Below are 57671 nucleotides of genomic sequence, written 5' to 3'. Positions count from 1 at the left end.
CGGGGCGCTTGCGCACCGCGAGCACGTCGAGGGCCGGGTTGTCGTAGGGGCCGCTGAAGGTGATGACGGCGCGTTCGATGGCGAGCTTCTGGCCGTAGGCCGCGTAGTCGCCTTCGACGGCGCGGATGGTGCCGTTCACGCGCGGGGCGCCGGCGCCGATCTTGCGTACGCGGACGTTGCCGGCCAGGGTCGCATCGATGCCGAGGCCGCGCAGCTTGAATTCCTCGCCCAGGTCGGCGCGCAGGTCGATGGTGAGCGGCAGCTCTTCCTTCTTGTTGGAAGCCACCGGCTTGGCGCCGCCCTGGCCCAGCACGATCACGTCGTCCGACATGGTCGGGCGGCCCTGGGGCGCGAATTCGATCAGGGCGCGGTCGGCGCGCACATTGCCCTCCAGGGCGAAGCGTTCGCTGTCGCGTACGAGGGACGCCTTGCCGCTCAGGACCACGGTGCGGTCGGGACGCGACAGGGCCTCGAGCTTGTCGAGGGTCAGGCGCAGGTCGGCCGCGGCCAGGCCGCTGGAGAAGCGCAGCGAGCCGTCGGCCGAGGCGCTGCCCTGGCGGCCCTGGAAGTAGAGGCGCTGCAGGTTGAGCTGGTCGCCTGCGAGGCTGGCGCGCAGCTCGCCGTTCTGCAGGCGCACGCCCTGTTCGGGCCAGCGCACCGCCAGGCGGTCACCCTGCACGCTGCCGTCCAGGCGCGGCGTGCCGATGGTGCCGGAGCCGGTCAGGGCCAGGCGCAGCGCGCCGTCCAGTTCCAGGCCGGACTGGCCGGCGAAGGACGCCAGCCAGGCGATCGAGCCCATGTTCGCGTTGGCCGTCATGCGCATCGGGCTGTCGCGGTCCAGGCGGCCCTGGATCAGCTGGGCCGTGCCGTCGACGTTGGCGGTGCCGGTGCGCGTGCCGTCCAGCGCGACCTTCACGCGCAGGGCGCCGCCCGTGACGTCGGCGCGCGCGTCCAGCGTGCGCAGGCCGAGCGGGACCGGGCTGTCGCTGCCGGCGATCACGTCGCCTTTTTCGCGGAACACGTGGACCATGCCGTCCAGCGCCGGCGCGCCGCCGGTCGCGGTGGCCGTGCGCAGGTCGAGGGCCCACTGGGCGCCCAAGGTCAGGTCGCCACGCGCATTGTCGCGGATGGCCGGCGAGAACTGGGCGAGGTAAGTAAGGGGCACGTTGTCGGCGTGGCCGCGGCTGGCCCAGCGCGGGCCGTTCTTGACCAGCGAATCGACCGTGATGCTGCCGGCCGGCAGGCGCACCACGGCGCCGTTGAAGGCGATGCGCTCGGGCTTGGCCAGGCCCATCACGCCGCTGCCCCTGGCGCCGGAAATGGTGAGGGGCACCGGCGCCTGCAGCGCCATCGCGTAGCGGCCGCGGTTCTGCAGCGCGGCGAGGGTCCCGCTCCAGGTGTCGCCCGAGAAGCCGCCGCGCACCTCGACGTTGGCATCGAAAGCGTCGCCGACGGCGGCCGCGCGCAGGGTATGTGCGCCGCGGGTACCGTCGGTTTTCAGGCTGGCGGAAGCGATGCGGGTTTCGCCGCTCACGTAGTCCAGCATCTGGATATCGGTCGCGATCGCATCGCGCGCACCGCGGCCGGAGCCGATAGTGGCGTTGGCGCGCAGCGAGCGGATGTTGTGTACGCCCATCAGGCGCAGGTTCTGGCCTTCCAGTGCCGCGGTCAGCGAAGGCGTGTCCATGGTGCCGGACAGGGTGCCCTGGCCGCGCAGCACGCCGCCGTAGTCCTGGCCGAGCGCCGCCAGTTGCGGTGCGTCGATGCGCCAGGCCAGCTGGTCGTTGCCCGCACCGAAGCTGCCCTTGGCGGCAACCAGGTTGGCGCCCACGTGCAGGTCGACGTCGGCATTCGATACGTGGCGGCGGTCGGCCGTGAGTTTCGCATGGCCCCACAGCGGCGAATTCGACAGGGTCGAATCCTGCACGCGCAGGTCCAGCGCGCCGCGCCAGTCGGCGCCGCTGCGGCCGCTCGCATCGAATGCGCCGTTGATCGAACCGGCCAGGGGCGAGCCGAAGGCGGCCGGGTTGAAGCGCTGCGCCGTGCCGCTCACCTTCGCTTCGACGAAGCGGGCGCCTTCCGAGCCGGCCAGCCAGGCTTCGCCGCTGGCGCGCAGGCTGCCGTTGGCGTTCTTGCGCTGGGCCGCGACCCAGCCCAGGTTGTTGGCGTCGACCGTGAACGTGGTACGGGGTGCGGCCATGGTGCCGGTGGCGACGCCGCTGGCATTAATGGCCCCATACAGGTCGCTGCGCGCGGCCGAGAGCTGGCGCCCGTCGAGGCGCCAGTTCAGGCGGTCGCCTGCGCCGCCGAAGGCGCCCTTGAGCGCGGCCGTATTCTGGCCCAGGGCCAGGGTGGCGTCGATGCCGCTGATGCGCTTGGCGTCGGCGTGCAGCTTGCCTTCGCCGCTCAGGGCCTGGTCGAACAGGCGGCTGCGGCGCACGGCGAAGTCGGCGTCCACGCGCCAGGCGGGGGCCAGGGCCCCGGCCACGTCGACGCTGGCGTTGATGTCGGCCTGGGGGAAGTCGCCGAAGTTGGCCGGGTTGAAGCGGCTCGCCGTGGCATTGGCCTTGAAGGCCTTGTCGTCCAGCAGGTTCATGTTGCCGGTGACGTCGACGCGGCTGCCGCCAGCGGATATGCGGGCTTCGCGCACCGTCACCACGTTCTTTTCCAGCGTCGCCAGGGCCGTCAGGCGCAAGGCCTTGTCAGCCAGGTTGGCCTGCAGGGTCTGGACGTTGGCGGCATTGCTCACCTGGATGTCGCCGCGGATCGCGGTGGGCTTCATCGTGGAATAGATGCCCTTCAGGTCGAAACGGTCGGTGTGCAGGGCGAAGCGCGCGGTGCCGAGGCCTTCCTCGTCCGCGCCCCGTTGCACGCCGCCCGTGCCGGTGAAGCGGCCGGCCGCGCCGAAGTCCATCAGCACATCGGACACCTGCAGGGCGTCCAGGCTTCCGCCCAGCTGGCCGCGCATGCTGCGCAGCGGCAGGCGCTGCTGGTCGATGGTGCCTTCCGGGCCGTCGTTCGTGATGTCGACGCGGCCGCTGATATTGCGCTTGTCGTCCAGCTTGCCGGCGATGGCGAAGGTGAGATCCGCCGTCGGCAGCGAAGGATTGAAGAAGCCCGGGTCGACGTTGCGGCCGTTGATGCGCATCTCGCGCAGCGGAATATCGGCGTAGGGCGAGAGGACGAAGCGGGCGTCGCCAATGGCGCGTCCGGCCTGGCCATTCGCGTCCACCAGCGTGGTCTCCAGGTCGCCGCCGACCTTTAAATGCAACTGTGCCGCACGGGCGCCGGCCTTGGCCTGCGACTGCGTCAGGCTGGCCGTCGCGTCCAGCTTGAAGGGACGCTGGGCGCCGATGCTGCCGGTTGCCGCCACGTCGCCCCAGGGCGTCACGGCGGCGGCGTCGCGCACTTCCCAGCGCTGCTTGTTGCCCTCCAGGCGCAGCCGGATATTGTCGATGCGCGTTTCCGCGCCCTTGGACACGAACACGGCCTGGTTCAGGCGTGCATCGTCGATCGAGACCGGGAAGGGCGGCGCCAGCTTCACCGGCATGGTGCTCTTTTCCTCGGACTCCTTGAGCGTCTCGACGCGCACGCTGGCCGCGTGCAGTTCGTCGACCAGGATGCCGCGCGAGACGATCTGCGCGGGCGACCAGCGCAGGTCGATCGTGTTGGCGACGATGAGCTGCTCGTCGGTGCGCCACACGATGCGGTCGATGTGCATGGCGCCGTACAGCGAGCCGCGTACGCCGGTGAGGGTCAGCTTGCCGCCGGTGGAGGCCGCGACCTTCTGCGCGATCATCTGCAGCGTGGTCTCGCGGCCCAGGTACCAGAGCGTGCCGCCGACGATCACGCCGGTGACGACGACGCCGATGGCGACGCGGCGCGGCCAGCGCCGTGGTTTCGCCGCGGGTTCCGTGGTCGGCGGGGTGGTGTCGTTCGTTTCCATCAGAAGGTGAATCCCAGGGAGAAGTGCAGGCGCGCCTTTTTGACGGCGTGGCCATAGGCCAGGTCGACGTTGATCGGGCCGACCGGGCTGCGCCAGCGCGCGCCCACGCCGAAGCCGGACTTCGGTTTCAGGTCGCCGACCTTGTCGGCCGCGTTGCCGGCGTCGTAGAAGAAGGCCACGCCCCAGGGCGGACGGAACCAGTACTGGTACTCGGCGCTTGCGGTGATCATGTACTTGCCGCCGACGATGGCGCCGTTCTCGCGCACGCCCAGTTCGCGGTAGCCGTAGCCGCGCACCGACTGGTCGCCGCCGGCGCGGAACAGGAAGGTCGAGGGCACGCCCAGTTTTTCCTTGGCCGCCACGCCGCCGAATTCGCCGCGCAGCACCAGGGTGCCGGATTCGCCCAGCGGCTTGAACATCTGGCCGCGCAAATACAGGCGCAGGAATTTTTCGTCGGTCAGGATCGTCAGCAGCGCGCCGCCCAACTGGCCCTGCAGCACATAGCCGTCGGTCGGCTGGATCAGGCTGTCCAGGCGGCGCTTGGTGATGCTGTAGGTGAGCGGCAGGCTGCGCGTGGTGGTGGCCGGATCGGGCGGTACTTCGCGTTTCTCGACCAGGGCCTCGAGGGTCAGGCTGCGCTCGAGCAGCGGCGTGCCCCACTGGCGGCGCGCGGCCACGGTGGCGAGGGTCGTGATCTCGCCGCGCACGTCGTTGCGCTCGACGCCGGCGCCGACGCTGTCGTTGTAGCCCTTGGGCGTGGTCGGCCAATAGAAATCGACGCGCGCGGTCTGGCGCTTCTGTTCGTAGATGATGTCGCTCTTCATGCGCTTGCCGAACACGTTCAGGTCGTCGTAGCTGGCCTGGGCGCGCGCGCCGGTGTCGGTCGAGAAGCCGAGGCCCACCTCGACGTTCTTGCGCTTGTTCTCGGTGACGCGCACCAGCACCGGCAGCACGGTGGGGCCGGTGGACGGCTCCACCGTGGTGGGATCGCCGTCGGCATCGTTGTCGCCGTCCTTCAGGTCCTGGATCTCGGCATTGAGCACGGCGCGCATGTCGGCGCTGACTTCCACGCTGCTGAAGTAGCCGGTGTCCTGCAGGCGCGATTGCAGGGCCTGCAGGGCGGCCTCGCTGTATTCGTCACCCGGCTTGATGCGGTTCAGATTCGTGATGACCTCGCGCGGATAGCGTTTCAGGCCGCGGATGCGCAGCTCGCCGAAGCGCATCTCGGGGCCGCTGTCGATCACGACGTGGAGCAGGGCGCGGCGTTCTTCCGGGTCGACGGTGGCGCTGGTCTCAACCAGGCGCGCGCGCGGGAAGCGCCGCTGCGCCACGTCGCGCAGCAGTTCGCGCTTGGCGGCTTCCCAGTCGGCTTGCCGGAAGCGCGCGCCCACCGGCAGCTGCCAGCGCTGGCGCAGGGCCGCCGCATCGAACGGCGCCGCGCCTTCGTCGATGGGGGCGAAGCCCTGCAGCACCAGGTCGACGTCGCCGACCAAGGTGGGCTCGCCCGGGTCGACGATCACGCGCGCCACCGGCCGGCTGCCGCTGGTATCGAGACCGGCGGAGATCTTGGGCGAGTAATAGCCCTCGGTGGCGATGAAGGTCTTGGCCTGGGCCGGGGCTTCCTTGACCAGGCGCTGCAACTGCTCCATGTCGACGCGCGGATTGCCGCGCCAGCGCATCAGGTCGAGGTTTTCCTCCAGCATGTTCTCCAGCTGGCGGGGCGCGTCGATGCGGACCTGGTAGTCGATGCCCTGGGCGTGCAATGCGGTTGCGAAGAGAAAAGCGCCTATCCCCATCAGGAGACGGGAAAGGGGCAACAGGCGGCAGGGGATCGATCTGACAGGAAACATGGCACTCCGACGAAGAATTTCATGGCAATCTTAACGGATTGGCAAAAACGACGACGGACTGCTGAGTCTTGCGTGCGCCACTGGCGCTGCACGATTGACCCGGTTTTATGCCAGAATGCGCGGTTCTCCTGTCCACCTTCCGGAACTCGATCATGCAATCGCAAGACACCGCACTCGTCCTCTTCAGCGGAGGCCAAGACTCCACCACCTGCCTGGCCTGGGCATTGCAGCGTTATGCGCACGTGGAGACGATCGGCTTCGACTACGGCCAGCGCCATGCGATCGAGCTGGCAGTGCGGCCAAGCGTGCTCTCTAAAATGCGCGCCCTGAACCCGGAATGGGATGCGCGCCTGGGCGAGGACCACATGATCGACCTGGGCCTGATCTCGAAGATCTCGGACACGGCCCTGACCAGCAATGTGGCCATCGCGATGCAGGAAAACGGCCTGCCGAACACGTTTGTTCCGGGCCGCAACCTGCTGTTCATGACGGTGGCGGCGACCGTGGCCTACCGCCGCGGTTTGAACGTGCTGGTGGGCGGCATGTGCGAGACCGATTTTTCCGGCTACCCGGACTGCCGCGACGACACCATGAAGGCGCTGCAGGTGGCCCTGAATCTCGGCATGGCGACAAGGCTGAAGGTCGAGACGCCCCTGATGTGGATCGACAAGGCCCAGACCTGGCAGCTGGCCGAGGATTGCGGCGGCGCGGCGCTGGTCGACCTGATCCGCTTCGACACCCACACCTGTTACCTGGGCGAGCGCGGCGCGGCCCACCCCTGGGGCCATGGCTGCGGCACCTGCCCGGCCTGCGCGCTGCGGGCGCGCGGCTACGAGCAGTACGTGGCTTCGTAGGGTGGTCGGCTTCGCCGACCGCGCGTTCAACTACACGGTGAATTGACGCGTATCGTCCATTTTACGCCGGTTGAACGCGCGGACGGCGAAGCGTGTTCCGGTCCACTGGACCGGAACAGCCCTACGGGAGCCTGGCTACCACCTTGATCTCGAACTGGAAGCCATACAGCCAGGTCACGCCGACCGCCGTCGCGTTCGGGTAGGGCGCCTCGCCCCAGTACTCGCGCGCCACGTCCCAGATAAATTCAAAATTCTTTTCCGGATCGACCAGGAACATCGTCACGTCGACCACGTCGGCGAAGCTGCAGCCGGCCGCGCCGAGCACCGCGTTCAGGTTCTGGAAGGCGCGCCGCACCTGGGCGTCGAGTTCCGGTTCGGGCGAGCCATCCTCGCGGCTGCCGACCTGGCCCGAAACGAACAGGAAGCCGCCGGATTTCACCGCCGGCGAGTAGCGGTTCTTCTCATAGAGGGCCTGGCGGCCCGGTGGGAAGACTACTTCACGTACTGTCATCGCATTTCTCCTTGGTTGAGGTCAGGAGAATGGTAGTCTTCCGGATTGTGCGGATAAACAGACAATTCCAGTCAGGACTGTTTGCGCATTCCAAATAATTCGGAGGCGGGATGGACAGGTTCGATGCCATGCGGGCGTTCGTGCGGGTGGTGGAGGCGGGCAGTTTCACCAGGGCGGCCGAGACCCTGCACATGAGCCGCACCAGCGTGACCCAGCTGGTGCAGCAGCTGGAGGCCCACCTGCGCGTCAAGCTGCTCAACCGCACTACGCGCCAGGTCAACGTCACCGAGGACGGCGCCGTCTACTACGAGCGCGTGGCCCGCCTGCTGGCGGAGCTCGAGGACGTCGAGATCGGCCTGCCCGGCAACGCGGCCACCCCGCGCGGCCAGCTGCGGGTCGACGTGCCCAGCCCCTTCGCCAATATGGTGCTGGTGCCGGCCCTGCCGGCCTTCCACGCGCAATACCCGGAAATCCAGTTCGAGATGGGCGCCAGCGACCGCAAGGTCGACCTGATCGGCGAGAACGTCGACTGCGTCGTGCGCGGCGGCGAGATCGTGGATGGCTCGCTGGTGGCGCGGCGCGTCGGCGAGCTGCGCCTGGGCGTGTATGCGGCCCCCGCCTATCTCGCGCGCGCCGGCACGCCTGCCCACCCGGCCGAACTGATCGACTCGCACCACCGCATCGTCCGGTTTCGCTGGAACCGGAGCGGCGGCTTCCCCTATGCCATGCACCGTGGCGAAGAGACGGCCACGGTCGGCGGCACGCACATCCTGTCGATCGACGACGGCAACGCCTATCTCACCGCCGGCCTGGCGGGCCTGGGCGTGCTGTGGCTGCCCGACTACATGGCGCGCGACCACGTGCTGGCGGGCCGCCTGGCGCCGCTGTTCGCCGACTGGCGCATCGACCCGATGCCGCTGCACATCGCGTATCCGCCGAACCGCCACATGAGCCGCAAGCTGCGCGTCTTCATCGACTGGGTAAGCACGCTGATGGCGCAGCATGCGCCGTTGCCGGGCTAGGCCCGCACGCTTTCGAGCAGCGGCAGCACCGCTTCGCGCTCGAGCGGTTTGCTGAACAGGAAACCCTGGTACTCGTCGCAAGCCATCCCGCGCAGCACCGCGAGCTGGGTCTCCGTCTCCACCCCCTCGGCCACCACTTTCAGCTTCAGCCCGCGCGCCAGGTTGACGATCGAGAGTGCGATCGCGGCGCTGTCCTCGTCGCGCCCGAGGTCGCGCACGAAGGCGCGGTCCACCTTCAGGCGCGATACCGGGAAGCGCTTCAGGTAGGCCAGGCTGGAGTAGCCGGTGCCGAAGTCGTCGATCGCCAGGTCGACGCCAAGGGCGCGGATGTCGTGCATCAGCACGTCCACTTCCTCTTCCCGGCTCATCAGGGCCGACTCGGTGATCTCCAGCTCGAGGCAGCCGCGTTCGATCCGGTACTGGTCGAGGCAGCGCCGCACCGTGTCGAGCAGCGACTTCTGGTACAGCTGGCACGGCGCCAGATTGACCGCCACCCTGACCGGCCGGCCCAGGCGCGTGTTCCATTCGCCCATCTGGCGGCAGGCTTCTTCCAGCACCCAGGCGCCAATCGGGGTGATCAGGCCGGTGCGTTCGGCGATCGGGATGAATTCGACCGGCGACACGGCGCCCAGTTCGGGGCTGGTCCAGCGCAGCAGGGCCTCGAAGCCGACCACCCGCTGGTCCTGCACGGTGACCTTGGGCTGGTAGACGAGGCGCAGCTCGCCGCGTTCCAGCGCGCGGCGCAGGTGGGCCTCGATGGTCAGGCGGCGGCCGAGTTCCGTATGCGCGCTGGCGGAAAAGAAGCGTACGGCCTGTTCGAGCTCGATGCCGGCGCCGCTGGCCGCGCCCTGGGCGTTGCGGTGCAGTTCGTCCGCGTTTTGTCCGTCGTGCGGGAACAGCGCCAGGCCCAGCCGCGGTCCGAGGTAGAAATCGCGTCCGTCGAGCCGCAAGGGCCCCGACATGAGGGCATGCAGCTCGGTGGCGAAGCGCTCCACCGCCTGGCGGCCGCCGGCGGCATCGTGCATGACGGCGAATTCGGCGCCGCGCACGTGCGCGGCCACGGCCGTGTCGCCGCAGGCTTCGCGCAGCAGCTCCGCGACCTGGCGCAGGGCACGGTTGCCGGCCTCGTGGCCGAGCAGGTCGACGATCTCGTGCAGGCGGTCGAGCATCAGCGTGACGACCGCCAGTTCGCGTCCGGCGGCCGCCGCGATCCGCGCTTGCAGCAGGCGCCAGAACTGAAGCTGGTTCGGCAGGCCCGACACCGGGTCGAATTCGGCGAGCCAGGCCAGGCGGGCCTCGGCCCGTTCGCGCTCGGTGATGTCGGTCAGCACATTCACGAGGTGGGCCTTGCCGTCCTCGCTGGTGAGGCGGCTGGTCAGCTGGATCACGGTGCGGGCTTCGCCGCTGCCGTCGCGCACCGAACCGGCCGCGTCCAGGCTGGTTCCGTGGGCCAGCACCTGTTCGTAGCGGCGTTCGCGGTCGCTGTCGGCGCCGTCGAACACCGCGCGCTCTTCCAGGCCGGGCAGGGTGTCGCGCGGTCGTCCCACCAGGCGGGCGAAGGCATCGTTGGCCAGCACGATGCGGCGCGCGCCGTCGAGCACCCAGACCGGGGCGCCGATCGCGTTGACGATCGAGGACAGGTAGTCGAAACGCTTGGCCAGCCTCGCCTCGCTGGCCGACACCATGTCGACCAGGCGGTACTGGCGGCGCGTGTCGCGGGCGACGCGCCAGGCCAGCAGCACCAGCACGGCCGACAGCAGCAGGTAGAAGGCCAGGGCCGTCCACAGGCGCCCGTACCAGCCGGCCAGGGCGACGTCGCGCTTCATGCCGGTGATGATGACCAGGTCGGCGCCCTCGACCACGTCGTAGCCGTACAGGCCGACGCTGCCGTCGATCGGGCTTTTCGCCTGGAAGGCGCCGCGGCTGGCGCGCGGCAGCTGCTCGCGGAACAGCGGCGTATCGAGGAAGGAGCGGCCGATCCCGGCCGGATAGCCGGGCCCGCGCACCAGCATGGTGCCGTCGCGGTGCAGCAGGGTCACCGATCCGCCCGGCCCGAGTTCGACCAGGTTGTAGAGGCGTTCGAAGCGCCGCGAATCGACCTGGGCCACCACGGTGCCGGCAAGACGGCCGGCACGGTCGCGCACCGGATGCATGCAGTTCAGGACGGCGCGGCCGGTGACGCGGTCGACGTCCGAGACCGTGATGCGGCGTGCGATCGCGCCGGTGGGTGGCGCAGGAAAGCTGGGCATGTCCAGGCTGCTGGTGCCGGGGGTGACGCTCCCGGCCAGCCGCCCGGCGGCATCGAAGAGCACGAGGCGCAGCAGATAGGGGTGGGCCGCCTGCACCTGCGTATCGTCGAGCGTCGTGGCCTGTGGCGTCGCAGGACGCGCCAGCAGCATGCGCGCAGCGCCCTGGGATGCGCCTTCGATGGCCTGGGACACGCCGGCCGTCTGCGCCGCGAAGGCGACCGCCACGTTGCGCAGCGTGACCTGTTGTTCGCGCAGCGCATCCTGGTAGCTGGCGAACAGCATCGCGGCCGTCACGAAGCCCAGGGCGGCGATCAGGCCGGCGGTCACGATCGCCAGGCGCGCCAGCGAATACGGGCGCCTCGGTTTCAGGTCGGAAGTGGCAAAGGCTCGCATGGGCGCCGTGTCGGGTGAAGAAACATGGCCCGATTCTACAGGCCAGTCCCGCATGCGCAGCGCAAAATAAATACGGCCGGGATAGCCCGGCCGTTCGGTGGGGGGAGAGGTATCAGGCGGCGGACTGCACGCCCGGCTTCAGTTCGCGCTGGCGGCGCGAGCGGGACACCATGTACCAGACGATCGCGATCGGGATCAGGAGCGGCAACAGCAGCGGCGAGATCGCCAGCAGCACCGCACCCGCCGCGAAGCCGAGCGCGCCGATCACGATCACGCCGACGCCGGCGAAGACCACGGCCAGCACCAGGCCCACGAACAGCATCACCACCGTGGCGATCACCGCGCCGCCACCGGCGAACACGAGACCGACCAGCCATCCGAGCGGCCCGCCGATTTCCTCGCCATCGATGTTCACCGTCATGAAGTCGGCGGTCTCGGCGAAGATGTTCAGCAGCAGCATGGCAAACAGGAACAGGATGATGATTTTTACGGTCGTTTTCATGGCGGTCCTCGTCGGTTGGGTCTTCAATTTGCTTTCGCGATGGTTGAAGAGTACGCGCGCGCGTCTGCACGCTCCACCGGATTGCGACAGGCTGCATTTTTCGGGCGCCGAGATGTTCCGGCGAGCGATAAAGAGGGGAAATGCGGCGTGCAAAACGTGACGCTTTGGCATTGCTTTCAGTACTGAGGCTCCTATACTGACAGCCTGCTCTGTTACAGGGGGATCCCATGCATCCGTTCATCGACAAAATGGGGGACCATGTTCTGCATCCCGCAGCAGCCAACAGCGGTCCCAAAGGCCCACCATCGGCGCCACCTGCCATCCCGCCGATCATCATCAATCCCTTCAATCGGGAGCTGCCGTCTCCCCGGGGCGACCCGCATCCGACACCGGTGCGCCCGCCGATACGTCCACCATCCGGGCCCGGCTGGCGCTGCCCCAGAATTGCCTGATAAAAAAGGCGAATCACGCTTCTTCCTGTGGTCGGTTTCCTCTATGATCTCTGCTTTGCAGCACGAGGAAACACGACCATGAACGACAATACCGAACACGACGACGGCGCCGGCGACGAAGAAGCGCTGGTGCAGGAAGCACGCCTGTGGCAAGGCAATGGCTGGACCGCGCGCGTGATCAAGAACGACGACGACGAAGGCTGGGCCGTCGCCATGTACAAGGATGGCGAACGGGAGCCGGCCCTGGTCGGTCCCTGGACCATGGGACGCGACAAGAAAAATCCCAAGCCGCTCGACGTCAATGCCTTCAACACCCTGATCAAGACCGCGTCGGAAGTCATCCGCCGCCACGAGCAGCACCTGCACGCGATCCTGCACAAGAACACCACCATTTCCACCGAGCAGGGCGAGCTGAAGGTCACGCTCGACATCGTGCCGGACGACGACGACCCCTACGCCATCCTGGCCGCCACGGACGAGATGGGCGAGCAGGTGGCCAAGGTGCGCGTCTCCGCCGGTTTCAAGCTGAGTCCGGCGTCGGCCCATGCCTGGGTCGACAGCGGCTTTCGCGCGCCGCGTGCTTAATTGGCCGGCACGGAAGGACCGGGTTTTATTTTCAAATTGGAAAGAGTTCTCGGGTATAGTCCTGTCAGTACGTTCGTGTCGTTCCGATAACTGACTTGCAGGCGCCCGCTTCAATGAAACTGAAATCATCGTTCTTTCCTTGGTTGGTCTTGGTCTTTTTCCTTACCAACCTGGTCCACGAATCGTTTCATTGGCTGGCGGGCGCTGCGCTCGGTTTCGAGATGCGATTCGGCCTCAATGCCGTCAGCTACCTGTCTCCAACCGAGCCGTGGCAGCGCGCCCTGGCGGACATCGCGGGACCTCTGGTCACGATCGCGCAGGGAATCATCGCCTATGTGCTGTTCATGCGAACCGGGTCGCAGAAGATATTCGCTTTCCTGTATGCGGCCTTCTTCATGCGCCTGGTGGCGGGACTCGTCAGCGTCATGCATCCCAACGACGAAGCGCGGGTGAGCATGTTCCTGGGCTTGGGAAAATGGACCCTGCCGATCCTGGTAGCGGCCGGTTTGCTGGCGCTGGTCATCAAGGCCAGCCGCCGCCTGAAGCTGGGCTGGAAGGACCACCTCGCGTGCTACGCCCTCGCATCCCTGACCGTTTCGGCCATCGTGGCACTTGACCGCGTTCTGCGGTAGGCTGGCCACTGTGAATAATGCGACAGCCCGGCCGAATAAGGCTTCGGCTCGGGCGCCTTAACTGCTAGTATTTCCCCTGTGCATTAATCACTACTGGGGAAGCAATGGAACGTCTCGACCGGCTGGAAGCGGTCCAGTCGATGCTGCTCGAAATCGGCGAGCTCTCGACCACCTGCAGCGACATCGTCGACTTCATCGGCGCGGTGCACCGCGCCCTCGGCCGCATCATGTATGCGGCCAACTTCTATGTGGCCCTGTGCGACCGCGAGGACGGGACGATCTGGTTCCCGTATTTCGTCGACGAAGCCGACGACGAGGTGCCGATCCTGAACCAGCGGGTGCCGCTCGCTTCGCCGGAAAAATCGCCGACGGCCTGGGTGGTGGTGAACAAGCGCCGCCTGATGATCACCGCCGAAGAGTTCGTGCGCGCCGGCGCCCAGTGGGGCCACGGCAGCGCGGCGGAGCACTGGATGGGCGCGCCGCTGCTCGACCGCCACCAGCAGGCGCTGGGCGCGATCGTCATCCAGAGCTATACGAAGGGCGTCACCTACAGCGAGGAAGACCAGGCGCTGTTCTCGCAGATCGCCAACCACGTCTCGAACGCTCTGCAGGGCCTGCAGAGCGTCGACCGCCTCGAGCGCGCCGTGCAGGAACGCACCGCCGCGCTGGCGCACGAGGTGGCCGAACGCAGCCGCGCCGAGCAGGTGCAACATGCGCTGTACCAGATTGCCGACCTGTCCGCCCAGGCCCTCGATGCCGAGCGGCTCAGCGCCAGCCTGCACGCCATCATCGGCGAGCTGATGGTGGCGAAGAACTTCCTGATCGGCCTCTATCACCCGGACACCCAGGAAATCAGCATTCCCTATTTCGTCGACGAGAAGGATGCCGAGGCGCCGGTCAAACGCTTCCCCTTCGGGAAGGCGATGTGTTCTTATGTGTTGTCCAGCAAGCAGGCCCAGCTCCACGATGCGACGAGCTTCCGCCACCTGGTCGCCAATGGCCTGGTCAAGGAACCGCTGGGGAATTTCGACATCGCCAGCTGGATGGGCGCGCCGATGCTGGTGCACGAGCAGCCCTACGGCGTCCTGATCGTGCAGAGCTACGATCCCTCGACCCTGTACACCAAGGCCGACCTCGACCTGCTCGCCTTCATGGCCAGCCACGTCGCGGTGGCGATCGCGCGCATGCAGGCCGACCGCAAGATCCGCAAGACCAAGGAAGCGCTGGAAGCCCAGAACGCGGCCCTGGAAGAAGCGCTGCACAAGCTGCAGCTGGCGCAGTCCGAGCTGGTGCGCCAGGAGAAGCTCGCCTCCCTGGGCGGCCTGGTGGCGGGCGTCGCGCACGAGATCAACACGCCGCTGGGCATCTGCGTGACCGCGACCAGCCACCTGGTGCAGGAACTGAAGCTCACGCGCGAAGAACTGGCGGCGGGCGAGATGACCGAGGACAGCCTGAACTCCTTCCTCGACATCGTCGACCAGTCGCTGCGCATCATGACCACCAACACCCAGCGCGCGGCCAGCCTGGTGCGCAGCTTCAAGCAGGTGGCGGTCGACCAGTCATCCGACGACATCCGCAACTTCAATCTGTGCACCTACCTGAACGAAGTGCTGCTGTCGCTGCAGCCCAAGCTCAAGGGCCGTCCGGTGAAGGTGAGCGTGGACTGCCCGAAGGACCTGGTGCTGGTCAGCTTCCCGGGCGCGGTGTCGCAGATCGTCACCAATATGGTGGTGAACTCGCTGGTGCACGGCTTCGAGCGCGACCAGGCGGGCAAGATCGACATCAGGGTGAAGGAAGAGGGCGGGGAAGTCGTCTTCGACTACGCGGACGACGGCGCGGGCATGGACCGGGAAGCGCTGGCGAAGCTGTTCGATCCCTTCTTCACGACCAAGCGCGGCAGCGGCGGGAGCGGGCTGGGGGCGCACATCCTGTACAACCTGGTGACGGGGGCGCTGGGTGGGACGGTGCGGGTGGAGAGCGAGCCGGGAAAAGGCCTGCGCTATCACCTGACCTTTCCGCGTTCGCGCAAAAAGTAGGGTGGGCGGAGGAACGCCCACCCTACGAACGGCACAGAGTGAGCGGTATCTCAGTCAGGCCACTGCTCGTTGATCGCCAGCGCCTTGTCCATGTTCCTGATGAGCAGATCCACGTAGTGCGGGTCCAGGTGGTGCCCCGCCACCTCGCGCAGGTGTTCGGTGACCTTCGCCGCCGGCCAGGCGTCCTTGTAGCAGCGCTTGTGGCTCAGGGCGTCGAAGACGTCGGCCACCGCGACGATGCGTGCATACGGGTGGATCGCCTCGCCCTTCAAACCTTGCGGATAGCCGCTGCCGTCGTACTTCTCGTGGTGCTGGTGGGCGATCACGGCGGCGGCTTTCAGGATCGGGCGCTGGGAGCCGTCGAGGATCTGCAGGCCCACGGTCGGGTGCTGCTTCATGATCTCCCACTCTTCCTCGGTCAGCTTGCCGGGTTTGAGCAGCACCGCGTCCGGCGTGGCGATCTTGCCGACGTCGTGCATGGGCGCGGCGTGCATCAGGGTCGCCACTTCTTCTTCCGGCATGCCGTCCGCCTGGGCCAGCATGTAGCACACCTGCGACATGCGGCGCACGTGGTTGCCGGCTTCGTGGGAACGCGATTCGACCACGTCGCCCAGGCGCAGGATCAGCTCCGCCTGCGTGTCCGTGATCTCCTGGTTCAGCAGGATGTTATCAAAAGCGATCGCCACGCCCGAGCAGAACACCTCGAGCAGCTGGGCGTCGATTTCCGCGATCTCGTCCACGCCCTTGAGCACCAGCAGCGAGGCCTTGCCGCTGCTGTTCGGGAAGTAGCCGACGTAGGTGTCGCCATGCAGGCGCGAGATGCGGTTGTGGCGCGCGTCGTCGAGCTGGGCCACGAGCTCCGGCCCGATCTCGCCGGCCAGGTCGCCGATCTGGGCCAGCACCTCGTACTGGCTCTCGCCGGTGATCACGCTGGCGCCCTTCAGGCGCAGCAGCATGCTCTGGTCCAGGCGCAGCAGCGCCACCACCTGCTGCAGCAGGCCGTTGGCGAAGTCCTTGAGGTTACGCTGCTGGAAGATGTGGGTGGAAGCGGCGATCACGCGCTCCAGGCCTTCGCGGTAGGTCTGCTGGGCGCGGCGCGCGTCCTCGACCTTCATGATGTCGCGGTAGGCGCGCAGGGCTGCGAAGGTGGTGGTAAACAGCTTGGTGCGATCGAGCTCGGTCTTTTCCTTGTAATCGTTGATGTCGTAGTCGACGATCACCCGCTCTTCCGGCGCCTGGCCCGGCTGGCCGGTGCGCAGCACGATGCGGGTAAACTGGTTATCCAGGTCCTGGCGCATCCAGCGCGCCACTTCCAGGCCGCTGTCCTCGTTCTCCATCACCACGTCGAGGAACACCAGCGCGATGTCTTTTTCCCGCGCCAGCACCTCTTTCGCCTCGGCGCCGCTGTAGGCATGCACGAAGGTCAGCGCGCGGCCGTCGAGGCGGAAGCGCGACAGGGTCAGCTTGGTGATGTCATGGATGTCCGGCTCGTCGTCGACGAGCAGCACTTTCCATGGCGCGAGCTTGGGCGCGGCGGATGACAGGAAGGACATACGGGTTCCGTTAACCTAGGTTGATGACAATCAGGCGGCAGGCGTACAGAGGAAAAAGTAGCCGCAAGTCAAGACGATTGTAGTACGGCTATTGAGCCTTAACAACAAGCAACATAAAAAGTGTTGGTTAACGATGTCACATTGCCGCAGGCTATGAATGTCGAATAAAGACAATCCGGCAAGAACGCCTCAGGCATAGCGTTTCTGGCAGCGTTCGCAGTAGAAGCTGCGCTTTAGAGCGAAGGTCCTTCGGGCATTGCCGCTCTCCTTTGCCCCATTGTGGGCCGGGCTCGAACAACGTCCCGTGCGGGGCCCAACATTGGCCGGGCGACCCCATTAAAAGTCATAGTAGACAGTTGCCGCAAAGAGCGTATATTTCAGAAGAATTTAATTTTGAACAAGAAAGGGAGAGACATGAAATCCATGGTGGGTAAAGCGGCCGTTGCGGCCGTATTCGCACTGGCGGCCAACGCCGCGTCGGCCGAGGTGACGGTGAATTTTGTGAATCCCGAAAAATTTGCCGACCTTCCTCTCGGCGACTGGGAGCGCAAGAAAGTCCTGGAAGACCTGGCTGCCTACTTCAAGAAACTTGGCGCAGACATGCCGGCGGGCCAGGACCTTGCCATCGAGGTCTACAACGTCGACCTGGCAGGCCAGGAAGTGCGCGGCAACCGCGCCGGCGGTGACATGCGCGTCCGCGAGGGCAAGAACGACTGGCCGCTGATCGAGCTGCAATACAGCGTGGTCTCGAATGGCCAGGTGATCGACAACGGCACCGCCCAGATCAGCGATGTCGCCTACATGCAGCGCATGATGAAGCGCGCCTACGAAATGGACGAACTGCGCTTCGAGAAGCGCATGATCCAGGAGTGGTTCAAGAAGACCATCCTGAAGAAATCCTGATCACGCCCGGTTGAGGCAGGCAGGATGGAACGGCGCCGCGAGGCGCCGTTCGCGTTTGCGCGGCTAACATCTCGATACAAAACTTCGACAAAAGGGGACTGGAAAGCCGGCGCCGAGGGCGTATATTCGAAATACGGAACCATATGGAACACTGAAAGGGAAAGCGATGAACTCCTTGATCGGCAAAGCGGCCTTTGCGGCCGTGCTCGCGCTGGGTGCCGCCGGCGCCGCCTCGGCGGGCGTGACCGTCAATTACGTGCAGTCCGACAAGTTTTCGGACCTGCCCTTTACCCCCTGGGAGCGTGAAGAGGTCTTGCGCACCCTGTCCGACCACTTCGCCAAGCTCGGCAAGGAATTGCCTCCCGGACAGGAGCTGAGCGTCGAGATCACCGATATCGACCTGGCCGGCCGCGAATACCCGAACCGCCGTGCCGGGGGCGACCTGCGCGTGCTGCAGGGCACCGCGGACTGGCCGCGCATCGAACTGAATTACACCCTGAGCGCCAATGGCCAGGTGATCGACAGCGGCAAGGCGCGCCTGGCGGACATGAGCTACATGAGCCGTCCGGTGCGCGGTTTCGACACCGACAGCCTGCGCTACGAGAAGCGCATGGTCGACGAATGGTTCAACAAGACCATCCTGCAGAAGAAGCCCGGCTGATCCGGGCCGCGGAATGAAAAGGCGCCTCCGGGGAGGCTAATGTCGTTCAGTTAAGCGAAGTGGAAGCTGTTGTAGGGTGGACGGGGTAATTGCGGGCAATGCCCGGAATTACGAACGTCCGCGCATTCAACTCCCGGTTGAATGGATGCGACGCATGCTGTTCATGCACTGTTTGAACGCGCGGACGGCGAAGCCGTCCACCCTACGCTACGCTAACTGAACGGCATTACTTCCGGGGAGGCGCCTTTTTTGTCACTGCGCTTTCTTCTCGATCCGGGTCCTGGCCGTGGCGAGCGGATCCTTCACCGTGTAGTCCGAAGGCACGGTGAACAGCGCGGCGGCCGGTTCCTCGCGCTTCAGGTCTTCCAGGCGCAGGATGGTGTCGCCCGCACGCGGGTCGCTGCGTTTCTGGTAGACCACCACCTGCAGCTCGGGCGAGATCCAGGTCTCGGTGCTGACCACGATCGGCAGCCGGTTGCCGATCTCGCCGGCCGGGATCTCGTAGCTGCGCTGGCTGCCGCTGGCTTTCACGCCGTTGAACTCGCGGGTGCCGAGGTCCTTCGTCTCGGCCTTCGACGCCCATTTGCGCCGGTCGAGCGCGCTCTCGAGGGCCGGTCCGAGCTGGGCGGCCAGCATGGGGCCGGCGCCGAGCTGGGCGATGCGGATGTTCACGTCCTTGTGTTCGCCATCGGCGCCGCCCTTGCGTTCGACCTGCTTGATGATCACGCGTTCGCCGCCCTCGGGCAGCTTGCCCTCCTTGCGCAGTTCCTCGATCCGGATGCGCGCCTGCTCGGCGGCGATCCGTGCCTCGCCGCGGGCGGCGCGGGCCGCGGCCGCGGCCACGCGCGCTTCGCCGGCCGCCGCGCGGGCCTGTTCGCGGGCCGCGATGGCGGACGCGTTCGGCGCCGAGATTTTGGTCGCGCTCTTGTCGCGCGGGCGCAGCACGTAGCGCGCGCCTTCGACCGGGTCGTTGATCATCACGCTGCGCACTTCGCCGTCGGCGCCACGCACCTCGGTGCGGGTGCGGCCGGCGCTGTCGCGATAGCTCATCGAGCTGCTCTTGTTGACGATCTGGTTGCCGTCGCCGAGGGTCTGGATGCGTTCCGACACCATCTCGGCGCTATAGGGCGCGTTCTTGACCAGCTTGCCCGCGCCGAGGTGCAGGACGGTCGCGTTGCCGTCGAGGCCGAGGGCGTGTTCGAGCTGCAGCCCGATGCCGTCGGTGCTGCGGGTCACGATGCGCTGCACCTGTTCTTCAATCTCGAACTCTTCGGCGAGGGCCGGCGCGAAGGCGCAGGCCAGCAGTGCTGCAATCAGGATCTTCTTGGTCGTCATGGCTTCCTCTTGTGGGTGATCGGGTTGTCGATGGAGTCAATTCGTCGCGCTGAGCCGCACGGCCAGCGGCTGTCCGTCGGCCGCGACCAGCATCTCGGCGCGCACGGTGTCGGCCGCGTTGTCGGGGCTGACCGGCACGCCCAGCGGGGCCAGGACCGTGCGCGGCACCTCGGCCTCGACCAGGCGCGCATCCGGTTCGGCCTCGATCCGTTCGAGCGAGTCGAGGGCGACGAAGGCGGCGCCGCCGTCGATGCCGACCAGGGGCGGCCCGCCTACGCTGATGCTCTGGTGCGGCGACAGGGCCAGCAGCACGGCCATCGCCGTCAGCGAGCACAGCGCGCCGGCCGCGCCCCACTGGGGCAGGGTCAGGAAGCCGTACCAGGGGCGCTTCGGGCGGAACTGGTGCTGGAAGGCCTGCATCAGCTCCTTCTCGACGCAGCGGGGCGTGTCCAGCGTGGCCAGCTCCTCGCGCAGTTCCTTGAAGCGGGGCGCCAGCAGCGCCTCGGTGTCCTTGGTGTCCATTCGATCTACTCCTTCAATTCGTGAGGCATGGCGGCCGCGCCGCGGGGGCATGCGCCTGCAGGCGTTTGGCCAGGGCGGCGCGGCCGCGCGACAGGCGCGAGCGCACGGTGCCGATGTCGACCTGGCAGACCGTCGCGATCTCCAGGTAGGACAGCTCATGCAGTTCATACAGGATGACCACGTCGCGGTAGTGCGGAGCCAGCTGCGCCAGGGCGCGCCGCACCTCCTCGGCCGCCTCGATGTCCAGCAGGCGCATCAGCGGTCCGGCGTCCTCGCAGGGCAATTCCACCTCGCCGTCCTCGTCGCCGGGTTCCGGCAGGGCCACGTGGCGCCCGCGGCCTTCCTCGGCCTTCAGGATGAGGTTGCGCGCCACGCCGAACAGGAAGTGCTGCAGCTGCCCGCGCAGGGCGTCGAACTGGAAGCGCCTGGTGAGCAGGCCCATGAAGGCTTCCTGCACCACGTCGGCCGCCGTGTCGGCCGAGCCGCAGCGCATCAGGGCATAGCGGTAGAGCGGGCCCTGGTGGCGCCGGTAGAGCGCCGTGAAGGCGTCGGCATGCCCGGCGTGTACCTGGCGCAGCAGTTCGGCATCAAGCGTGTCGTGAGTGGTCATGGTCGTCATCTTTACCTGTATTCCGGTCATCGATGCGAAAAGTTCCAGGAATTTTCGAAGCACACCATGGATGGGGGAAGTGCTTGCGCATGGGTGTTGGCGCGGACCGAAGCTTTCTATAATTTCTCTGCGTATAACAATCAAGCCGACCCGACCATGACCATCCTTCGCGCGACCATCGCCATCCTCCCCCTTTTCCTGTGCGCCGGCGCCCACGCGGGAACGCCGGACGACCATTTCGTCCTGAGTCCGGCCCTGATCCAGAAGGTCAAGGCCGCCAATGCGGCGCTGGAAAAGGCCAATCTGCCCGGGCAGACCGAGGAGGAGGAGGCGGATGACGACAAGTACCGCAAGAACGGCGAACTGCCGGTCGAGCGCTTCATTCTGTCCGTCGAAAAACGTCCGGTCGCAAAGAGCATCGTGACCAAGCATGGCCTGTCGCCGAAGGAATTCGGCCTGGCCAGCTACGCCCTCATCGATGCCTCGCTGTACCTGACCCATGAAGCCATGGCGGGCAAGGCCGAGGCGGCCAGGATGCAGGCCAGGCTGACCCGCGAGCGGCAGGCCAATATCGCGCTGGTGCGCAAGCTCGGCCCCGCCGCGGCCTTCAAGTGAGCGCTTGAGCGTGACATATCTTCAATGGCTGCTGCTGGCGCTGTGCGGCTTGTTCGCGCAGCAGCTTCGAACTTGAGCAGTTCCAGACCGAGTCAGGCAGGCACGGCAGGTATCTTGCTTCTAGTCATCAGGAAACCGGCGACGAAACCCATGCCTGCCGCTCCCCATGTCAATGCAGCAGCGACTTCGAACAGATTGATCAGCTCTGGATGTGTGAACGCCAAAGGAAGCAGAATAAGCGCGCGAAGAAGGCAGATGCTCGCTATCCCGGCAAGCATCGTCCGGAGCAAGGGCAGGCGCCGAAGTAATCCGAGCGCCGAACAGGCATACATGGCACAGATGCCCATCAATAATGCGATGCCGGTAGTGGAGACCGGCGCCAACCATGTACCCGCCTGTGCCGAGGCCACTACCTGTGGCGGAGCGCCGAAGAAGGCATACCAGGATGGCCCTCCTGCAAGAGCTGCGACGTGGATCGCCGCGCCGACTATGGAAACCGCGGCGGCAAGGTAGGTCAGACGGACTTTGAGGTTCTTCATCGCTGACAAGTTAGCAAAACGATGCGAGCAGAAATGCGCGAAAAGTCACGACGGAGCAGGTTTGCGGCCGACGATCCGTCAGTTTGCTCTCTTGATCGTTTGCTGCTGGCCGGTCTCCGCCCTCGAGCTCAGCTTAGCGGGTCGCCACGGTCGAAAAATCTCGGACTGTCACGAAGGACCGGATCCAGCCCGAAGCGGACACTCTACAAGCTGTGCAGCGTCAAAGTATCCCGGAAATTGTGGAGATCAATCCAGGCGAAACTCGTCGTTCTTTATCGCTGTAAGGGCACGTCTGGCCCTGGAAAATACAACGCAATCTCGAATGGTAATCCAGAGACAAAACGCAAGCACGAGTAAGCCCGCCACACTAACGCTGAGTGACTGTTTGCTCCAGGCGAGCAAGGCGGCGGCCGCTGGAAATGACAACAGAAAGAAAAACACCTGAGGTCCGCGACTCCAGCAGGTAATCTCACCAGTACGATGGTCGAGCCACCCCAACAGGGTCTGCCAGTTATCGCTTTCTTCAAGGAGCACGGATACCGTCATTCCACTCTCAACTTCGGGCTTGCCTGGAAGTGCGACGCCAAATTGATTTGTTTCGCCGCTTTGAAAGCTGAAAAAGGTGCATGGCTGCCTGCCTCGCGACAGCCCTGTAGTGATATCGAAGACACGGTCGATCGTGATAGTAATGCGCTGCATGTCGATTGCTTGATTTCAGCCACGTCGAATAGCCAGCATACTTTGTTTCCAAGGAAAAACACATCTTCGAACGGAAACATCGGCTCCTGGCCGATAGCGGCTATTCAAGGCAGCATAACAGGTTGCTGAGGCAACAAACTCTCCGACTGACACGGCCGGCCGCTACCGACCCAGAGCAGACCTTCAACCCACGACAGGCAGTCATCGGTTCAACGCAGTACTACATTGGGCGCATAGTCCTTCAGCGTTCACTTCGAGAGACGAAAAGTAGCGCCTCAAATTCTGCCCTTTAAAAAGAGGATCATCATTTGGCGGCATCTCAGGCTTGTAACCGCTGAATTGGCAGCACACGCACATATTCATCCAGCGCCTCAAATCCGGGTACATTGCTAGATAACCGGCTCCGTCAGCATACCTCGCACTCATTCATCACCTCGAACCGAAATTTCTTGCAGGCTGATGTCCGCTCTTGTCCGAACATGGCCGTGAGCTCAGCACAGCAGGTCACAGGACCAAAAAATCACAGACTGTCACGGAGGACCGGATCCGACCCAAAGCAGACGAGACGATCTCAAACTGAATTACTCGCTCTCTGGAGAGAAACTCCAGTGCGGAGCTTCGATTCGGATTACGTCCCCAGACTGAAGCTCAATTTCAAACACCCCTTCGTGCGGCTGCGCCAGAGTATTAATTGAAGAGGACCGCCCCCAGCTTTCACGTCGTGGAAACTCAAGGTGCGTGAAACCTTCAAAGACGAGCAGATGATCTGGCAGGCCGACGGGACGAAGCCGTAAGTCACATCGTTCTGCCTCCCAACTTACGTAGACGAATGCCAGCAAAGCATCATGAAGTGGCAAGGATGTGAAAGTCATCTACTCTTCCTACAAAGTTTGGCCGAGGTTAAAAGGTCCGCTTCTGGCCGAACTCGGCCGTTCAGCTCCGCATAGCAGGTGGCCAGGGCCGAAAAGTCGCGGACTGTCACGGAAGACCGGATCCGACCCATACCGGACGTACCTTGCTGAGAGAATAGGGCCTTATTTTGGGCGGATTAGAAACTGATCAGTACTCGTCAACTGTTCCAAGAGGTACGCACACGCCTCGCCTTCAGTTGAGAACGATGCCAGCAACGAAGGCGTCCCTCGTTCGATGTACATCACTTGAAACACTCCGTTGCCTTTTTCAAGCAAAAACGAGTCGTCGGAAAATCCGTGCCCATATGGACCGAATCGATAGTAGCGCGACGAGACACCATGATTGTTTAAGGCCTGCGCAAGCTCCGCTTTGTCCATGATTCCTTGTTCGTGCGTTTAGTCCGCTCCTGGCCGAAGGCGGCCGTCGAGGTCAGCATAGCATGTAGCCAGGGGGCGAAAATCGCAGACTGTCACGAACGGCCGGAACCGACCCAAAGCAGACGATGGCAATGAGGACCGCTCCAGATTCCTCTGTCGTCTTGGGAAAACGTTTTGCCTATCTGGTACGCTCCAGCGCTTTGCTTTGCGGCGACATGCTTAGAACAAGAAGCCAAGCTACGAAAGAAAGCCCGCGCTGTAGCCCTACGAAGCACAGAAAGTACAGTACCCATTGCGAAAAATTGTAGGGGTGCTCGATCCCAGCACTGCTTACAAAGTGTAGCGTCAAGATTGCCGCTAGCGCAGCAATCGGGAGGGCGAACCACCATTTTCGTTCAAGCTTGGACGTCATATTTACGTATCGGGTTTGTGTTGGTCTCGTCTGCGCGAGTCACGGGGGCAGGTCTGCTGTTGGCCGAAGCCGGCCATTGGCCCAGCATAACAGGTCGCCACGTCCGAAAAACGCTGACTGTCACGAAGGAGCGCGTCCCGGGCCGAAGAATCGCAGGCCGTTAAGAAAGACCGGAACGGACGCAAGGCAGCCATTCATCTTTCCGACAAAAGCGCCGGATCGAACCAGACGTCCTCGTACTCATCTGCGATCTGAAATCGGTACCCCGGCGGTAGTGACAGGTAAGGGGTGACCGACGGCAGGTATTCAGCGATGTGCTCGACATGAAGCGGTTGATAAAAGCCAGAATCGACCGACATTTGCTCGCCAGCCCAGATGAACCATCCGCACGTTCCCTCGAGGCGAATCCTCAATCCGTTTATCGGGAGCGCTCCCATCGTCGAAAGTGCGACCCCGAGCTTCTCGCCTGCACCTGGCGGCGCGGGCGCCTCGCCGAATCTGGCGCACACTTCCTCTTGCGTTTCGATGAGCCCCCCTTTGAGACCGGCGCACTGAACCGGAACGGTGAATGGCCGCTTCAGGTCCGACATTACAGGTCCGACCGGCTCAGTGTGCGCAGCCGATGTTCTGACGACGAAAACAGGCTTCGTCAGGCGCTCTTCAGTCGATCCAGTTCACCCGGTCGAACTTGTTCCGGAAATCTTCCGGCATCGCCACGACCTGGCTCGACTTGTAGTTGAAGAAGACGAAGCCGGACTTCGCCATCGCGATCAGCTTGCGGTCGCGCGGGCGGGTGATGCGGAAGATGATGTCGCCGCCGTACTTGTTGAAGTCCATGACGCCGACCTCGAACAGCAGCTGGTCGCGCGCATGCGCCTCGGCGCGGTAGGTGGTCGCCAGGTCGGTCACGATGATGCCGGTGCCGTCGCGTTCGGTCTCGGCGACGCCGAACTCGAACAGAAAGCGCGCCCGCGCCTCGGAGATCATCGAGATCATCGAGTCGTTGCCGAGGTGGTTCCCGGCGTTGATGTCGGTCACCCGCACCGACATCGGGGTCGAATAGTAGAACTGGTCTTCGGGGAAGGAGAGCTGTAAGCGTGCCATTGCTACATTCTAATGCCTACTGCGCCGCGCGGACGATTTTATGGACGGCGCCGCGCGAGCTCAGAAGGTAGAGCTCGCCCTGGCCGTCCTGGCCGAAGGAGACCACATTGCCGATGGCGGCGATGTTCCACTCGCGCTGCTCGGTGATGCTGCCGCCGCTGGCAAGGAAGCTCTTCAGGAAGCCGCGGCAGTAATCCGAATAGAAGTACCTGCCGGCCAGGCCGGGAATCGCGCTGCCGCGGTAGACGAAGCCGCCCGTGATCGAGCAGCCGTTGGCGTCGTTGGTCCCGTGGTCGTATTCGAAGGCGGGTAGCGTGAGGCCGCTGCGGTCGCAGGTGGCTGCGTTGTAGCACAGCGTGCCTTCCATCGTGTTCCAGCCATAGTTCAGGCCGGCCGCATCGGCGGCGACGATATTGACCTCTTCGCGCCGGTCCTGGCCGACGTCGCTGAGGTAGAGCTGGCTGCCGTCGAAGCTGAAGCGCCAGGGGTTGCGCAGCCCCGCCGCCCAGATCTCGGCGCGCCGCCCCGGCTGGTTCGCATAGGGATTGCCGGCCGGGATGGTATAGGGCTGGCCGGCCGCGGCATTGCGCACGTCGACGCGCAGCAGCTTGCCCAGCAGCGCATTCAGGTTCTGCCCATTGCCCGTCGGGTCGCCGGCGCCGCCGCCGTCCCCCGTTCCCAGATAAAGATAGCCGTCCGGCCCGAAGGCGACCTGGCCGCCGAAGTGGTTGGTGAAATTCGGGTGGGCGACGCGCAGGATGACCAGGCCTGAGGTGGCATCGGCCAGGTTGGGATTGCTGCCGGCCGTGAAGCGCTCGATGACGATGTTCTGCTGCGGGTCGGTGTAGTAGAGGTAGAAGTAGCGGTTGCCGGCGAATTGCGGGTCGAAGGCCATCGACAGCAGGCCGCCTTCGCCGCCCGTGAACACGCGCGCACTGATGTCGAGGAAGGGGATGGGCAGCAGGCTGCCGTTCTCCACGATGCGCACGCGCCCGGGGCGCTCGAGCACGAACAGGCGCGTGTCGCCGGCGGGGGCGGTGAGCCAGGTCGGGTTGTCCAGGTTGGACACGACTTCGCTCAGGGTGATGTTCACGGCCGTGCCGCCGTAGGTGATGGCGGCGGTGGCGGTGCCGCCGGCGCTGACGACGGCGCTCTGGGTGGCGGGCGAGGGGGTATAAGTGGTGCCGCCGACGGTGACGGGCGCGGCGGCGACGCTATAGCTGCCGATGGCCAGGTTCGACAGGGTCTGCGTGCCGGTGAGGTCTTGCTGGTAATTGTTGGGGCCGGTGACGCGCACCGAGGCGTTGGCGCCGGCCGGCAGGCCGGAGGTGGTGACGGCCAGATTGCCGGTGGTGGCGCCCGGCGGCGTGGGAGAGGGGCCGGGCGTTCCGGGGCTGCCGCCTCCGCCGCCGCAGGCGGGCAGCAGCAATGCCAATACCAGCATCGGCAAGACCAGCAGGATCGTTCGCACACGTTCGGACAGCATCTCGGCCTCCATCGCGTTCAGCTTGTCCGGCTATTCTGCCAGCGAAGTCGTGCGCATGCACGCACCGCTCAGCGTGTCAGGCGGTAGATCAGCAAGGCTGCGCGGATCGCGGAACTTTCCAGGGATTTGAGGTCAACGCGCTCGTCCGGACCGTGGGCGCCGCTGCCGCTCGCGCCCAGGCCGTCCAGGCTGTCAATGAGGGGGGCGACGAACTGGATGTCGCCGGCGCCGCGCGATTCCGGCGGCACCATGCCCACCGCACCGAGCCCGGCATCCTGGCTGGCCTGGGAATACCGGGCCAGCAGGTTCAGGTTGCCCGGCGTGACCGCCATCGGCGGATAGGAATCGCGGAAGGTGATCCTCGCCTCGGCACCCAGCAGGTGCTGCGCCACGATGGCGCGCATGCGGGCCTGGGCGCGGTCGCGCTGGGCGTAGTCGAGGTAGCGCAGGTCGGCGCGCACGGTGACGCGGTTGGCGATGACATTGGTCTTGCCGGCCACGGTGCCGGTGGCATTCGCTTCATCGAAGGCGACCTCGGTGCCGCCCAGGATCACGCCCGGGTTGAAGGTCAGGCCCGGCTCCACCACCTCGCGGCGGAAGCCGTCGAGGATGCGCGCGGCCTCGTACACGGCGCCGAAGCCGTTGGTGCCGAACACGCTCATCGAATGCCCCTGGCGGGCCGTCACGTCCAGGTCGAAGCTGGCGGTGGCGCGGCGGCCGACGGTGGCCATCGGCTGCCCGTCCTTGCCGATCGCGGCTTCGAAGCTGAGCGCGATGTCGCTGCGCCTGGCCAGTTCGACCATGTCGCGCCGCGAGAGGTCGCGCGGGTAGCCGGCTTCTTCCTCGTCGCCGGTGAACAGGACGGTGATCGTCGTGTCGTCGAGCGCTCCGGCCTGCTGGAGGGCGCGCAGGGCCGCGATCACGACCACATTGCCGCCCTTCATGTCGCTCACGCCCTGGCCGCGCGCGCTGTCGCCGTCGCGCTGCCACAGCGGACCGGGCGCGCTCTGCTCGAACACGGTGTCGAGGTGGCCGAGCAGCAGCAGGCGCTTGCCCTTCTTGCCCGTGCGGGTGGCGACCAGGTGGCCGGCGCGGCCCATCTCCTTCGGCATGTCGAGCCAGGCGGTCTTGAAGCCGAGCTTGTCGAGTTCCGCGCGGAACACGTCGCCGGTGGCGCGCACGCCGGCCAGGTTCAGGGTGCCGCTGTTGATGCGGGCGCTGCGCTCCAGCAGCTCGATCGCCTGCGGCTGCCAGGCGGCCACACCCGCCGCGATGCGCTGCTCGGTGGGCGAAAGATCCGCGGCCTGTGCACACAGGGCGGTACTCAGGAGCAGCGGGAGGGCAAGCTTGCGCAGCATGTCGGCATCCTTGGCAATGAAGAATGCACGACTCTACTACGGATGAGCTCAAGGCAGGGCGGGTAGGCGTGTCCGGGTCTTGGTGACGACACCGTCAGGATTGATGAGCACGACGAATTCGCTGAACCGGCCATTGCCGGCGGGCGACTGGTAGACCCAGCTCTCGAAGCCGCTGTCGAACACCACGCGCCTGGTCGGCCCGAAGGCGGCCAGCACTTGCGCCCTGGTGGTCGTGCCGGGCGCCACCGTCTGCTGCAGGCGCTCGAGCGCCACCTGCGTACCGGGCGGCGCGGGCGTGCCGGCGCAGCCCGCCAGCAGGCACAGGGAGACAATGAGCGCCAGCTGCTTCACGGCGCATCCTCCATGTATTCGAACTCCACCAGCGTGTCGTCCGGCCAGGATGCGTCCCAGATCGGGGCATAGAAGGTGCGGTCGAGCATGACCTGGCAATCGCAGTATTGCAGATCCGTCTTCGACTGCTCGCCGCCGGCGTAGAGCATGCGGAAGGGCAGGGTTTCGACCCGCTCGCCGGCGCGCAGGCGAACCGAGAAGAGGGGGCGCTCGGCAAAATAGAGATAGTTGCCGTTCGGGCTGCCGCAGACCTGTTCGGGCGAGGTCAGGGCTTCGTTGATCCAGCTGAACAGCGGCGAGCTGTTCGACACCAGGCCCGCCTCGACACCGACCCGGCACTCGAGGCGCATGTCGCCCAGGCGCCGGGTGCCGGGAGGCAGTCCCGGCGTAATGATCTGGGCGCGCCAGGTCATGCTGGTGGTCTTGCGGTTGGCAAGCACGGCGGCGTCCTCGCGCAGGGCGACGCTGTCCCGGGGCAGGACGAAGCTGTTGTCCTCGGCAACCGGGACCGGGATGCTGACGGTATTGCCGGCCACGCGCAGGGTGATGCCGCGCATGTCCACGGTGGGCGAGCGCGGCAGCAGCTGGAAACGCAGGGGCGCATGCGGGGCCATGGCACGCTCGCGCTCGAAGCGTTCCATGCCCCGGATCATTTTTCGATAAGATTTGTCGACCGGATCGCGGGTCGATTGCACCGTGACGGTGACGGGTTGGCCGGATTGCGCCAGCACGGAAGCAGGAGTAAAAGCAGGCAGGCCCGCGAGGCATGCCAGCAGGAGGATGACGCGGACGGGTTGCCGCGCCATGGTCTTACCAGTAACGGACGCGGCCGGTGTCCATGTGGACGAACTGCGAGTCGGCGTAGTAGCCGACGCCGCCGCCCTTGAGCGACATGGCCGCCTTGTGCAGCATGCGCAGGTCCTTGCCCGGCAGGCGGATGTCGATGGCCTTGGCATCCATGTGCAGGCTGCGCTTGGCCACGCCGCCGCTAGCCGCATGCAGCTTGGCGTTCGATTCCGGCGAGCGGTAGCCGGAGATGATGTGCAGCTCCTTGTTGTTGTCCAGCTTGCCGTTGAGCTGGGTGAGCAGGAGCAGGAGTTCAGGGTCCATCTCGGCGACCTTGTTGTTGCGGTGGTCGCGCAGCACCTTGTTGATGTCCTTCATGGCATCCGGAATGAATTCGCCTTCTGCCCAGAACGTCGTGCTCAGCTTTTCACCCGTGTGCGTGTTATACAGGCGCAGGGTCCGCTCGCCGGGAGCGGCTTGTGCTGTGTTGGCAAGGGCGGGGATGCTGAGGGTAGGTGCTGCGAGGAAGAGGGAGGACTTCAGGAATGCGCGTCGTTGCATCATCGGATGGAATCCTTATGAAGGTTCAACAGAAACGTCAATTCTACGCCTGTTCGGTTTAACGTGCAGAGAAAATGCAGGATTTTGCAGAAAATAAGCTATTTTATTGACAAATTAAACAATTTTAGGAGCAATTAGATGACGAGTTATCAATCATTTGCTGTGTCTGCTGTCGCCTTGTCTACTCTGCTTGCGGCAACTGTCCGGGCCCAGGCCATCGAGACCAGTGGCGAGCCGCCGAAAGCGAAGGGCTGGCGCGCCGAGACCGTGGTGTCCGGCCTGCCCCAGCCCTGGGGCATGGCCTGGCTGGCCGACGGCCGCATCCTCGTCACCGGCAAGGAAGGCACGCTGCACCTGGTGGACGGCAAGCGCATGGTGGCGGTGCCGGTCGAGGGCTTGCCCGAGCTGTTCGCGAGTGGCCAGGGCGGCCTGCTCGACATCGCCGTCCATCCCGCCGACAAGGGCGCCAATGCGCGCGTCTACATGACGATGTCCAGCGGCACCGCGAGCGCCAACCGTACCGTGCTGGTGCAGGGCGTCTTCGACGGCAAGCGCGTGCACGGCGTGAAGACCATCTTCACCGCCTCGCCGGCGAAGAGCGGCGGCCAGCACTTCGGTTCGCGCATCGTGTTCCTGAAGGACGGCACCCTGTTGATGAGCATCGGCGATGGCGGCAATCCGCCCCAGCGCGTCGGCAATATGCTGGCGCGCGACCAGGCCCAGAACCTGGGCAGCCACAACGGGTCCATCCTGCGCCTCACCGGCGAGGGCAAGCCGGCGCCCGGCAATCCGCTGGCGGGCAGGCAGGGCGCGCTGCCGGAACTGTGGAGCATCGGCCACCGCAACATCCAGGGCATCGCGGTCGACCCGCAAAGCGGCCGCGTCTGGGCCAGCGAGCATGGCCCGCGCGGCGGCGACGAGATCAACCTGATCGAGGGCGGCAAGAACTACGGCTGGCCGCTGCAGAGCTATGGCGCCGACTACAGCAGCCGCGAGCCGGTCGGCACCAGGAACGTGCCGGGCATGGAGCAGCCGCTGGTGGCCTGGGTGCCGTCGCCGGCGCCCTCGGGCCTGGTGTACTACACCGGCAAGGCCTTCCCGCAATGGCAGGGCAGCCTGCTGTCCGGCGGACTGGCCTCGAAGGACATCCGCCGCATCGCCTTCGACGCCCAGGGCAAGGTGATCAAGCAGGAACAGCTCGACATCGGCAAGCGCGTGCGCGACGTGCGCCAGGGACCGGACGGGCAGTTGTATGCATTGACCGACGAGGACAAGGGCAGTTTGCTCAGGATCGTACCGCAATGATTTCCGTAGGGTGGTCGGGTCCCCCGACCGCGCGTTCAGCCAGACCATGCGTTGCCACGGTGCGACCGGGAGTTGGACGCGCGGTCGGCAGAGCGTGATCGGGTCCACCGGACCAGATCACGCCTACGAAATGCGCTGTGCATGGATTCTTCGTCATTCGTCGCATTGCCATTGTTGCCACAAGAAAAGCTGCCTAGAATGCTCCATCGCATCCATTCCGGATGGTCCTTTGGAGGAGCAGCATGGCAGTTTCCCTTCGTCGCAGTACCCAGCTGGCCGCAGCGCTCGCGCTGGCCTTCGGCATGTCCGCCGTCCAGGCGGCGCCGGCCAGGCAATCCAGCACGCCCGATATTCCGATCCCGGATGTCCCCTACACCAAGTTCACCCTGAAGAACGGGCTGACCGTGCTGGTGCACGAAGACCACAAGACGCCGGTGGTGGCGATCAACACCTGGTACCACGTGGGATCGAAGAATGAAAAGCCGGGCAAGACCGGCTTCGCCCACCTGTTCGAACACCTGATGTTCAGCGGCAGCGACAACTTCAAGAAGACCTACCTGAACGCCATGGAAGGCATCGGCGCGACCGACCTGAACGGCACCACGAATACCGATCGCACCAACTACTTCCAGAACGTGCCGACCTCGATGCTGGACTATGCGCTGTTCGCCGAGAGCGACCGCATGGGCCACCTGCTCGGCACCGTCGACCAGAAGAAGCTCGACCTGCAGCGCGGCGTCGTGCAGAACGAGAAACGCCAGGGCGAGAACCAGCCCTACGGCGTCGCCTACGAGCTGCTGGTGACCAACACCTATCCGGTCGGCCACCCTTATTCCTGGACCGTGATCGGCAAGATGGAAGACCTGGATGCGGCCTCCATGACCGACGTGCAGGAGTGGTTCAAGAAGAACTACGGCCCGAACAACACCGTGCTGGTGCTGTCAGGCGACATCACCCCGGAAGTGGCGCGCCAGAAGGTCGAGCAGTACTACGGCCACATTCCTCCGGGCCCGCCGCTGGCCAAGCATGAAGCCTGGATCGCCAAGCGCACCGGCACCCACCGCACCACCGTGCAGGACCGCGTGCCGCAGTCGCGCATCTACCGCACCTGGAACGTGCCGGGCGCGAACACGCCGGAAGAAGCGCAGCTCGACCTGGCCGCGATGGTGCTGGGCGGCGGCAAGACCTCGCGCCTGTACAAGCGCCTGGTCTACAAGGACCAGATCGCGACCAGCGCCGTCGCCAGCGACGACGCATCGGAAATCGGCGGCCAGTTCGACATGACCCTGACCGCGCGTCCGGGCGCCGACGTGGCGAAGATGGAACGCAGCGCCGACGAAGAACTGAAGGCGCTGATGAAGAACGGCCCGACGGAGGCCGAACTGCGCCTGGCCAAGACCGCCATCCTGGCGCGCTACACCCGCATGATCGAGCGCGTCGGCGGCTTCGGCGGCAAGAGCGACCTGCTGGCGTCCTGCCAGACCTTCACCGGCAATCCGGACTGCTACAAGGTCTATCTGCAGCGCATCAAGGACGCCACCCCGGCAAGCGTGAAGAAGGCCATGAACGACTGGCTGAGCGACGGCGACTTCATCCTGCAGGTCGATCCTTACCCGACCGGCCTGGCGGCTTCCAAGCCCGGCGTGGACCGCAGCAAGGAACCGGCGCTCGGCAAACCGATGGCGCTCAAGCTCCCGGAAATGCAGAAGACGACCCTGTCGAACGGCCTGAAGGTCGTGCTGGCCGAGCGCCATGAGGCGCCGGTGGTCAACTTCCAGCTGCTGGTCGACAGCGGCTACGCCTCGGACGCGGCGGACAAGCCGGGCGTCGCCAGCCTGGCCATGCGCATGCTGGAAGAAGGCACCAAGACCCGCAAGTCGCTGGAAATCGGCGAAGCCTTCGAAAGCCTGGGCGCCCAGTTCGGCGCCGGCGCCAGCCTTGACAGTGGCACCGTGTACATGAACACGCTCAAGGCCACCATGCCGCAGGCGCTGACCCTGTATTCGGACCTGATCCTGAACCCGTCCTTCCCGCAGAACGAGTTCGAGCGCCTGCAGAAGGACCGCCTGGCCGCGATCGCGCGTGAAAAAACCGTGCCGCAGTTGATGGCCCTGCGCGTGCTGCCGGAAATCCTGTACGGCAAGGACCATCCGTATGCCAAGCCTTTCACCGGCACCGGCACCGAGGATGCCGTCAAGCGCATGCGCCGCGACGACCTGGTGAAGTACCACGCCACCTGGTTCAAGCCGAACAACGCGACCCTGCTGGTGGTGGGCGACACCACCCTGGCCGAGATCAAGCCGCAGCTCGAGAAAGCTTTCGCGGGCTGGAAGGCCGGCGAGGTGCCGAAGAAGGTGCTGGCGGACGTGCCGGCGCCAGCCAAGGGCGTGGTCTACCTGGTCGACCGTCCGGGCGCGCTGCAGAGCGTGATCGTCGGCGCCCAGCTGGCCGTCCCGCGCAACAATCCGGACTCGCTGCCGCTGGAGATCGTCAACGACCTGTTCGGCGGCACCTTCAGCTCGCGCATCAACATGAACCTGCGCGAAGACAAGCACTGGTCCTATGGCGTGCGCAGCCTGCTGCAGCCGGCCCTGGGCCAGCGTCCTTTCATGAGCGTCTCGCCGGTGCAGACCGACAAGACCCGTGAAGCGATGCAGGAACTGGTGCGCGAGTACCGCGACATCGCGGGCGGCAAGCCGATCACGGCGGAAGAGTTGAAGGCCGCGGTCGACAACAACACCCTGGGCCTGCCGGGCGGCTTCGAAACCGCCGGCCAGCTGGCCGGCGCCTACACCAATATCGTGCAGTACGGCCTGCCGGACGACTACTACAACACGTACACCCAGAAGGCCCTGTCGCTCACCCCGGCACAGGCCAATGCCCTGGCGGCGCGCAGCTTCACGCCGGACCGCCTGGTGTGGATCGTGGTCGGCGACATGAGCAAGGTCGAATCCGGCATCCGCGCGCTGAACATCGGCGAAGTCCGCAAGATCGACGCGGACGGCAAACCTGCGCAGTAAAGCCGGGCGCGACCGCCCTTATTCGTCGAACGACGAGAACAGGGCGGTCGCGATCCTGGCCTGCTCCGACTGCTGCATGTCGGTGTTGTTCAGCAGAACCACGGCCCGGCCTTCCAGCGGGTCGTAGACGAGGAGGCTCTTGTAGCCACCGATGGCGCCCGCTTCCCAAGCCAGGGAGCGGGCGCCTTTTTTCGTGGTGACCGTCTTCACCTTGCCGCCCAGCGCATAGTCTTCGGAAGCCACCACCACGGTCGATAGTTCCTTGCGCGCCTTATCCGACAACAGCTTGGTGAAATACACGCTGTCCGCGATCGCCACCAGATCGCGCGCCGTGCTGTACAGCGTGCCGCTGGCCGCCACCATCGGCGGGACGGCCGGGGACTTGCGTTCGCCGGTGGCGCCGTAGGCCACCGCCATCCCGACTTCGTCCTCGTAGCCCGTCGCGGCGAAACTGGTGTCGCGCACGCCAGCGGGGGCCAGCACCAGCTCTTCCACGACTTCCGTGAACGTTTTCTTCGTGGCGCGTTCGACCACGGCCGCGACCAGGACCCAGTTCGTGAACGAGTAATCCCAGCGCTCGCCGGGGGCCGCGCCCGGCGCGCCGGCGCCGAAGCGCAGGGCCGCCTCGACCGGGCCGATCTCGAGCTTCTCGACCGCGCGGTCCTTGCGCAGGGCCTCCGCCAGGCCGTTCGGGATGCCGCTGCGGTTCGACATCAGGTGGCGCAGGGTCACCGCGCCGTTCGCCGCCGGCAGTTCCGGCAGGTGCCGTCCGATCGGCGCGTCGAGGTCGAGCTTGCCCATGTCCACCAGGCGCAGCACGGTGACGGCGCTGATCCACTTGGTGATCGAGCCGATCAGGAAGCGGGTGTCCTTGGTGACCAGCTGCTTCTCCTCGCGCAACGCGAGGCCGCTGGCGTGGGTGACCAGGGTCGAGCGTGCATCCTTGCGCACGGCGACCACGCCGCTGTAGTCCTTGGGTACGTGGCGGTCGATCAGGGGACCGGTCGTCAGGCTGGAAATCGCCGCGCAGCCAGGCAGGAGGGCGGCGCCGGCGGCGAGCGAGGAAAGGTGGATGAACTGGCGACGTTGCATGCTTCCTCCGGAAAGAATAGTCGAGGCATTGTAGCCGTGTGCGCCGCGCCCGGCCCGATTCATGAATACTGCGCGCGAGGAGGTAGCGAGCAATGACCGAACAAACCCTGAATCTTGCGCGCACGGCGCTCGTCCTGATCGACCTGCAGAACAGCAACGTCAAGCGCGAGCTGGCGCCCTATACGGCCGAGCAAACGGTCGGCAACTGCGTGCTGCTGGCGCAGGAGATGCGCAGCCGCGGCGCGATGGTCGTCTACGTGCGCGTGTTACTCAATGAACTGCCGGTGCCGCTGGCCGACGCGCCCATGCGCCCGCCCGGCGCGCCACCCTACGATGCTTCGGAGCTGGCCGAGATGGCCGGCGTGGAAGCCACGGACATCGTCGTCACCAAGCGCCAGTGGGGCGCCTTCTACGGCACGGAGCTGGATCAGCTGTTGCGCCGGCGCGGCATCGATACCCTGCTGCTGGGCGGGATAGCGACCAATTTCGGTGTGGAATCAACGGCGCGCGCGGCGTTTGACCGCAGCTACAGGCTGGTGTTCGTGGAAGATGCGATGTCGAGCATGGACGGCGAGGCCCACCACTTCGCCTGCAGGCACATCTTCCCGAAGATGGGCAGGGTGCGTTCGACGCGGGCGCTGATCGACATGCTGCAGGCGGGGACTGGCGATGCCTAGCCCTTGCGGTTGATCTCGGCCGTGATCTCGTAGGCGCGCAGGCGCGCCGCGTGGTCGAAGATCTGCGAGGTGATCATCAGCTCGTCCGGCCTGGTGTGGGCGATGAAGCTGCGCAGCTGGCTCTCCACCGTGGCCGGGGAACCGATCGCGGTGCAGGACAGCACGGAATCGAGCATCATGCGCTCGGCCGTGCCCAGGCTTTCCAGGTAGCCCGGAACCGGCGGTTGCAGCTTGGTCGGGCGGCCGGTGCGCAGGTTCACGAAGGCCTGCTGCATCGAGGTCGCCAGCAACTGGGCTTCCTCGTCGGTGTCGGCGGCGAACACGTTAAAGCCCAGCATCACATGGGGCTTGTCGAGCTGTTTTGAGGGGCGGAAGGTCGAGCGGTAGAGTTCGATCGCCTGCATCATCATCTGCGGCGCGAAGTGCGAGGCGAAGGCGTAGGGCAGGCCGAGGGCCGCGGCCAGCTGGGCGCCGAACAGGCTGGAGCCGAGGATCCAGACCGGCACGTCCAGGCCCGCGCCCGGCACCGCCCTGACCGTGCGGCGCGGCGAATCGGCGAAATAATCCATCAGCTCCACCACGTCCTGCGGGAACTCGTCGGCATCCGAGGCGAGGTTGCGGCGCAGGGCGCGCGCGGTGGTGTGGTCCGAGCCCGGCGCACGGCCCAGGCCCAGGTCGATCCGGCCCGGGTAGAGCGAGGCGAGGGTGCCGAACTGTTCGGCGATGACGAGCGGGGAGTGGTTCGGCAGCATGATGCCGCCGGCGCCGACCCGGATGGTGCTGGTGCCGGCCGCCACGTGGCCGATCAGGACGGCGGTCGCCGCGCTGGCAATGCCCGGCATGCCATGGTGTTCGGCCAGCCAGAAGCGCTGGTAGCCCCAGCGTTCGCCATGCTGGGCGAGGTCGAGTGAACGTTGGAAGGAAGTGGCCGCATCGCTGCCTTCAGTGATGGGCGCGAGGTCGAGTATCGAGAAGGGGATCATCCGTTCATCATACGCCGATGCGGATTTTCGCGTGCGAAGGCCCCATTTTTCACGATGTTGCTTGCCGTACTGTAAATATTGACCCGTGGCGGACCCGTCTTTATGATCGATCGGACCTTTTATCGCCCGATATCCCATGCCCAGCCATTCGCCATGCCGCCGCACCGCCATCCTCGCCGCCGCCCTGCTCCTCGCCGGCTGCGCCCAATTGCCGGGAAAGACCGGGATGCGGCTTGACGGGGCCCGGCTGGCCGAGCTGGACCGCGCCATCGAGGACAATATCGCCGCCCGCAAGCTGCCCGGCGCCGTCTTCCACCTGGAGCGCGATGGCGCCGTTTACGAACGGGCTTTCGGCGCCCATACCTACGAGGCCGGCGCAGCAAAGGTGACGCCGGATACGGTGTTCGATGCCGCCTCGCTCAGCAAGGTGCTGGCGACGGCGCCCGCGGTGCTGCTGCTGGCGGAAGAGGGCCGGATCGACCTGGAAGCGCCCCTGGTGCGCTACTTCCCGGAATGCGCGGGCGGCGGCAGGGACGCCATCACGGTGCGCCAGCTGCTGACCCATTCCTCCGGACTGCCGGCGGGCCTGCCGGCCAGGCCCGCGTGGCAAGGCAGGGAAGCGGCCTACCGGCTGGCCTGCGCGCAAGACGTGACGCACGCGCCCGGCACCTTCTTCCGCTATTCCGACATCAATTACATCCTGCTGGGCCGGCTGGTCGAGCAGACGGCCGGCATGGGCATCGACCGCTTCGTGCAACAGCGTTTCTACGGGCCGCTGGGCATGCGCGACACCGGCTACCTGCCGCTCGCCCGCATGCCGGCCGGCGCCATCGCGCCCACCCAGCGCGGCCCTGACAGCCTGGACGTCGCCCTGCATGGCGACCTGGCGCCGGGCGCGCTGCTGCAGGGCGAGGTGCATGACCCGACCGTGCGCCGCATGGGCAATGTGGGCGGATCGGCCGGCGTGTTCACCACGGCGCGCGACGTGGCGCGCTTCGCCCGCATGCTCCTCAATGGCGGCGAACTCGATGGCGTGCGCGTGCTGTCCGTGCAATCGGTGCGCCTGCTGACGACCGCCCAGTCGCAGTCCGGCCTGGCCCTGCGCGGGATGGGCATGGACATCGATTCCCCCTTTGCCCAGCGGCCACGCGGCGCCGTGTTCCCGCTGGGCTCCTATGGCCATACGGGTTTCACGGGCTGCGTCCTGTGGGTCGATCCGGGCTCGCGCACCTTCTACGTCTTCCTGTCGAACCGGGTTTATCCCGACGACAAGAGCAACATCCTGGCCCTGTACACCCAGCTCGGGACCCTGTCGGCGCAGGCAGCGCAGGCAGCGCAGGCAGCTCAACCATAAGCCTGTTCGGAATTTTTCCGGGAGGCTACCGTGCGCCTCCCTCATTCGTGCATCTCTACACTCGGACCCCTAAACAATATCTTTTTGATATTGCTGAGCAGTTTGCCCCGAAGACAAATTTAGGAGATTGACATGAAAATGAACAAGCTACTGAAAGGCCTGCTGGGTGCTTCCGTTGCCGCCGCCATGTTCGGCGCCACCACCGTCCACGCACAATCGAGCGATGGTACCCAGAACACCCGCGGCGCCGGCACCAGCGCCAGTTCCAGCATGAACGACCAGAGCAGCGGCAGCTCGTCGGCCAGCGCGACCGGCAGCTCGCAGCAGCAGAAGGGCGCGGACCACAGCAAGACCGGCACCAGCAGCGCCGCCGACACCGGCAGCCCGATGGGCGGCCAGGACCGCAAGAGCGGCTCGAGCAGCACCAGCGGCATGACCGGTTCCAGCACCAGCGGCTCGATGGACGCGACCGGCACCGGCACCACCGGTACCACCGGATCCATGGGCGCCACCGGCACCAGCAGCAGCGGCTCGACCGGCGCGATGGGCGCGACCGGCGCCAGCGGCACCCAGGGCTGGAGCGGCTACGACAGCCAGGGCGTGGAAGCAGGCCGCACCAGCACCGGCGCATCGAGCGAACCGCCGACCCGTTCGAGCAGCGGTTCCTCGGGCTTCTCGGGCACCACCGGTTCCTCGGGCTCTAGCGGTTCGATGGGCACCTCCAGCACGACCGGCACCATGGACGCCACCGGCCGCGCCGGCACCACCGGTTCGACCAGCACCACCGGCGGCACCTCCAGCAGCACCAGCAGCACCGGCCGCGGCTACTGATCCGCAGCGCACACACCCGATGCGGCCCGCGTGGCCGCATGCGACACCAGCCCCCGGGCTGGTGTCGTCGTTTACGGCCGGGGCGCGTGGCCGTTCAGCGCACGTTCCGGCCGCGCATCCCGGCGCGCGGCGAACGCGGCGGCGGCGCGCCGCCTTCCTGCAGTTCGACCTTTTCCAGCGGTTCGGGCGCCGGGCCATGCAGCACATTGCCTTCGATGTCGAAGCGCGAGGCGTGGCAGGGGCAGTCCCAGGAACGTTCGGCCGAATTCCAGTGCACGGCGCAGCCCAGGTGGGTGCACTTGGCCGACACCGCGTGCAGGCCGCCCTGGGCATCGCGGTAGACGGCGATCTTGCGCAGGCCGTCGCGCACCACCGCGCCTTCGCCGGCCGCGATTTCCTGGACCGAATCGACGTCGCCGCCGGTCAGCCATTCGCCGTAGCGCGCCATGGTCCTGGCCTGCTCGGAGGCGAAATCGGCAAGGCCATGCAGCGGCTTGCGGGAGGGATCGTAGAGTGCGTAGCAGGGATGGTCGCGGCCCGCGATCAGCTCGTTCACCAGCATGGCGCCGACGGTCGCATAGGTCATGCCGTTGCCCGAGTCGCCCGTGATCAGGTAGACGTTCTCGTCGTCCATCGGGTTGCGGCCCAGGTAGGGCAGGCCGTCGGAGGGTTCCATCACTTCGCCCGACCAGCGGTAGGCGACCCTTCCCGCCTGCGGGAAGTGTTCGCGGGTCCAGCGCTCGATCTCGTCGTAGCGGTGTTCGGGGTGGTCGTCGTGGCCGGTCTTGTGGTCTGCGCCGCCCACCACCAGGATGTCGTGCGCAAGCCCCTCCGGGCTTTCCAGGCGCACGTAGTAATACGGGTCGCCCGTGTCCCACAGCAGGATGCGCGGCAACGATCCGCGCGGGACCTCCATGCCCACCACGTAGGTGCGGTAGCCGGCCTGCTTGGTGTGCATCACCACGCGATCGTTGAAGGGCGTGTGGGTGGCCAGCACCACGGCGCCGGCGCGGACCTCGCCATGGCCGGTGGACACGGTCTGCTGCCGCGCATCGCCGCGCACCCTGTGGGCGTGGGTGCCGCCGAAGATCCTGCCGCCATGGCGTTCGATGGCGGCGGCGAGACCCGCCAGGTATTTCAGCGGATGGAACTGGGCCTGGCCCGCGAAGCGTAGCGCCGGACCGGTGTCGAAAGGCAGGCCCGGTACGCGGGGCAGCAGTTCGACCGGCACGCCGGCGCGCGCGGCGCAGGCATATTCCTTCTCCAGGTCGTGCAAGCCGTTGCCGGGCAGGGCATGGAGGTAGCCGTCGAGGCGTTCGAATTCGCAGGCGATGTGCTCCTGCGCGGCGATCGATTCGACCAGGTCGATGGCGCGCGCATGGCTCTCGGCCACCAGGCGCGCATTGGCCTGCCCAAACTTGTCTTCGATGGAGGCATACCACTCGTCGGGCGGGAACAGGTGGGCGGTGGTGCGTCCGGTCTCGCCGGCGCCGATGCCCAGGGCGTCGATCACGGCCACGCTGCGGCCCGCGCGCGCCGCGAGGTAGGCGGTGGTGAGGCCGGCGATGCCGGCGCCGATCACGCAGACGTCGACGTCGAGGTCGCCGGGCAGGGGAGGGCGGGCAGGCACCTGCGCGGTGTCCATCCAGACCGAAACGGAAGCGCCATTCGTGGTGGCAGGCATGTCGTGATCCTTTCAGTACGGCGGCGCCCCGGGGCGCGGTGTCGAAGCGTCTGCACAGTCTACTTGGGCGGCCGAAAGGCCGGAGCACGATGGGACTGTGGTGCGCACGCCGCACTATCGTCAAAACCGATAAATTTTCCGTCGGATAAGAATTCTCTGGCGTATTATCAATATTAATTTCCACAAGGAACCACCCCATGAGACCCGACCTGCCTGCGACGCTCGCACCGACTGCCATGAAGCTGTCGGAACTCATCGGCGCACTCAGCTATGCGCTCGACATCACCGAGGGCCAGCCCGCCGGCCACTGCGTGCGCAGCTGCTGGATCGGCATGCACATCGGGCGCGCCGCCGGGCTGCGGGAAGAGCAGCTCTGGGAGCTGTATTACACCCTGCTGTTGAAGGACCTCGGCTGCAGCAGCAATGCGGCCCGCATCTGCGAGCTGTACCTGACCGACGACCTCGAATTCAAGCGCGACTTCAAGACCGTGGGGGACAGCCTGCCCCAGGTGCTGTCCTTCGTGCTGCGCCACACCGGCCTCAAGGCCGGCCTTGCCGAGCGCTTCCGCAGCGTGATGACGATCCTGCGCGATGGCCCGGCAATCGCCCAGGACCTCATCGCCACGCGCTGCCAGCGCGGCGCCGAGATCGCACGCCTGCTGCGTTTTTCCGAAGGCGTGGCCGCCGGGATCTACTCGCTGGACGAACACTACAATGGCCAGGGGAAACCGGAACGCCTGGCCGGCGCCGCCATTCCCGTCTACGCGCGCATCGCGCTGCTGGCGCAGGTGATCGATGTGTTCCACACCGCGTCGGGCCGCGACAGCGCCCTGCGCGAGGCGCATGCGCGCGCGGGCAGCTGGTTCGACCCGGAGCTGGTGGGCGCTTTCGACAGCGTGGCGCACAGCCCCGGCTTCTGGACGATGCTGGCTTCCCCGGACCTCGACCGGGCCGTGTTCGCGCTGGAACCGGCCGGACGCGAAGTGGCGCTCGACGACGACTACCTGGACGACATCGCGGCAGCCTTCGGCCAGGTGGTGGACGCGAAGAGCCCCTATACCAGCGGCCATAGCGGCCGGGTGGCGCTGTACACGGACATGATCGCGGAGGCGCTGGGACTGCCGGAGGGGCGGCGGCGCTGGCTGCGCCGCGCCGCACTGCTGCACGACGTCGGCAAGCTGGGTGTCAGCAACAGCGTACTGGACAAGGCGGGAGCGCTCGACCGCGACGAATGGGCCGCGGTGCGCGAACATGCCGCCTACACCGAGACCATCCTGGGCCGTATCGCCGCCTTCGGCGAACTGGCGGCGATCGCCGGCGCCCACCACGAGCGCCTGGACGGCACCGGCTATCCACGCGGCCTGGCTGGCGAGGCGATCGGCCTGGAAACCCGCATCATCACCACCGCCGACATCTTCGATGCGATCACCGCCGAGCGGCCCTACCGCGGCGCGATTCCCGTGCCGCAGGCGCTGGAGATGATGGAAAAGACGGTCGGCAGCGCGCTCGACCCGGCCTGCTTCGCCGCCCTGAAGGACGCGCTGGCGCGGGTGCCGCTGCCGGAAAACGCCTGAATCAGGCGCGCCGGCGGCTGGCGGCCAGGCCCGCCAGGCCGAGGCCCATGATCAAGAGAGTGGCCGGTTCCGGCACGTCGCCCTGGCGCTGGTCGACGATGCGCAGCGTGTCGAGGCCGACATAGTTCGAGGTGGCTTCGGGACCGGTGTGCACGAAGCCCAGGCGTCCGTCGCCGGCGCGCGCATCGATCGTGATGGAGTACTGCGTCCACCCATCCGGGGCGATGGTGACTTCCTGGAGGATGAAATCCAGCGGATCGGCGCCGCCATCGGTGTAGCCGTAGACCACCATGTCGAAGAAGCCGGGGTCGTTGGCGCCCCGTAGCCAGAACGTGGCGACCGCCCCGTTCTCGAGCGAAAACAGCGGCGTAAACAGGCGGTCGTCCACCTGCCCGTTCGGTGCGGCGCTCTGGAAGCTGGAAGCGATGTAGGCGTTCGGTTCACCCATGTGCGCTTCGAACACGTCTGGATTGCCCTGCACCCAGCCCGGCGCGATGCCTGGTGGCACGCTTGCGTTCTCGAAGATCCATTGGTCCCCAGCACGCAAGGCATTCACGTTATCGAAATTCTCCACCAGCAGGACCTCGGCCTGCGCCGTGCCCATGGCGACGGCACAAGCCAGGGGCAGCATCACCTTCTTCATCATCTTGCCTCCGTGTGATTAGTCATGGGTTTTCTTTATCCCATTGAACTAGCACATAACATGCCACTTAGCCAAGCCATTGATTTTACTAATAAATTATATATTTCCAATTAATTAATCTTGCTGTTCTGTAAAACTTTCCGACACTGTCGGACCCGTCCGGCCCGGATAGCACGGCGATGTGTCATGGCGATGAAATCGCATCTTCTTAGCAAGATTTGACAAACATGGCCGAAAAGATCACTCCACAATGCCTCCCACACGAGAGACGCACAAACGTCCACACGCGGTCGAGACGACGGCTGAAGTGAAAGAAGCGGTTCCGGCCCTTCGCGGAATCACCATAATGTTTTGGAGAGAACATGAACGAGTTGATGGCAAGGCAGCAGTACAAGCGCACCGCGATCGCGGTCGGCGTGGCGGTATTCCTCATTGGCCTCGGCAGCCCGGTAATGGCTCAGGAGCAGGTCGAGCCCCAGACCGTGGTGGTGACCGGCGTGCGCGCCGCCCTGGAGCAGTCGCTGCGCCAGAAGCGCAACGCCGACTCGGTGGTCGAGGTGGTGACCGCCGAGGACATCGGCAAGATGCCCGACAAGAACGTCGCCGACGCGATCCAGCGGCTGCCGGGCGTGAACACCCAGTCCTCGGCCGGCGGCGAAGGCGGCTTCGGCGAGAACGACCGCGTCAGCCTGCGCGGCACCAGCCCCAGCCTGCAGCAGACCCTGTTCAACGGCCACGCCATCAGCACCGGCGACTGGTTCGTGCTGAACCAGATCGGCGGCAACGTCGGCCGCTCCAGCAGCTTCTCGCTGCTGCCGTCCGAACTGGTCGGCTCGATCGTCGTGCAAAAGAGCCCGACGGCCGACCTGGTCGAAGGCGGCGTTTCCGGCGCCATCAACGTCATCACCCGCCGTCCCCTCGACTTCCGCAAGCCGCTGACGGTGGAAGGTTCCATTCAAGCCAACTACAACGACCTGTCCGACAAGGCCGAGCCGCACGTCTCGGGCCTGGTCAGCTGGAAGAACGAAGCCAGCACCTTCGGCGTGCTGCTGCAGGGCTTCTCGGAAAAGGCCAGCGTGCGCCGCGACGGCCAGGAGATCCTCGGCTACACCCCGATCAGCCCGACCAGCGCCGCCGTCGCCGCCAATCCGGCCCTGCGCGGCGTGGTGGTCCCGACCTTCATCGGCGCGGCCCTCTTCGAGCAGACCAAGAAGCGCCAGGGCGGCGCCTTCGACATCGAGCTGCGTCCGCAGCGCGGCACCAGCATCGACCTGAACGGCTTCTATTCCAAGCTCGATGCCCCGCACCAGAACACCAACTGGCTGGCCGCCCCGGCCAACTCGATCAACAGCATGAACCTGGTGCCGCAGAACCCGGTCATCAAGAACGGCACCCTGGTGGGCGCCGCCTTCACCCGCAATGCGGGCGAGGTCGACAACATCTACCGTCCGGACGCCGGCGGCGAATCCTGGTACCTCGACCTGAACGGCAAGCACAAGGTCAACGACCAGCTAACCCTGTCCGGCAAGATCGGCAAGACCCATGGCGTGGGCTGGGACCGCGACGACGTCTACTACCAGAACAACGTCGACGGCGGCATGGTCTACGCCCTGAACGGACTGTCGCCGGCCAGCGTCAGCTACCCGGGCGGGAACACCGCGGCGCCGGGCAGCACCGCCTGGGCCGGCGGCGGCGAATCGCAGTCGGTCGACCGGGAAAAGTACGCCCAGCTCGACGGCGAATGGCGGGTGCAGGATTCGATGGTCTCGGCGATCCGCTTCGGCGCGCGCTGGACCGACCACACCCGCACCGCCGAGCATCCGCTCGAGACCCGTCCGGGCGCGACCGGCTTCACGGCCCCCGGCCCGGCCTGGAACGGCCAGATGTACCCGGGCGACTTCGGCAAGGACCTGGGCGGCAGCATCCTCAATAACTACTTCAAGTACGATGGCGCGGCCCTGGGCGCCTGGGGTGCGGTCCCGGGCAACCGCCTGCTCGACTACACCCTGCGCCATAACTGGACCAACGAGTTCCAGGTCGGCGAGAAGACCGCGGCCCTGTACGCAATGGCGGACTTCGGCGCCGACAACTGGAGCGGCAACATCGGCCTGCGCGCCATCAAGACGCGCCAGAACACGATCGTCAACCTGCCGGGCGGCCCCAACCCGATCACCGGCTCGGCCTTCGGCGCTTACACCCCGACCACCTTCAAGCGTACCTATACCGACTACCTGCCGAGCGCCAACCTGAAGTACGAGGTCTCGCCGGCCCTGGTGCTGCGCACCGCGCTGGCCAAGACCATCGCCCGTCCGGACTATTCGGCGCTGGGCGGCTCGGTCTCGCTCAACGACGACGCCCTGAGCGGCAGCGGCGGCAACGTCAACCTGGATCCGGTGCGTTCGGTGAACTTCGACGTGGGCGCCGAGTGGTACTACGCGCCGAAGGCGCTGCTGTCGGCGGGCTTCTTCTACATGGACTTCCGCTCCATCGTTGCGCAGGGCACCTCGACCGGGACCTACTTCAACAACAAGCGCAACACCCAGACCCAGTATCAGATCACCTCGCCGTACAACACCACCGGCAGCAACAAGGGGATCGAGCTGAGCTGGCAGCAGCCGCTGTGGGAGAACTTCGGCACCCTGATGAACTACACCCATGCCGACGGCAAGCTCGATGACGGCGGCGAGCTGCTGAACTCCTCGCGCAACACCTGGAACCTCACCGGCTACTTCGAGAACGAGCGCTTCTCCGCGCGCCTGGCCTACAACTACCGCTCGAAGTACAAGGCCGGCGTGGACCGCGGCGCCAGCCAGCACGTGGACAGCATGCCCTCGCTGGCGGCCTCGGTGAACGTGAAACTGAACGAGCGCTTCACCCTGACCTTCGACGCACTCAACCTGACCAACGAGACGATCAAGATGTACGCCGAGAACGAAGACCGCCCGCGCGCCTTCTACTCGAACGGCCGTACCTTCTACGTCGGCATCCGCGGCAAGCTGTAAGACCTGCAGGACGGCGGGCGCCGGCAATGGCGCCCGCCGGCAGCGCAAAGCACAACATGATCCCCATGACCGAACCATCCGTCGACGGCCCCGCGATCGCGATCGCCTGGGAATGCCTGAGCAACTACACACGCGACGATGCGTTCACGGCGCGGCTCGTGCTGCGCAACGTATCAAGCCGGGCCATCGCGCCCGGCTGGGCGCTGTACTTCAACACCTGCCGCAAGGTGCTGCGCGACAGCGTCAGCACCGGCTTCGCCGTCGAACACCTGAACGGCGACCTGTTCCGCCTCACCATGCCCGGGGGAGGGGCATGGCTGCCTGAACAAACCCTTACCGTGGAATACGAAGCCCTGCACTGGGCGATCAGCATCACCGATGCGCCGCTCGGCTTCTACCTGCAGCCCGGCGACGGAAGTGCGCCCATCGACCTGGGCGACCCCGCGATCGCCCCGTTCGCCCGCCCCGAGCAGCGCCATCGCATGCGCGGCGACCTGCTGCCGACGGCCGATGCGGCCTGGCGCTTCGAGCAGAACGCGGCCCTGCGGCTGCTGCCCGAGAGCGCGGTCGGCCGCATCACCCCGAAGCCGGTGTCGGCGCACTTCGACGGCCGCCGCTGCCTGCTCTCGCGCCACGCACCGATGGGTTACGAGCGCACGCTGTGGAACGAGGCCTCGCTGCTGGCCGCGATGCTGGGCGCCCTGCCGGGTCTCGTGCCCGGCGGCTCGAGCGACATCCTGCTGGAGATCGGCGCGGTAGAGGGATTGTCCGGGGACGAGGCCTACCTGCTCGACATCGAGCCGGGCCGCGTGCGCATCACCGGCGCCAGCGCCCACGGCGTCTTCAACGGCATCCAGACCCTGGCCCAGCTGCTGTCTCCAACCGGCGAACTGCCCACGGGACGGGTGCTGGACGCGCCGCGCTTCGGCTACCGCGGCATGATGCTCGACGTGGCGCGCCACTTCGCCGGCGTCACCACGGTGCTGCGCCTGCTCGACTGCATGGCCGGCTACAAGCTCAATCGCTTCCACTTCCACCTGACCGACGACGAGGGCTGGCGCCTGGCGATCGGCGCGCTGCCGGAGCTGACCGCGGTCGGTTCCCGGCGCGGCGTCGCGCAGGATGGAATTCCCTGCCTGCCGCCTTCCTTCGGCTCGGGCGCCGACGTCGAGGCTTCGAGCGGCAGCGGCTTTTATACCGCCTCGGAATTCGTCACCATCCTGCGCCACGCGCACGCCCGCCACATCGAGGTCATCCCCGAATTCAATATGCCCGGCCATGCGCGCGCCGCCGTGGTGGCGATGCGCGAACGCCACCGCCGCCTGCTGGCGGCCGGCGACGTGGCAGGCGCCGGGGAATACCTGCTGAGCGATCCTGAAGACAGCTCCACCTATGAATCGGTGCAGCTCTGGCACGACAACGTGATCTGCATCGCGCTGCCCTCGGTGGACCGCTTCATCGACACCGTGGTGGGCGAGGTCTGCGTGCTGTACCGCGAGGCCGGCGTGCCGCTGCGCGTGATCCACACCGGCGGCGACGAAGTGCCGGTCGGCGCCTGGCTCGGTTCCCCGCGCTGCCGCGCGCTGATGGAAGAGAAGGGCTGGGACGTCCAGGCCCTGCACGACGACTTCATCGAGCGCTGCCGCGCGATCCTGGCGCGCCATGGCGTGGAGTATGCCGGCTGGGACGAGACGGCCTTGATGCGCGAGGGCGAGCGGATGCTGCCGAACCCGCGCTTCGCCGGCCCGGATTTCCACGTCTACGTCTGGAACAACCGCTGGGGTTCGGGCCAGGAAGACTGCGCCTACCGGCTGGCGAATGCCGGCTACGACGTGGTGTTGTCGAATGCGGCCAATCTCTACTTCGACCTGGCCTACGCCAAGCACCCGCAGGAGCCGGGATACTACTGGGCCGGCTTCGTCGGCACCCGCAACGCCTTCGGTTTCTGCCCGCTGGATGCGCGCGCCATGCCCGACCTCGATCCGATGGGCCATGCGCTCGACCGCAGCGTGCTGGATGCCCTGCAGCCCCTCGACGCCAAGGGAAGCGCCCGCATCAGGGGCATCCAGGGCCAGTTGTGGGGAGAGAACGCCCGCTCGCGCGCCCGCCTCGAATACCTGGCGCTGCCGCGCCTGATCGGGCTGGCCGAGCGGGCCTGGGCGGCGGACCCGGGCTGGCAGGACATCGCGGCGCAGGAAGAGCGCGCCGCGCGGGCCCAGCGCGACTGGAACGAATTCGCCAACCGCCTCGGCCAGCGCGAGCTGCCGCGCCTGGACCGTGCGCGCCGCCCCTGGGACTACCGCCTCCCGCCTCCGGGCGCGGTGGTGAAGGACGGCCTGCTGCATGCGAATGTCGCCCTGCCGGGACTGGCCGTCCATTACACTGTGGATGGCCTCGATCCTTCGGTGCGCAGCCCGCGCTACGCGGCGCCGGTCGCGCTGGGTGGCGCGCGCGTGCTGAAGCTGGCCACCTTCGACACCCGCGGCCGCGGCAGCCGCATCGTCACCCTCAACCTGGAACAGCCATGAGCTTCCTGAAAGACTTCCCCGGCGCCGTGATGGCCGAAGGCGCATCGAAACCTTCCCGCCATCCGCTGGCCTGGGTCCCGACCCTGTACCTCGCGCAGGGCCTGCCTTTCTATGCGGTGGCGCTGGTCGCGGGCCTGATGTACAAGTCGATGGGCGTGCCCAACGAGCAGATCGCGCGCTGGACGGGCCTGCTGGGCATGGCCTGGGTGTTCAAGGCCCTGTGGAGTCCTTTCCTGGAGCTGGCGCGCAGCAAGCGCGGGGTGGTCGTGTGCTTCCAGCTGGCCGGCGGCTGCGCCCTGGGCGCGATGGCGCTGGCGCTGCAGCTGCCCGCCTGGTTCGGTCTCTCGATCGCCCTGTTCGCCATCGTGGCGCTGGCCTCGAGCAGCCACGACATCTGCGCCGACGGCATCTACATCGCCAGCCTCAGCGAACGCCAGCAGGCCGCCTACGCCGGCTGGCAGGGCGCCTTCTTCAACGCCGCCAAATTCCTCTCGATGGGCGGCCTGGTGATGCTGGCCGGTTACCTCGAAGACCGCATGGGGCCGGGGCCGGCCTGGGCCACGGTATTCGGCCTGCTCGGCGCGATCATGGCGGGCCTGGGCCTCTACCACCTGTGGGCGCTGCCGGACACGCCGGGCAATGCGCCGACCGGCAGCGGCGCGCGCGGCGTGGCCGGCACCTTGTACGACGTGATCCGCGACTTCTTCGCCAAACCGGGCATCTGGATGGCGATCCTCTTCATCATCCTGTTCCGCGCCGGGGAGGGGCAGATCCAGACCATCGGCCCGCTGTTCCTGCGCGACGCGCGCGAGGTCGGCGGCCTGGGACTGAGCACCGCCCAGGTGGGCGCCGTCTACGGCACCGCCGGCACCATCGCCTTCCTGGCCGGCAGCATCGCGGGCGGCTACTTCACCGCGGCGCTGAGCCTGAAGCGCGCCATGCCCTACCTGATCATCGCGATGAACCTGCCGAACGCCGTGTTCTGGTACCTGAGCGTGGCCCAGCCGGAATCGCTCGGCATCATCGCCGTGGGCCTGGGCATCGAGATGTTCGGCTACGGCTTCGGTTTCGTGGGCGTGATCCTCTTCATCATGCAGGTGGTCGCGAGCGGCCGCTACCAGACCGCGCACTATGCGCTCGGCACCGGCTTCATGCAGCTCGGCTTCGTGCTGTTCAAGATGGTCAGCGGCGACATCCAGGGATGGCTGGGCTACCAGACCTTCTTCCTGTGGGTGCTGGTGGCCGCGCTGCCGGTGCTGGTGCTGAGCCGCGTGGTGCGGCTGGAGGCGCTGCGGAAGCCTGCGGCCGCAGCGGACTGAATACGATCCTGTAGGGTGAGCCTGGGCGGCCCCGCGAGTCCTCCGCCCACGCGTTCAACTCACGCATGCAACAAGGCGATGCCTCTGCGAGTTGAACGCGTGGGCAAAGGATTGCCCACCCTACGATTGCGCAAACCCGGCCACGCATATGACCGGAAAGCCGTCTAGCGTTTCTTGATCGGCAGCGCCAGGTGACCGCGCCACTGCCCGTCGGGCCCGCGCTCGACGCGCTGGATGTGCGGGCGCGCGCTGTCGAAGCGCCAAACGGCCTGGGCCTGGCGTTCGAGCCAGTCCTCGTACATGGAGCGGAAGCGCGGCCACTCGTGGCAGAAGTCGAGGCAGGCGTAGGTGCCGGCGGGCAGCACGCGCAGGCCCAGGCTGGCGTCGCCCGCTTCCTCGCCGCCGTGCGCGGCGTCGAAGCCGAAGTCGTAGCAGTATTCGCGCTCGCCCGTGAAGCCCGGGTCTTCGTCGAACACGCCGTACCAGGGCGCGCCCGGCAGCACCTCGCCGCTCTTTTCGCGCTCGCAGATGAAGCTGTTGCAGGCGATCGAGAGCGCGGCGCCGGACTGACCGAAGAAGCGCTGGTAGCGCAGGGTGACGGCCGGCAGCTGGCGCACTTCGATGCGGGCGGCGATGCTGCCCGGTACCGGCGCGCAGTAGGGCGCCAGGATCGCCTCGACGTTGCCCGGTTCGGCGACGAAGAAGCTGACGTCGCTCTCGCGCCCGACCTGCTGGTCCATATAGTCGCGCCAGCCGCCTTCGCGCCAGGTCTTGGCCGACATCGCGAACTGCTGCTTGAAGGCCTTGGCGAAGGCCGCGTTGCTGGGGAAACCGCAATCCTGGGCGATGCGTCCGATCGGTACGTCGGGCTCGTGGCGCAGCTGGTGGGCGGCGCGGCGCAGGCGGCGCTTGCGCTGGTATTCGACGGCCGAGAAGCCGGTCAGCTCGCGGAAGATACGGTCGAAGTGGTAGCTCGAATAGCTGGCCGACGCGGCCAGCCCGCTCAGGGCCAGCGGGTCGCCGACCGAGTCCAGCATCAGGTCCATGACCTCGTACAGGCGCGAGACGCGCGTCGGGGCCTTGGTATTCATGGGCAGGCAGCAGGCAAGGGTGGAACGATACGACAATACATCGCGTCACGAGGTTGCTGTTATTGCAGCAATTATGGGGCCAAAGCCGTGGCGGAACGTGATGTCGTGGCGAAAGATGTGCTGCTTGCGCAACACATGCATGGCGCCACGCCCCGTTTAGCCGATGAATGGCTGATATTCGACGCCGCCGCCGATCAGTCCGGCGACCACCCAATAGTTCTCGTTGCTTTCGCTGAAAGCCGCCAATACCGTGCCCAGGTCGGTCAGTTTGTTGTCGAGGACCGAGAGCCAGAAGTCGTAGCCGCCCTTCTCGGGCTCGCGATCGAGGATGTTCTGGTACAGGCGGGTGACGATCTCCGCATTGCTTGCATTGGCGCCAAACAGCTTGATGAATTCCTCCCCCTGGGTAAAACCTCCCGCGACCGTCTGCAGCGACACGCCGCGGTCGAGCATCTCGATCCAGAAGCCCAGGCCGACCTTGTCCGGCTCGCGGTCGAAGGCGGCGCGGTAGAGGCGGTAGGCCTGGCCGGCAGTGCCATTCGTTCCGGTGTCGAAAGCGATGGCGCTGTCGGCGAATACCAGGCGTTCGATGCCGTCCACACGGTCCTTGCCGTCATTGGCGCCGGCGCGCAGGTCGGCCACCATCGGTGTATAGGTGTTGAAGCCGACGAGCGCGTACTGGCTGCGCGCGCCGCTGAACACCGCGGTGTCGACGCCGGCGCCGCCGGCGAGCAGGTCGTTGCCGCCGCCGCCCACCAGCACGTCGTTACCATCGCCTCCGTGCAGGAGGTCGGAACCCGCATTGCCTTCCAGGCGGTCACGCCCGGTGCTGCCGTGCACTTCCGGCGCCAGGGAGCCCGCATTGTCGCCGGGCGCGTAGCCGTAACGGAAGTTGGCGCCGCTCAGCGTCTCCTTCGCGATGCCTTTCAGTGTGACCAGGTCGGCGGCGGCTTTCGGCCCTTCCGATCCGTCCTCGTCGAAACGCAGCACGGTATCTGCCCCGCGCTGCTCGAGGGAGAAGTGGCCGGTGGCGAACGGCGACTGGCGTACCCAGCCCAGCAGCTCGAACACGTCCAGCACGTCGCCGCCGGCGCCGGCCTGGAAGTCCGTGATGATGTAGGCCGCCGTTGGCGTCGGCACGTTCAGCTGGAAGGTGTCGCTGCCGGCGCCGCCGCTCATGGTCGCGCCGACCCCGGGCTGGGTGCCGTTCTGGATCGTGATGCGGTCGTTGCCGTCGCCGCCGTCGAGGGTGACACGGTAGTTGAAGGCCGCCGTACCGAAGCCGGTATAGCGCGCCAGCACCAGGCGGTCGTCTCCTGCGCCGCCCAGCAGGGTGTCCGCGCCGTAGCTGCTGGTCAGGGTATCGTTGCCTGCGCCGCCGTCGAGCACGTCGTCGCCGCTGAACATGGTCGGCCAGGGCGAGCCGTAGCCGTCGACCGGCACCACGCCGGCCTTGTCGCCGTCGAGCTGGTCGTCGCCGTCCCCGCCTTCGAGCCGGTCGTTGCCCATCGAACCGGACAGCACGTCGTTGCCGGCGCCGCCGCGCAGGATATCGTCGAGCCAGCTGCCCACGAGCTGATCCCGGCCGTCGGTGCCGGTCATGGTCTGGCCGGTTGCCGAGCCGTCGGGATTGAAGCCGAAGCTGATGTTCTGCGCGGTAAGCGTGGACTTGTCGACGTTGCGCAGCACCAGCGCGTCCGCGAAGGCGGCGCCGCTGTCGCGGCTTACGCGCGCCTGCAGGACGGTGTCGGCGCCACGCTGGATCAGTTGCGCGCTGCCGCCGGGTGCGAAGGGGTTCGACGGCGAAGGTGCGACCAGGCTCATGACGTCGATGATGTCGCCGCCTGCGCCGGCCTGGAAATCGTTGACATACGCCGTCGTCCCGGCCAGGATGCTGCCCGGACGGTAGGTATCGACGCCGGCGCCGCCGCTGAGCCGGACGGTGGAGGCGGCGTTGCCGAGGGAATTGATCAGGAAGGTATCGTTGCCATCGCCGCCGGTCGCCTCGATCTGGTAGGCGGCGCTGTTGAAACCGCCGAAGATCTCGATGGTGTCGTCGCCCGCGCCGCCGTCGATCGTGCCGCTGCTGCCTTCCGCGCGCAGCCTGTCGTTGCCGGCGTCGCCAAACAGCGCATTGCGTCCGGCCGCGGCGTACAGCCCATCGTCGCCATCGCCGCCGCGCAGGGTGTTGTCGCCGTACTGGTCCTGCAGTATGTCATTGCCGGCGCCGCCAAGCAGCTCGTCGTTGCCTTCTTCGCCGTACAAATTGTCGTTGCCTTCGCCGCCGTCGAGGCGGTCGTTGCCATCGCGGCCGGATAGCTGGTCGTTGCCGGCGTCCCCGTAGAGTTTGTCGGCGCCGGCGTTGCCAATCAAGTAGTCGTTGCCGTCGCCGCCCCGGATGGTGTCGTCGAGGTTACCGCCTTGCAGATTGTCGTTGCCGGCGGTGCCCGCGATGTCCAGGCCGGTCGAGCTACCGTCGGGTCTGGCGCCCTGGGTGAAGTTGGCGCCGGTGAAGTTGGCCACCAGGGTATTCTCGAAGGCGATGCGGCTCGCCCAGACGCCGGAGCCGGCCGGTCCGTCGAGATCGATCTGCAGCAGCACGCGGCTGCCATCCTGCACCAGGCGCGCCTGGCCGGCAGCGCCGAAAGGATTGGCGCTGAAGTTCCAGCTGAACGAGTACAGGTCCACCACGTCGCCGCCGGCGCCGGTCTGGAAATCGGTGATGGTGAGCAGGGGCCAGCGCTCGCCCCCCTCGAAGCGGTAGGTGTCGACGCCGGCGCCGCCGCTGGCCTGGATCGGGCGCGTCTCGCCGTACACTGAGCGCACCGTCATCCGGTCGTTGCCGGCGCCCAGGTCGACCACCATGGCCGTGTTGCTGGCCTGGCTGCCGGCGGCCTCGACCGACACCGTGTCGTCGCCTGCGCCGGCCAGCACCTTGGCGGCCCAGCCGTAGGCAGTGATCTGGTCATTGCCGTCGCCGCCGTCCAGGATGGTGACGGCAGCGCCGTCCATGTGCGTCCAGCCGCCGGTGAGGGTATCGTCGCCGGCGCCGCCCAACAGGTGGTCGTTGCCGGAATAGCTGTTCAGGATGTCGCGGCCGTCGCCGCCGTCGAGATAGTTGGCGCCGGCTCCGCCGTCGAGCCGGTCGTCACCGCCGCCGCCATACAGCCGGTCGTCGCCTTCCCCGCCTTCGAGACTGTCGTTGCCGGTCCCGCCATGCAGCTCGTCGTTGCCCAGTCCGCCCGAGATCGTATCGCCGCCGCCGACGATGCTCTCGTCGCCGCCGTAGAGCTTGTCATCGCCGGCCTCGCCGTTGATGGTGTCGTTGCCGTCACCGCCTTCGATGATGTCGTTCAGCGCGCCGCCATTCAAGGTGTCGGCGCCCGCCGTGCCGCGCAGCGTCATGCCCTGGTTGGTGCCGCTCGGGTCGTAGCCGCCGGCGAAGGATGCGCCCGTCAGCGCGGACAACTGGACGTTCTCGAGCGTGACCACGAGCCAGGGTTGTTCGCTGCCGGCGGCGCCGTCGCTGTCGGCATAGATCCTGACGTGGGCGCCTTCCTGCATCGCCTTCAGATAGCCGGCGGCGCCGAAGGGATTGCCGTTGATGACGCGGTTGGAATGGATGGAGCGCAGGTCGAGCACGTCGCCCGGGCTGAAGTCCAGGATCGTCAGGTCGGCGAAGGACGAAATCACGAACGTGTCCGCGCCCGCGCCGCCGCTGGCGACGATCTTGATGTTGCTGGACGCGAAACCGACTCGCAGGGTATCGTTGCCATCCTCGCCCGCCATGGTCAGGGTCCGCGCCGTATTTCCGTAGGTTGATTCCAGCTGCAGGATGTCGTTGCCGGCCCCGCCCAGCATACGGTCGTTGCCGGCGCCACCGCTGAGGATGTCGTTACCGGCTCCACCCTCCATCAGGTTGTTCCCGAAGGTGCTGCTGGTCAGGCGGTCCTCGCCATCGCCGCCGCGCAGGATGTTGTCGCCGGCATTGCCGTCCAGGTAATCGTTACCCGCGCCGCCTTCGAGCAGGTCGTTGCCGGCGCCGCCCCTGAGCGTGTCGTCGCCGTCCAGGCCATACAGTGTATCGTCGAGGAACATGCCCTCGAGTTGATCCCGTTCGGCAGTGCCAGTGAGGGTAAGGCCCGTGGTCCCGCCACGCGGATCGATACCGCCGGTGAAGTTGGCGGCGGTAAGCTGGTTCGGCTGCACGCCGGTCAGCGTCAGCAGGGTCGCATAGGCCGGTGGGGTGGCGGAATCGCGCAGCTGGAGCAGGGTATCGGCGCCGGAGGCGAGCAGACGCAGCAAGCCGCTGGTGAAGGGATTGCCGTTTTCCTGCATACGGTAAATCTGCAGCAGGTTAATCTGATCGCCGCCGGCACCCGGGGTAAAGTCGGTGATACTCAAGGCATTCGCGCCGATCGCCTGGCCGTTGGTGTTGACGATAAAGGTGTCCGCATCCGCTCCGCCGGAGATCGCAATCGCCGCCTGGGTACTTCCGAGACTGACCTGGATCGTGTCCCGGCCACTGCCGCCGTTCACCGTGGTCGGTCGCGCGGTCGATCCGCTCATCCTGAGCTCGATGACATCGTCGCCGTTCCCGCCCGCATACGACGTGCCGAGGTAGCCGCTGAGGCGGTCGTTGCCATCACCACCGTCGAGCACGCCGGTGGCGTCGTAGTCGAGTTCCAGCCGGTCGTCGCCGTCGCCGCCGAGCATGGTGTCGTGGCCGAGCGAGTTGGTCAGCATGTCGTTGCCTGCGCCGCCCTCGAGGTGGTCATCGCCGGCGTTGCCGTGCAGGTAGTCGTTGTCGTCGCCGCCGAACACCCGGTCATTGCCGTCGTCCCCGGACAGGTTGTCGCCGCCGGCGCCACCGTAGATGGTGTCATTGCCTGCGCCCCCACGGATGGTGTCGCCGTTGCTGTACGGCTGTCCTGAGGCTTCGTCGCCGCCGCGCAGGATGTCGTCGCCACCGTGGCCATTGATCGTGTCGCTGCCGCCCAGGCCATCCATGGTGTCGGCCAGGTCGCTGCCGTTCATGGTGTCCACGCCCGCCGTCCCGGTCACGTTCTGCGCCTCGAGAACCAGTCCCGACTGGAAGCTGGTGGACCAGTAGCCGCCGTTGAGCCGGTTGCCGCCGAGGTCGGTGATGGCCTCGCTGCTGAAGGTGATCGAGTAGAGGGACGCGTAGTCGAGGCGCTGCGGCGGGGCGAAGGTGAGGGTCTTGCCCGATACCGTCACATAGGGGCTGCCGGCCAGGGTCTCGGTGATTCCCTGGCCCCTGTTGTTAAGCAGGGCGATCGTGCCGGTGCCGAGCCTGATGTCTTCGTCGAAGGTGAAGACCAGCGGCGCGTCCGCCCGATGGCCGTTCTGCGGCCAGGTCAGCATGACCGGGCCGGTGGTGTCGGTGGCCGCGGCCTGGCCGGACATGCTGTCTTGGAAGATGAAAGGAGAACGGTGGTCGGACATGGCGGATGGTCGAAGAAGGTAAATCCTTCGACTATCCCTGACTCATCCGTTGCTGTCTATGTATGACATGCATTCCATGCGTGTGCAATAAATTTTTGTCGCAGTGCAATTTGCGGTTCAGCCGATATAGGGTTGGTAGAACACGGCATTGCCCACCAGCTCCCACACCGCGTCCTGGTTCTCCTGGCTTTCGCTGAAGGCGGCCAGTACAGTACCCAGGTCGGCCAGCTTGTTGTCGAGTACAGAGAGCCAGAACTCGTAGCCGGCCTGTTCCGGCTCGCGGTCGAGGATGTTGCGGTAGAGGCGGGTGACGATGTCCGCATTGCTCGGGTTGGCCCCATAGAGCCTCGTAAATTCATCCCCCTGGGTGAATCCGCTTCCCACCGTCTGCAGCGATACACCGCGGTCCAGCATCTCGATCCAGAAGCCAAGGCCGCCCAGGTCGGGTTCGCGGTCGAAGGCGGCTCGGTAGATGCGGTAGGCCTGGAAGGCGGTTCCGCCATCGTCCCCGACGCCGATGGCGAGCGCCGTGTCGGCGAACACCAGGCGCTCGATGCCGACCAGCCGGTCCTTGCCGTCCCGGGCACCGTCGCGTAGCTCGGAGACCGTGAAGTCCTGGGGATTGACTGGGCGTACGGTGTAGTCGGCAAAGTTGCCGAGGAACACGGCGGTGTCGGTGCCGTTGCCGCCGTTGAGGTAGTCGTTGCCGGCGAACCCGGCCAGGATGTCGTTGCCGTCGCCGCCATACAGGGTATCGGCGCGCGCGTCGCCGTCCAGGCGGTCACGCCCGTCAGTGCCGCGCAGCTCCGGCGCCATGAGAGCGGGGCTGCCGTCAGGTGCGTAACCGTAGCGAATATTCGCGGCGGTCAGTGTTTCCTTCACGAGGTCCTTGAGAACGACCACGTCGAAGACGGGACCCGGCGCCGTCGGCCCGTTGTCGTCGTAACGCACCACGGTGTCCGCGCCGCGCTGTTCCAGGAGGAAGCGGCCGGAGGCGAAGGGGGATTCGCGCGTGAAGCCCATGAAGTCGAACATGTCGAGGACGTCGCCGCCGGCCCCGGCCTGGAAGTCCGTGATGATCCTGGTGGCCCCTTGCACCCGTGGATTCAGCAACAGCGCGAAGGTGTCGCTGCCGGCGCCGCCCGTCATCGAGGCGGTGACGTTGGACTGGACGCTGGATGACACTTCCAGGAAGTCATTGCCGTCGCCGCCGTCGAGGGTGACTTCGTAAGTGGACTTGGGGAGGGAAGAAGGGGCTGACCTGAGCAACAGGACGTCGTCGCCGG

At 66.4% G+C, this 57671-nt stretch carries 43 protein-coding genes (2 of these 43 cut by a window edge); 17 read left to right on the top strand and 26 right to left on the bottom strand.

Going from position 1 to position 57671, the window contains the following annotated elements; translation table 11 throughout:
• Together ACQ7JA_RS22765 and ACQ7JA_RS22760 are read right to left on the bottom strand one after the other, a co-directional pair.
• Positions 1-3946, bottom strand: partial view of a translocation/assembly module TamB domain-containing protein gene (locus ACQ7JA_RS22765; protein ID WP_430901989.1) — the 5' portion only. Its footprint begins 488 nt before the window's first position; 3946 of the gene's 4434 nt are visible here — the first part of the coding sequence; it begins with the start codon at positions 3944-3946; its stop codon lies off the left edge, out of view.
• Positions 3946-5796: an autotransporter assembly complex protein TamA gene (locus ACQ7JA_RS22760; protein WP_430901988.1), complete on the bottom strand. Its 1851-nt coding sequence runs from the start codon at positions 5794-5796 to the stop codon at positions 3946-3948. The genes ACQ7JA_RS22765 and ACQ7JA_RS22760 overlap by 1 nt, the downstream gene beginning before the upstream one ends.
• Positions 5797-5948: 152 nt before the next feature.
• Here ACQ7JA_RS22760 and queC point away from each other — a divergent pair, with 152 nt between their 5' ends.
• The gene (gene queC / locus ACQ7JA_RS22755; protein WP_430901987.1) at positions 5949-6650 is read left to right on the top strand and encodes a 7-cyano-7-deazaguanine synthase QueC; all 702 of its coding nucleotides are present in this window, start codon (positions 5949-5951) and stop codon (positions 6648-6650) included.
• A gap of 121 nt (positions 6651-6771) precedes the next feature.
• On the opposite strand, the gene ACQ7JA_RS22750 is transcribed toward queC, so the two are convergent.
• A complete protein-coding gene (locus tag ACQ7JA_RS22750) occupies positions 6772-7161 on the bottom strand; it encodes a RidA family protein (RefSeq protein WP_430901986.1) in 390 nt (129 codons plus the stop codon).
• 110 nt (positions 7162-7271) lie between these two features.
• Between ACQ7JA_RS22750 and ACQ7JA_RS22745 the strand changes: the two genes are divergently transcribed.
• Positions 7272-8183, top strand: a complete 912-nt coding sequence (locus ACQ7JA_RS22745; protein WP_430901985.1) for a LysR substrate-binding domain-containing protein — start codon at positions 7272-7274, stop codon at positions 8181-8183.
• On the opposite strand, the gene ACQ7JA_RS22740 is transcribed toward ACQ7JA_RS22745, so the two are convergent.
• Both ACQ7JA_RS22740 and ACQ7JA_RS22735 read right to left on the bottom strand, forming a co-directional pair.
• A complete protein-coding gene (locus ACQ7JA_RS22740) occupies positions 8180-10825 on the bottom strand; it encodes a bifunctional diguanylate cyclase/phosphodiesterase (protein ID WP_430901984.1) in 2646 nt (881 codons plus the stop codon). The two genes, ACQ7JA_RS22745 and ACQ7JA_RS22740, sit on opposite strands and share 4 nt — an antisense overlap.
• Positions 10826-10937: 112 nt before the next feature.
• The gene (locus ACQ7JA_RS22735) at positions 10938-11327 is read right to left on the bottom strand and encodes a hypothetical protein (protein WP_430901983.1); all 390 of its coding nucleotides are present in this window, start codon (positions 11325-11327) and stop codon (positions 10938-10940) included.
• A gap of 530 nt (positions 11328-11857) precedes the next feature.
• On the opposite strand from ACQ7JA_RS22735, the gene ACQ7JA_RS22730 reads away from it, so the two are divergent.
• The 3 genes from ACQ7JA_RS22730 (at position 11858) to ACQ7JA_RS22720 (ending at position 15032) form a co-directional block, all read left to right on the top strand.
• Complete coding sequence (locus tag ACQ7JA_RS22730; protein WP_430901982.1) at positions 11858-12364, top strand: hypothetical protein; 507 nt, start codon at positions 11858-11860, stop codon at positions 12362-12364.
• 113 nt (positions 12365-12477) lie between these two features.
• The gene (locus ACQ7JA_RS22725) at positions 12478-12996 is read left to right on the top strand and encodes a hypothetical protein (RefSeq protein WP_430901981.1); all 519 of its coding nucleotides are present in this window, start codon (positions 12478-12480) and stop codon (positions 12994-12996) included.
• Positions 12997-13100: 104 nt separating this feature from the next.
• A complete protein-coding gene (locus tag ACQ7JA_RS22720) occupies positions 13101-15032 on the top strand; it encodes a GAF domain-containing sensor histidine kinase (protein WP_430901980.1) in 1932 nt (643 codons plus the stop codon).
• 50 nt (positions 15033-15082) lie between these two features.
• Here ACQ7JA_RS22720 and ACQ7JA_RS22715 read toward each other — a convergent pair whose 3' ends face one another.
• A complete protein-coding gene (locus tag ACQ7JA_RS22715) occupies positions 15083-16585 on the bottom strand; it encodes an HD domain-containing phosphohydrolase (protein WP_430901979.1) in 1503 nt (500 codons plus the stop codon).
• 414 nt (positions 16586-16999) lie between these two features.
• Between ACQ7JA_RS22715 and ACQ7JA_RS22710 the strand changes: the two genes are divergently transcribed.
• A complete protein-coding gene (locus ACQ7JA_RS22710; RefSeq protein WP_430901978.1) occupies positions 17000-17488 on the top strand; it encodes a DUF3016 domain-containing protein in 489 nt (162 codons plus the stop codon).
• Positions 17489-17654: 166 nt separating this feature from the next.
• Entirely contained in the window at positions 17655-18149 is a 495-nt protein-coding gene (locus ACQ7JA_RS22705) for a DUF3016 domain-containing protein (protein ID WP_430901977.1), read from the top strand.
• A 252-nt stretch (positions 18150-18401) separates the two neighbouring features.
• Here the strand turns inward: ACQ7JA_RS22705 and ACQ7JA_RS22700 are convergent, their stop codons facing one another.
• Genes ACQ7JA_RS22700 through ACQ7JA_RS22690 form a run of 3 tightly spaced genes read right to left on the bottom strand, consistent with a single transcriptional unit; the run spans position 18402 to position 20616 of the window.
• A complete protein-coding gene (locus tag ACQ7JA_RS22700) occupies positions 18402-19484 on the bottom strand; it encodes a hypothetical protein (RefSeq protein WP_430901976.1) in 1083 nt (360 codons plus the stop codon).
• A 36-nt stretch (positions 19485-19520) separates the two neighbouring features.
• The gene (locus ACQ7JA_RS22695) at positions 19521-20006 is read right to left on the bottom strand and encodes a hypothetical protein (RefSeq protein WP_430901975.1); all 486 of its coding nucleotides are present in this window, start codon (positions 20004-20006) and stop codon (positions 19521-19523) included.
• Positions 20007-20019: 13 nt separating this feature from the next.
• A complete protein-coding gene (locus tag ACQ7JA_RS22690) occupies positions 20020-20616 on the bottom strand; it encodes an RNA polymerase sigma factor (RefSeq protein WP_430901974.1) in 597 nt (198 codons plus the stop codon).
• A 156-nt stretch (positions 20617-20772) separates the two neighbouring features.
• Here ACQ7JA_RS22690 and ACQ7JA_RS22685 point away from each other — a divergent pair, with 156 nt between their 5' ends.
• On the top strand, positions 20773-21231 hold the full coding sequence (locus ACQ7JA_RS22685; RefSeq protein ID WP_430901973.1) for a hypothetical protein: 459 nt from the start codon (positions 20773-20775) through the stop codon (positions 21229-21231).
• Positions 21232-21323: 92 nt separating this feature from the next.
• Here the strand turns inward: ACQ7JA_RS22685 and ACQ7JA_RS22680 are convergent, their stop codons facing one another.
• The 10 genes from ACQ7JA_RS22680 to ACQ7JA_RS22635 form a co-directional block, all read right to left on the bottom strand.
• Positions 21324-21770 (bottom strand): hypothetical protein, encoded by a 447-nt coding sequence (locus tag ACQ7JA_RS22680; protein ID WP_430901972.1) that lies wholly within the window; start codon positions 21768-21770, stop codon positions 21324-21326.
• 246 nt (positions 21771-22016) lie between these two features.
• Positions 22017-22469 (bottom strand): hypothetical protein, encoded by a 453-nt coding sequence (locus tag ACQ7JA_RS22675; protein WP_430901971.1) that lies wholly within the window; start codon positions 22467-22469, stop codon positions 22017-22019.
• Between the two features lie 581 nt (positions 22470-23050).
• A complete protein-coding gene (locus tag ACQ7JA_RS22670) occupies positions 23051-23341 on the bottom strand; it encodes a hypothetical protein (RefSeq protein WP_430901970.1) in 291 nt (96 codons plus the stop codon).
• Between the two features lie 1023 nt (positions 23342-24364).
• Positions 24365-24760 (bottom strand): immunity protein Imm33 domain-containing protein, encoded by a 396-nt coding sequence (locus tag ACQ7JA_RS22665; protein WP_430901969.1) that lies wholly within the window; start codon positions 24758-24760, stop codon positions 24365-24367.
• 70 nt (positions 24761-24830) lie between these two features.
• Positions 24831-25274 carry a thioesterase family protein gene (locus tag ACQ7JA_RS22660; RefSeq protein WP_430901968.1) on the bottom strand — a complete coding sequence of 148 codons (444 nt, stop codon included), beginning with the start codon at positions 25272-25274 and terminating at the stop codon, positions 24831-24833.
• Between the two features lie 16 nt (positions 25275-25290).
• A complete protein-coding gene (locus ACQ7JA_RS22655; RefSeq protein WP_430901967.1) occupies positions 25291-26760 on the bottom strand; it encodes a PQQ-dependent sugar dehydrogenase in 1470 nt (489 codons plus the stop codon).
• A gap of 68 nt (positions 26761-26828) precedes the next feature.
• Positions 26829-28118: a M20/M25/M40 family metallo-hydrolase gene (locus tag ACQ7JA_RS22650; protein WP_430901966.1), complete on the bottom strand. Its 1290-nt coding sequence runs from the start codon at positions 28116-28118 to the stop codon at positions 26829-26831.
• 48 nt (positions 28119-28166) lie between these two features.
• On the bottom strand, positions 28167-28469 hold the full coding sequence (locus ACQ7JA_RS22645) for a hypothetical protein (RefSeq protein WP_430901965.1): 303 nt from the start codon (positions 28467-28469) through the stop codon (positions 28167-28169).
• Entirely contained in the window at positions 28466-29275 is an 810-nt protein-coding gene (locus tag ACQ7JA_RS22640; RefSeq protein ID WP_430901964.1) for a hypothetical protein, read from the bottom strand. The genes ACQ7JA_RS22645 and ACQ7JA_RS22640 overlap by 4 nt, the downstream gene beginning before the upstream one ends.
• A gap of 4 nt (positions 29276-29279) precedes the next feature.
• Positions 29280-29819, bottom strand: coding sequence for a DUF882 domain-containing protein (locus tag ACQ7JA_RS22635; protein WP_430901963.1), 540 nt, complete (start codon positions 29817-29819; stop codon positions 29280-29282).
• Between the two features lie 174 nt (positions 29820-29993).
• Here ACQ7JA_RS22635 and ACQ7JA_RS22630 point away from each other — a divergent pair, with 174 nt between their 5' ends.
• Positions 29994-31121, top strand: a complete 1128-nt coding sequence (locus ACQ7JA_RS22630) for a PQQ-dependent sugar dehydrogenase (protein WP_430901962.1) — start codon at positions 29994-29996, stop codon at positions 31119-31121.
• 242 nt (positions 31122-31363) lie between these two features.
• On the top strand, positions 31364-34141 hold the full coding sequence (locus ACQ7JA_RS22625; RefSeq protein ID WP_430901960.1) for a M16 family metallopeptidase: 2778 nt from the start codon (positions 31364-31366) through the stop codon (positions 34139-34141).
• Between the two features lie 18 nt (positions 34142-34159).
• Here the strand turns inward: ACQ7JA_RS22625 and ACQ7JA_RS22620 are convergent, their stop codons facing one another.
• The gene (locus tag ACQ7JA_RS22620) at positions 34160-35233 is read right to left on the bottom strand and encodes a serine hydrolase domain-containing protein (protein ID WP_430901958.1); all 1074 of its coding nucleotides are present in this window, start codon (positions 35231-35233) and stop codon (positions 34160-34162) included.
• A 92-nt stretch (positions 35234-35325) separates the two neighbouring features.
• On the opposite strand from ACQ7JA_RS22620, the gene ACQ7JA_RS22615 reads away from it, so the two are divergent.
• Positions 35326-35910, top strand: coding sequence for an isochorismatase family protein (locus ACQ7JA_RS22615; RefSeq protein WP_430901956.1), 585 nt, complete (start codon positions 35326-35328; stop codon positions 35908-35910).
• On the opposite strand, the gene ACQ7JA_RS22610 is transcribed toward ACQ7JA_RS22615, so the two are convergent.
• A complete protein-coding gene (locus tag ACQ7JA_RS22610) occupies positions 35907-36893 on the bottom strand; it encodes an LLM class flavin-dependent oxidoreductase (protein ID WP_430901954.1) in 987 nt (328 codons plus the stop codon). The two genes, ACQ7JA_RS22615 and ACQ7JA_RS22610, sit on opposite strands and share 4 nt — an antisense overlap.
• Positions 36894-37029: 136 nt before the next feature.
• Between ACQ7JA_RS22610 and ACQ7JA_RS22605 the strand changes: the two genes are divergently transcribed.
• Positions 37030-38247 carry a serine hydrolase domain-containing protein gene (locus tag ACQ7JA_RS22605; RefSeq protein ID WP_430901952.1) on the top strand — a complete coding sequence of 406 codons (1218 nt, stop codon included), beginning with the start codon at positions 37030-37032 and terminating at the stop codon, positions 38245-38247.
• A 132-nt stretch (positions 38248-38379) separates the two neighbouring features.
• Complete coding sequence (locus ACQ7JA_RS22600; protein WP_430901950.1) at positions 38380-39078, top strand: hypothetical protein; 699 nt, start codon at positions 38380-38382, stop codon at positions 39076-39078.
• Between the two features lie 94 nt (positions 39079-39172).
• On the opposite strand, the gene ACQ7JA_RS22595 is transcribed toward ACQ7JA_RS22600, so the two are convergent.
• Positions 39173-40762, bottom strand: a complete 1590-nt coding sequence (locus tag ACQ7JA_RS22595) for an FAD-dependent oxidoreductase (RefSeq protein WP_430901948.1) — start codon at positions 40760-40762, stop codon at positions 39173-39175.
• 197 nt (positions 40763-40959) lie between these two features.
• Between ACQ7JA_RS22595 and ACQ7JA_RS22590 the strand changes: the two genes are divergently transcribed.
• Positions 40960-42336 (top strand): HD-GYP domain-containing protein, encoded by a 1377-nt coding sequence (locus ACQ7JA_RS22590; protein WP_430901946.1) that lies wholly within the window; start codon positions 40960-40962, stop codon positions 42334-42336.
• Between the two features lies 1 nt (position 42337).
• Here ACQ7JA_RS22590 and ACQ7JA_RS22585 read toward each other — a convergent pair whose 3' ends face one another.
• The gene (locus ACQ7JA_RS22585) at positions 42338-42982 is read right to left on the bottom strand and encodes a choice-of-anchor J domain-containing protein (RefSeq protein WP_430901944.1); all 645 of its coding nucleotides are present in this window, start codon (positions 42980-42982) and stop codon (positions 42338-42340) included.
• 359 nt (positions 42983-43341) lie between these two features.
• Between ACQ7JA_RS22585 and ACQ7JA_RS22580 the strand changes: the two genes are divergently transcribed.
• From ACQ7JA_RS22580 to ACQ7JA_RS22570, 3 genes are all read left to right on the top strand, one after another.
• On the top strand, positions 43342-45981 hold the full coding sequence (locus ACQ7JA_RS22580; RefSeq protein WP_430901942.1) for a TonB-dependent receptor: 2640 nt from the start codon (positions 43342-43344) through the stop codon (positions 45979-45981).
• Between the two features lie 65 nt (positions 45982-46046).
• A complete protein-coding gene (locus ACQ7JA_RS22575; RefSeq protein WP_430901940.1) occupies positions 46047-48509 on the top strand; it encodes a family 20 glycosylhydrolase in 2463 nt (820 codons plus the stop codon).
• Positions 48506-49828: an MFS transporter gene (locus ACQ7JA_RS22570; RefSeq protein WP_430901938.1), complete on the top strand. Its 1323-nt coding sequence runs from the start codon at positions 48506-48508 to the stop codon at positions 49826-49828. The genes ACQ7JA_RS22575 and ACQ7JA_RS22570 overlap by 4 nt, the downstream gene beginning before the upstream one ends.
• Positions 49829-49992: 164 nt before the next feature.
• Here ACQ7JA_RS22570 and ACQ7JA_RS22565 read toward each other — a convergent pair whose 3' ends face one another.
• The 3 genes from ACQ7JA_RS22565 to ACQ7JA_RS22555 form a co-directional block, all read right to left on the bottom strand.
• Positions 49993-50919 carry an AraC family transcriptional regulator gene (locus ACQ7JA_RS22565; RefSeq protein WP_430901936.1) on the bottom strand — a complete coding sequence of 309 codons (927 nt, stop codon included), beginning with the start codon at positions 50917-50919 and terminating at the stop codon, positions 49993-49995.
• A 156-nt stretch (positions 50920-51075) separates the two neighbouring features.
• Positions 51076-56385 carry a DUF4214 domain-containing protein gene (locus ACQ7JA_RS22560; RefSeq protein ID WP_430901934.1) on the bottom strand — a complete coding sequence of 1770 codons (5310 nt, stop codon included), beginning with the start codon at positions 56383-56385 and terminating at the stop codon, positions 51076-51078.
• 117 nt (positions 56386-56502) lie between these two features.
• On the bottom strand, positions 56503-57671 hold the 3' portion of the coding sequence (locus tag ACQ7JA_RS22555; protein WP_430901932.1) for a DUF4214 domain-containing protein. The gene runs 1933 nt beyond the window's last position; only the last 1169 of its 3102 coding nucleotides appear in the window; the start codon falls outside the window, past its right edge; the stop codon is at positions 56503-56505.

The organism is Massilia sp. BKSP1R2A-1, from assembly GCF_050586525.1.
In the GTDB taxonomy this organism is placed as follows: Bacteria; Pseudomonadota; Gammaproteobacteria; order Burkholderiales; family Burkholderiaceae_D; genus Telluria.
Note: the sequence above shows the minus strand (reverse complement) of the source record. Positions and strands in the feature narration are given on the sequence as shown.

Bases quoted from the DNA above. Each gene is read 5' to 3' on its own strand.
- ACQ7JA_RS22670 (WP_430901970.1), bottom strand. From the start codon at position 23,341: ATGACTTTCACATCCTTGCCACTTCATGATGCTTTGCTGGCATTCGTC.
- ACQ7JA_RS22735 (WP_430901983.1), bottom strand. From the start codon at position 11,327: ATGAAAACGACCGTAAAAATCATCATCCTGTTCCTGTTTGCCATGCTG.
- ACQ7JA_RS22560 (WP_430901934.1), bottom strand. From the start codon at position 56,385: ATGTCCGACCACCGTTCTCCTTTCATCTTCCAAGACAGCATGTCCGGC.
- ACQ7JA_RS22725 (WP_430901981.1), top strand. From the start codon at position 12,478: ATGAAACTGAAATCATCGTTCTTTCCTTGGTTGGTCTTGGTCTTTTTC.
- ACQ7JA_RS22600 (WP_430901950.1), top strand. From the start codon at position 38,380: ATGAAAATGAACAAGCTACTGAAAGGCCTGCTGGGTGCTTCCGTTGCC.
- ACQ7JA_RS22710 (WP_430901978.1), top strand. From the start codon at position 17,000: ATGAAATCCATGGTGGGTAAAGCGGCCGTTGCGGCCGTATTCGCACTG.
- ACQ7JA_RS22640 (WP_430901964.1), bottom strand. From the start codon at position 29,275: ATGGCGCGGCAACCCGTCCGCGTCATCCTCCTGCTGGCATGCCTCGCG.
- ACQ7JA_RS22605 (WP_430901952.1), top strand. From the start codon at position 37,030: ATGCCCAGCCATTCGCCATGCCGCCGCACCGCCATCCTCGCCGCCGCC.
- ACQ7JA_RS22720 (WP_430901980.1), top strand. From the start codon at position 13,101: ATGGAACGTCTCGACCGGCTGGAAGCGGTCCAGTCGATGCTGCTCGAA.
- ACQ7JA_RS22665 (WP_430901969.1), bottom strand. From the start codon at position 24,760: ATGTCGGACCTGAAGCGGCCATTCACCGTTCCGGTTCAGTGCGCCGGT.
- ACQ7JA_RS22660 (WP_430901968.1), bottom strand. From the start codon at position 25,274: ATGGCACGCTTACAGCTCTCCTTCCCCGAAGACCAGTTCTACTATTCG.
- ACQ7JA_RS22680 (WP_430901972.1), bottom strand. From the start codon at position 21,770: ATGAAGAACCTCAAAGTCCGTCTGACCTACCTTGCCGCCGCGGTTTCC.
- ACQ7JA_RS22565 (WP_430901936.1), bottom strand. From the start codon at position 50,919: ATGAATACCAAGGCCCCGACGCGCGTCTCGCGCCTGTACGAGGTCATG.
- ACQ7JA_RS22685 (WP_430901973.1), top strand. From the start codon at position 20,773: ATGACCATCCTTCGCGCGACCATCGCCATCCTCCCCCTTTTCCTGTGC.
- ACQ7JA_RS22650 (WP_430901966.1), bottom strand. From the start codon at position 28,118: ATGCTGCGCAAGCTTGCCCTCCCGCTGCTCCTGAGTACCGCCCTGTGT.
- ACQ7JA_RS22700 (WP_430901976.1), bottom strand. From the start codon at position 19,484: ATGACGACCAAGAAGATCCTGATTGCAGCACTGCTGGCCTGCGCCTTC.
- ACQ7JA_RS22675 (WP_430901971.1), bottom strand. From the start codon at position 22,469: ATGCAGCGCATTACTATCACGATCGACCGTGTCTTCGATATCACTACA.
- ACQ7JA_RS22655 (WP_430901967.1), bottom strand. From the start codon at position 26,760: ATGCTGTCCGAACGTGTGCGAACGATCCTGCTGGTCTTGCCGATGCTG.
- ACQ7JA_RS22760 (WP_430901988.1), bottom strand. From the start codon at position 5,796: ATGTTTCCTGTCAGATCGATCCCCTGCCGCCTGTTGCCCCTTTCCCGT.
- ACQ7JA_RS22715 (WP_430901979.1), bottom strand. From the start codon at position 16,585: ATGTCCTTCCTGTCATCCGCCGCGCCCAAGCTCGCGCCATGGAAAGTG.
- ACQ7JA_RS22730 (WP_430901982.1), top strand. From the start codon at position 11,858: ATGAACGACAATACCGAACACGACGACGGCGCCGGCGACGAAGAAGCG.
- ACQ7JA_RS22625 (WP_430901960.1), top strand. From the start codon at position 31,364: ATGGCAGTTTCCCTTCGTCGCAGTACCCAGCTGGCCGCAGCGCTCGCG.
- ACQ7JA_RS22615 (WP_430901956.1), top strand. From the start codon at position 35,326: ATGACCGAACAAACCCTGAATCTTGCGCGCACGGCGCTCGTCCTGATC.
- ACQ7JA_RS22610 (WP_430901954.1), bottom strand. From the start codon at position 36,893: ATGATCCCCTTCTCGATACTCGACCTCGCGCCCATCACTGAAGGCAGC.
- ACQ7JA_RS22585 (WP_430901944.1), bottom strand. From the start codon at position 42,982: ATGATGAAGAAGGTGATGCTGCCCCTGGCTTGTGCCGTCGCCATGGGC.
- ACQ7JA_RS22580 (WP_430901942.1), top strand. From the start codon at position 43,342: ATGAACGAGTTGATGGCAAGGCAGCAGTACAAGCGCACCGCGATCGCG.
- ACQ7JA_RS22570 (WP_430901938.1), top strand. From the start codon at position 48,506: ATGAGCTTCCTGAAAGACTTCCCCGGCGCCGTGATGGCCGAAGGCGCA.
- ACQ7JA_RS22595 (WP_430901948.1), bottom strand. From the start codon at position 40,762: ATGCCTGCCACCACGAATGGCGCTTCCGTTTCGGTCTGGATGGACACC.
- ACQ7JA_RS22750 (WP_430901986.1), bottom strand. From the start codon at position 7,161: ATGACAGTACGTGAAGTAGTCTTCCCACCGGGCCGCCAGGCCCTCTAT.
- ACQ7JA_RS22745 (WP_430901985.1), top strand. From the start codon at position 7,272: ATGGACAGGTTCGATGCCATGCGGGCGTTCGTGCGGGTGGTGGAGGCG.
- ACQ7JA_RS22590 (WP_430901946.1), top strand. From the start codon at position 40,960: ATGAGACCCGACCTGCCTGCGACGCTCGCACCGACTGCCATGAAGCTG.
- ACQ7JA_RS22705 (WP_430901977.1), top strand. From the start codon at position 17,655: ATGAACTCCTTGATCGGCAAAGCGGCCTTTGCGGCCGTGCTCGCGCTG.
- ACQ7JA_RS22690 (WP_430901974.1), bottom strand. From the start codon at position 20,616: ATGACCACTCACGACACGCTTGATGCCGAACTGCTGCGCCAGGTACAC.
- ACQ7JA_RS22740 (WP_430901984.1), bottom strand. From the start codon at position 10,825: ATGCGAGCCTTTGCCACTTCCGACCTGAAACCGAGGCGCCCGTATTCG.
- queC (WP_430901987.1), top strand. From the start codon at position 5,949: ATGCAATCGCAAGACACCGCACTCGTCCTCTTCAGCGGAGGCCAAGAC.
- ACQ7JA_RS22635 (WP_430901963.1), bottom strand. From the start codon at position 29,819: ATGATGCAACGACGCGCATTCCTGAAGTCCTCCCTCTTCCTCGCAGCA.
- ACQ7JA_RS22620 (WP_430901958.1), bottom strand. From the start codon at position 35,233: ATGCAACGTCGCCAGTTCATCCACCTTTCCTCGCTCGCCGCCGGCGCC.
- ACQ7JA_RS22575 (WP_430901940.1), top strand. From the start codon at position 46,047: ATGACCGAACCATCCGTCGACGGCCCCGCGATCGCGATCGCCTGGGAA.
- ACQ7JA_RS22695 (WP_430901975.1), bottom strand. From the start codon at position 20,006: ATGGACACCAAGGACACCGAGGCGCTGCTGGCGCCCCGCTTCAAGGAA.